The organism is Rahnella variigena, assembly GCF_003610915.1.
Lineage (GTDB): Bacteria > Pseudomonadota > Gammaproteobacteria > Enterobacterales > Enterobacteriaceae > Rahnella > Rahnella variigena.
The window spans coordinates 1,786,095-1,843,765 of sequence record NZ_NSDJ01000001.1 but is presented as its reverse complement, the minus strand read 5'-3'; the positions used below and the strand labels follow the sequence as shown (position 1 = coordinate 1,843,765).

At 49.5% G+C, this 57,671-nt stretch carries 55 protein-coding genes and 1 other RNA gene (2 of these 56 cut by a window edge); 29 read left to right on the top strand and 27 right to left on the bottom strand.

Annotation, left to right across the window (positions count from 1 at the left end; all coding sequences use genetic code 11):
* From agp to purL, 4 genes are all read right to left on the bottom strand, one after another.
* Positions 1 to 779: the 5' portion of a bifunctional glucose-1-phosphatase/inositol phosphatase gene (gene agp / locus CKQ54_RS08445; RefSeq protein WP_120160854.1), read on the bottom strand. The gene continues 523 nt to the left of window position 1, outside the view; 779 of the gene's 1,302 nt are visible here — the first part of the coding sequence; the start codon lies at positions 777 to 779; its stop codon lies beyond the left edge, outside the window.
* Between the two features lie 186 nt (positions 780 to 965).
* Positions 966 to 1,577, bottom strand: a complete 612-nt coding sequence (gene pagP / locus CKQ54_RS08440) for a lipid IV(A) palmitoyltransferase PagP (protein ID WP_120160855.1) — start codon at positions 1,575 to 1,577, stop codon at positions 966 to 968.
* Positions 1,578 to 1,842: 265 nt separating this feature from the next.
* Positions 1,843 to 2,466 (bottom strand): lipid IV(A) palmitoyltransferase PagP, encoded by a 624-nt coding sequence (gene pagP / locus CKQ54_RS08435; protein WP_120160857.1) that lies wholly within the window; start codon positions 2,464 to 2,466, stop codon positions 1,843 to 1,845.
* Between the two features lie 216 nt (positions 2,467 to 2,682).
* On the bottom strand, positions 2,683 to 6,573 hold the full coding sequence (purL, locus tag CKQ54_RS08430) for a phosphoribosylformylglycinamidine synthase (RefSeq protein ID WP_120160859.1): 3,891 nt from the start codon (positions 6,571 to 6,573) through the stop codon (positions 2,683 to 2,685).
* A 278-nt stretch (positions 6,574 to 6,851) separates the two neighbouring features.
* Here purL and mltF point away from each other — a divergent pair, with 278 nt between their 5' ends.
* The gene (mltF, locus tag CKQ54_RS08425; RefSeq protein WP_120160861.1) at positions 6,852 to 8,312 is read left to right on the top strand and encodes a membrane-bound lytic murein transglycosylase MltF; all 1,461 of its coding nucleotides are present in this window, start codon (positions 6,852 to 6,854) and stop codon (positions 8,310 to 8,312) included.
* 13 nt (positions 8,313 to 8,325) lie between these two features.
* Here the strand turns inward: mltF and tadA are convergent, their stop codons facing one another.
* The gene (tadA, locus tag CKQ54_RS08420) at positions 8,326 to 8,889 is read right to left on the bottom strand and encodes a tRNA adenosine(34) deaminase TadA (RefSeq protein ID WP_120161145.1); all 564 of its coding nucleotides are present in this window, start codon (positions 8,887 to 8,889) and stop codon (positions 8,326 to 8,328) included.
* A 293-nt stretch (positions 8,890 to 9,182) separates the two neighbouring features.
* On the opposite strand from tadA, the gene yiaY reads away from it, so the two are divergent.
* Positions 9,183 to 10,334 carry an L-threonine dehydrogenase gene (yiaY, locus tag CKQ54_RS08415; RefSeq protein ID WP_120160863.1) on the top strand — a complete coding sequence of 384 codons (1,152 nt, stop codon included), beginning with the start codon at positions 9,183 to 9,185 and terminating at the stop codon, positions 10,332 to 10,334.
* Positions 10,335 to 10,407: 73 nt separating this feature from the next.
* Here yiaY and yfhb read toward each other — a convergent pair whose 3' ends face one another.
* From yfhb to murQ, 3 genes are read right to left on the bottom strand one after another with little or no spacing between them, the layout of a single operon-like run.
* Positions 10,408 to 11,046, bottom strand: a complete 639-nt coding sequence (gene yfhb / locus CKQ54_RS08410) for a phosphatidylglycerophosphatase C (protein WP_113876182.1) — start codon at positions 11,044 to 11,046, stop codon at positions 10,408 to 10,410.
* Between the two features lie 4 nt (positions 11,047 to 11,050).
* Positions 11,051 to 12,412: a PTS transporter subunit EIIC gene (locus tag CKQ54_RS08405; protein WP_120161147.1), complete on the bottom strand. Its 1,362-nt coding sequence runs from the start codon at positions 12,410 to 12,412 to the stop codon at positions 11,051 to 11,053.
* Between the two features lie 26 nt (positions 12,413 to 12,438).
* On the bottom strand, positions 12,439 to 13,344 hold the full coding sequence (murQ, locus tag CKQ54_RS08400; RefSeq protein WP_120160865.1) for an N-acetylmuramic acid 6-phosphate etherase: 906 nt from the start codon (positions 13,342 to 13,344) through the stop codon (positions 12,439 to 12,441).
* A gap of 142 nt (positions 13,345 to 13,486) precedes the next feature.
* On the opposite strand from murQ, the gene CKQ54_RS08395 reads away from it, so the two are divergent.
* Both CKQ54_RS08395 and CKQ54_RS08390 read left to right on the top strand, forming a co-directional pair.
* On the top strand, positions 13,487 to 14,335 hold the full coding sequence (locus tag CKQ54_RS08395; protein WP_113876184.1) for a MurR/RpiR family transcriptional regulator: 849 nt from the start codon (positions 13,487 to 13,489) through the stop codon (positions 14,333 to 14,335).
* 102 nt (positions 14,336 to 14,437) lie between these two features.
* Positions 14,438 to 14,692 (top strand): YfhL family 4Fe-4S dicluster ferredoxin, encoded by a 255-nt coding sequence (locus CKQ54_RS08390; protein WP_113876185.1) that lies wholly within the window; start codon positions 14,438 to 14,440, stop codon positions 14,690 to 14,692.
* 21 nt (positions 14,693 to 14,713) lie between these two features.
* On the opposite strand, the gene acpS is transcribed toward CKQ54_RS08390, so the two are convergent.
* From acpS to lepA, 7 genes are all read right to left on the bottom strand, one after another.
* Positions 14,714 to 15,094 carry a holo-ACP synthase gene (gene acpS, locus CKQ54_RS08385; protein ID WP_112288191.1) on the bottom strand — a complete coding sequence of 127 codons (381 nt, stop codon included), beginning with the start codon at positions 15,092 to 15,094 and terminating at the stop codon, positions 14,714 to 14,716.
* Positions 15,094 to 15,825, bottom strand: a complete 732-nt coding sequence (pdxJ, locus tag CKQ54_RS08380; protein ID WP_112288190.1) for a pyridoxine 5'-phosphate synthase — start codon at positions 15,823 to 15,825, stop codon at positions 15,094 to 15,096. The genes acpS and pdxJ overlap by 1 nt, the downstream gene beginning before the upstream one ends.
* Before the next feature lie 104 nt (positions 15,826 to 15,929).
* The gene (recO, locus tag CKQ54_RS08375) at positions 15,930 to 16,667 is read right to left on the bottom strand and encodes a DNA repair protein RecO (RefSeq protein WP_113876186.1); all 738 of its coding nucleotides are present in this window, start codon (positions 16,665 to 16,667) and stop codon (positions 15,930 to 15,932) included.
* An 11-nt stretch (positions 16,668 to 16,678) separates the two neighbouring features.
* Positions 16,679 to 17,584 (bottom strand): GTPase Era, encoded by a 906-nt coding sequence (gene era / locus CKQ54_RS08370; protein ID WP_112288188.1) that lies wholly within the window; start codon positions 17,582 to 17,584, stop codon positions 16,679 to 16,681.
* Complete coding sequence (gene rnc / locus CKQ54_RS08365; RefSeq protein ID WP_013576719.1) at positions 17,581 to 18,261, bottom strand: ribonuclease III; 681 nt, start codon at positions 18,259 to 18,261, stop codon at positions 17,581 to 17,583. Before rnc ends, era begins: the two co-directional genes overlap by 4 nt.
* 210 nt (positions 18,262 to 18,471) lie before the next feature.
* Positions 18,472 to 19,449 carry a signal peptidase I gene (lepB, locus tag CKQ54_RS08360; protein ID WP_112288187.1) on the bottom strand — a complete coding sequence of 326 codons (978 nt, stop codon included), beginning with the start codon at positions 19,447 to 19,449 and terminating at the stop codon, positions 18,472 to 18,474.
* Positions 19,450 to 19,476: 27 nt separating this feature from the next.
* On the bottom strand, positions 19,477 to 21,276 hold the full coding sequence (lepA, locus tag CKQ54_RS08355; RefSeq protein ID WP_112288186.1) for a translation elongation factor 4: 1,800 nt from the start codon (positions 21,274 to 21,276) through the stop codon (positions 19,477 to 19,479).
* 422 nt (positions 21,277 to 21,698) lie between these two features.
* Here lepA and CKQ54_RS08350 point away from each other — a divergent pair, with 422 nt between their 5' ends.
* A complete protein-coding gene (locus tag CKQ54_RS08350; RefSeq protein WP_120160867.1) occupies positions 21,699 to 22,517 on the top strand; it encodes a DUF6585 family protein in 819 nt (272 codons plus the stop codon).
* A 74-nt stretch (positions 22,518 to 22,591) separates the two neighbouring features.
* Here CKQ54_RS08350 and rseC read toward each other — a convergent pair whose 3' ends face one another.
* Genes rseC through rpoE form a run of 4 tightly spaced genes read right to left on the bottom strand, consistent with a single transcriptional unit; the run spans position 22,592 to position 25,307 of the window.
* Entirely contained in the window at positions 22,592 to 23,068 is a 477-nt protein-coding gene (gene rseC, locus CKQ54_RS08345) for a SoxR-reducing system protein RseC (RefSeq protein ID WP_120160869.1), read from the bottom strand.
* A gap of 29 nt (positions 23,069 to 23,097) precedes the next feature.
* On the bottom strand, positions 23,098 to 24,048 hold the full coding sequence (rseB, locus tag CKQ54_RS08340; protein WP_113876190.1) for a sigma-E factor regulatory protein RseB: 951 nt from the start codon (positions 24,046 to 24,048) through the stop codon (positions 23,098 to 23,100).
* On the bottom strand, positions 24,048 to 24,701 hold the full coding sequence (gene rseA / locus CKQ54_RS08335; protein WP_120160871.1) for an anti-sigma-E factor RseA: 654 nt from the start codon (positions 24,699 to 24,701) through the stop codon (positions 24,048 to 24,050). Before rseA ends, rseB begins: the two co-directional genes overlap by 1 nt.
* 30 nt (positions 24,702 to 24,731) lie before the next feature.
* Positions 24,732 to 25,307: an RNA polymerase sigma factor RpoE gene (gene rpoE / locus CKQ54_RS08330; protein WP_095924881.1), complete on the bottom strand. Its 576-nt coding sequence runs from the start codon at positions 25,305 to 25,307 to the stop codon at positions 24,732 to 24,734.
* A gap of 214 nt (positions 25,308 to 25,521) precedes the next feature.
* Between rpoE and nadB the strand changes: the two genes are divergently transcribed.
* Entirely contained in the window at positions 25,522 to 27,123 is a 1,602-nt protein-coding gene (gene nadB / locus CKQ54_RS08325; protein WP_208644586.1) for an L-aspartate oxidase, read from the top strand.
* A 66-nt stretch (positions 27,124 to 27,189) separates the two neighbouring features.
* Here nadB and trmN read toward each other — a convergent pair whose 3' ends face one another.
* The gene (trmN, locus tag CKQ54_RS08320; RefSeq protein ID WP_120160875.1) at positions 27,190 to 27,936 is read right to left on the bottom strand and encodes a tRNA(1)(Val) (adenine(37)-N(6))-methyltransferase TrmN; all 747 of its coding nucleotides are present in this window, start codon (positions 27,934 to 27,936) and stop codon (positions 27,190 to 27,192) included.
* A 156-nt stretch (positions 27,937 to 28,092) separates the two neighbouring features.
* Between trmN and srmB the strand changes: the two genes are divergently transcribed.
* The gene (srmB, locus tag CKQ54_RS08315; protein ID WP_112288178.1) at positions 28,093 to 29,418 is read left to right on the top strand and encodes an ATP-dependent RNA helicase SrmB; all 1,326 of its coding nucleotides are present in this window, start codon (positions 28,093 to 28,095) and stop codon (positions 29,416 to 29,418) included.
* A gap of 90 nt (positions 29,419 to 29,508) precedes the next feature.
* Here srmB and grcA read toward each other — a convergent pair whose 3' ends face one another.
* Positions 29,509 to 29,892 (bottom strand): autonomous glycyl radical cofactor GrcA, encoded by a 384-nt coding sequence (gene grcA / locus CKQ54_RS08310; RefSeq protein WP_112288177.1) that lies wholly within the window; start codon positions 29,890 to 29,892, stop codon positions 29,509 to 29,511.
* Between the two features lie 337 nt (positions 29,893 to 30,229).
* Here grcA and ung point away from each other — a divergent pair, with 337 nt between their 5' ends.
* Positions 30,230 to 30,916, top strand: coding sequence for a uracil-DNA glycosylase (ung, locus tag CKQ54_RS08305; RefSeq protein ID WP_120160877.1), 687 nt, complete (start codon positions 30,230 to 30,232; stop codon positions 30,914 to 30,916).
* Between the two features lie 77 nt (positions 30,917 to 30,993).
* Here ung and grpE read toward each other — a convergent pair whose 3' ends face one another.
* Positions 30,994 to 31,581: a nucleotide exchange factor GrpE gene (grpE, locus tag CKQ54_RS08300; protein ID WP_120160879.1), complete on the bottom strand. Its 588-nt coding sequence runs from the start codon at positions 31,579 to 31,581 to the stop codon at positions 30,994 to 30,996.
* A 137-nt stretch (positions 31,582 to 31,718) separates the two neighbouring features.
* Between grpE and nadK the strand changes: the two genes are divergently transcribed.
* The 3 genes from nadK to bamE all read left to right on the top strand — a co-directional run bounded on the left by nadK (position 31,719) and on the right by bamE (position 34,812).
* On the top strand, positions 31,719 to 32,597 hold the full coding sequence (gene nadK / locus CKQ54_RS08295; protein ID WP_112288174.1) for an NAD(+) kinase: 879 nt from the start codon (positions 31,719 to 31,721) through the stop codon (positions 32,595 to 32,597).
* A gap of 96 nt (positions 32,598 to 32,693) precedes the next feature.
* The gene (recN, locus tag CKQ54_RS08290; RefSeq protein ID WP_165353133.1) at positions 32,694 to 34,355 is read left to right on the top strand and encodes a DNA repair protein RecN; all 1,662 of its coding nucleotides are present in this window, start codon (positions 32,694 to 32,696) and stop codon (positions 34,353 to 34,355) included.
* Positions 34,356 to 34,467: 112 nt separating this feature from the next.
* Entirely contained in the window at positions 34,468 to 34,812 is a 345-nt protein-coding gene (gene bamE, locus CKQ54_RS08285; protein ID WP_112288172.1) for an outer membrane protein assembly factor BamE, read from the top strand.
* A 77-nt stretch (positions 34,813 to 34,889) separates the two neighbouring features.
* Here bamE and CKQ54_RS08280 read toward each other — a convergent pair whose 3' ends face one another.
* Positions 34,890 to 35,174 (bottom strand): RnfH family protein, encoded by a 285-nt coding sequence (locus CKQ54_RS08280; protein ID WP_120135277.1) that lies wholly within the window; start codon positions 35,172 to 35,174, stop codon positions 34,890 to 34,892.
* On the bottom strand, positions 35,167 to 35,601 hold the full coding sequence (locus tag CKQ54_RS08275) for a type II toxin-antitoxin system RatA family toxin (protein ID WP_013576738.1): 435 nt from the start codon (positions 35,599 to 35,601) through the stop codon (positions 35,167 to 35,169). Before CKQ54_RS08275 ends, CKQ54_RS08280 begins: the two co-directional genes overlap by 8 nt.
* A gap of 156 nt (positions 35,602 to 35,757) precedes the next feature.
* Between CKQ54_RS08275 and smpB the strand changes: the two genes are divergently transcribed.
* The 4 genes from smpB to CKQ54_RS08255 all read left to right on the top strand — a co-directional run bounded on the left by smpB (position 35,758) and on the right by CKQ54_RS08255 (position 39,442).
* Positions 35,758 to 36,240: an SsrA-binding protein SmpB gene (gene smpB / locus CKQ54_RS08270; protein WP_112288217.1), complete on the top strand. Its 483-nt coding sequence runs from the start codon at positions 35,758 to 35,760 to the stop codon at positions 36,238 to 36,240.
* Positions 36,241 to 36,289: 49 nt separating this feature from the next.
* Positions 36,290 to 36,653: a transfer-messenger RNA gene (gene ssrA / locus CKQ54_RS08265) on the top strand.
* A 192-nt stretch (positions 36,654 to 36,845) separates the two neighbouring features.
* On the top strand, positions 36,846 to 38,033 hold the full coding sequence (locus CKQ54_RS08260) for an integrase domain-containing protein (protein WP_120160881.1): 1,188 nt from the start codon (positions 36,846 to 36,848) through the stop codon (positions 38,031 to 38,033).
* A 68-nt stretch (positions 38,034 to 38,101) separates the two neighbouring features.
* Positions 38,102 to 39,442: a hypothetical protein gene (locus CKQ54_RS08255; protein WP_120160883.1), complete on the top strand. Its 1,341-nt coding sequence runs from the start codon at positions 38,102 to 38,104 to the stop codon at positions 39,440 to 39,442.
* Between the two features lie 307 nt (positions 39,443 to 39,749).
* On the opposite strand, the gene CKQ54_RS08250 is transcribed toward CKQ54_RS08255, so the two are convergent.
* Together CKQ54_RS08250 and CKQ54_RS08245 are read right to left on the bottom strand one after the other, a co-directional pair.
* Entirely contained in the window at positions 39,750 to 39,923 is a 174-nt protein-coding gene (locus tag CKQ54_RS08250; protein ID WP_244220253.1) for an ogr/Delta-like zinc finger family protein, read from the bottom strand.
* A 9-nt stretch (positions 39,924 to 39,932) separates the two neighbouring features.
* Positions 39,933 to 40,718, bottom strand: coding sequence for a hypothetical protein (locus CKQ54_RS08245; RefSeq protein WP_120160887.1), 786 nt, complete (start codon positions 40,716 to 40,718; stop codon positions 39,933 to 39,935).
* 567 nt (positions 40,719 to 41,285) lie between these two features.
* On the opposite strand from CKQ54_RS08245, the gene CKQ54_RS08240 reads away from it, so the two are divergent.
* The 9 genes from CKQ54_RS08240 (at position 41,286) to CKQ54_RS08200 (ending at position 52,739) form a co-directional block, all read left to right on the top strand.
* Positions 41,286 to 41,546, top strand: a complete 261-nt coding sequence (locus tag CKQ54_RS08240) for a helix-turn-helix transcriptional regulator (protein WP_120160889.1) — start codon at positions 41,286 to 41,288, stop codon at positions 41,544 to 41,546.
* Positions 41,543 to 41,773, top strand: coding sequence for a hypothetical protein (locus tag CKQ54_RS08235; RefSeq protein WP_120160891.1), 231 nt, complete (start codon positions 41,543 to 41,545; stop codon positions 41,771 to 41,773). Before CKQ54_RS08240 ends, CKQ54_RS08235 begins: the two co-directional genes overlap by 4 nt.
* A gap of 13 nt (positions 41,774 to 41,786) precedes the next feature.
* A complete protein-coding gene (locus CKQ54_RS08230; protein ID WP_120160893.1) occupies positions 41,787 to 42,311 on the top strand; it encodes a host cell division inhibitor Icd-like protein in 525 nt (174 codons plus the stop codon).
* A complete protein-coding gene (locus CKQ54_RS08225; protein ID WP_120160895.1) occupies positions 42,308 to 42,571 on the top strand; it encodes a hypothetical protein in 264 nt (87 codons plus the stop codon). The genes CKQ54_RS08230 and CKQ54_RS08225 overlap by 4 nt, the downstream gene beginning before the upstream one ends.
* Complete coding sequence (locus CKQ54_RS08220) at positions 42,568 to 42,909, top strand: DUF5375 family protein (RefSeq protein ID WP_120160896.1); 342 nt, start codon at positions 42,568 to 42,570, stop codon at positions 42,907 to 42,909. Before CKQ54_RS08225 ends, CKQ54_RS08220 begins: the two co-directional genes overlap by 4 nt.
* 11 nt (positions 42,910 to 42,920) lie before the next feature.
* Positions 42,921 to 45,251, top strand: coding sequence for a primase-helicase zinc-binding domain-containing protein (locus CKQ54_RS08215; RefSeq protein ID WP_120160898.1), 2,331 nt, complete (start codon positions 42,921 to 42,923; stop codon positions 45,249 to 45,251).
* A gap of 657 nt (positions 45,252 to 45,908) precedes the next feature.
* Positions 45,909 to 47,408 carry a reverse transcriptase domain-containing protein gene (locus CKQ54_RS08210; RefSeq protein ID WP_120160900.1) on the top strand — a complete coding sequence of 500 codons (1,500 nt, stop codon included), beginning with the start codon at positions 45,909 to 45,911 and terminating at the stop codon, positions 47,406 to 47,408.
* Between the two features lie 1,301 nt (positions 47,409 to 48,709).
* Positions 48,710 to 51,607, top strand: a complete 2,898-nt coding sequence (locus tag CKQ54_RS08205) for a glycosyl hydrolase family 18 protein (protein ID WP_120160902.1) — start codon at positions 48,710 to 48,712, stop codon at positions 51,605 to 51,607.
* A gap of 352 nt (positions 51,608 to 51,959) precedes the next feature.
* Positions 51,960 to 52,739, top strand: coding sequence for an ABC transporter substrate-binding protein (locus CKQ54_RS08200; protein ID WP_120160904.1), 780 nt, complete (start codon positions 51,960 to 51,962; stop codon positions 52,737 to 52,739).
* Between the two features lie 193 nt (positions 52,740 to 52,932).
* On the opposite strand, the gene CKQ54_RS08195 is transcribed toward CKQ54_RS08200, so the two are convergent.
* On the bottom strand, positions 52,933 to 53,715 hold the full coding sequence (locus CKQ54_RS08195) for a DeoR/GlpR family DNA-binding transcription regulator (protein ID WP_120160906.1): 783 nt from the start codon (positions 53,713 to 53,715) through the stop codon (positions 52,933 to 52,935).
* A gap of 279 nt (positions 53,716 to 53,994) precedes the next feature.
* Here CKQ54_RS08195 and gatZ point away from each other — a divergent pair, with 279 nt between their 5' ends.
* The 5 genes from gatZ to gatD all read left to right on the top strand — a co-directional run.
* A complete protein-coding gene (gene gatZ / locus CKQ54_RS08190; RefSeq protein WP_120160908.1) occupies positions 53,995 to 55,290 on the top strand; it encodes a tagatose-bisphosphate aldolase subunit GatZ in 1,296 nt (431 codons plus the stop codon).
* Entirely contained in the window at positions 55,283 to 55,759 is a 477-nt protein-coding gene (gene gatA / locus CKQ54_RS08185) for a PTS galactitol transporter subunit IIA (RefSeq protein ID WP_120160910.1), read from the top strand. The genes gatZ and gatA overlap by 8 nt, the downstream gene beginning before the upstream one ends.
* Positions 55,760 to 55,839: 80 nt before the next feature.
* Complete coding sequence (gene gatB, locus CKQ54_RS08180) at positions 55,840 to 56,124, top strand: PTS galactitol transporter subunit IIB (protein ID WP_120160912.1); 285 nt, start codon at positions 55,840 to 55,842, stop codon at positions 56,122 to 56,124.
* A 3-nt stretch (positions 56,125 to 56,127) separates the two neighbouring features.
* Positions 56,128 to 57,495 carry a PTS galactitol transporter subunit IIC gene (locus CKQ54_RS08175; RefSeq protein WP_120160914.1) on the top strand — a complete coding sequence of 456 codons (1,368 nt, stop codon included), beginning with the start codon at positions 56,128 to 56,130 and terminating at the stop codon, positions 57,493 to 57,495.
* A 44-nt stretch (positions 57,496 to 57,539) separates the two neighbouring features.
* Positions 57,540 to 57,671, top strand: the start of a protein-coding gene (gene gatD, locus CKQ54_RS08170) for a galactitol-1-phosphate 5-dehydrogenase (RefSeq protein ID WP_120160916.1). It continues 918 nt past the right edge of the window; the window shows 132 of its 1,050 coding nt (coding positions 1-132); the start codon lies at positions 57,540 to 57,542; its stop codon lies off the right edge, out of view.

The window sequence follows — 57,671 nt, the reverse complement described above, 5'->3', positions numbered from 1 at the left end:
GCCACGTCTTTCATCGGGTAACCTTCGTAGTATTGCAGCATAAACGCATCCGCCGCACCGGTCGCCATACGCAGCGGCCCCGTAATACCCGGTTCTTTACCCTGCGTCAGCACGACTTCTGATGGCTGCGAAGCCAGATCGCACTGCTGTTTTTCTTTGCAGATTTTACTGTTTTTATAATCGAGGATACTTTCCAGCAGCTGGTAGTTCGGCTTGAGGCGCTGATTCAGCCCTGCCATACCGCCATCCCCGGCATGCTGGTTAACCGAATTCAGCGCGTTGGTTTTGAAAGTATCGTTCACATCAGCGGTGATAATCGGATTGAACACCGGATCCATTTTGCCGATTTCTACGCGATTAATAACTGAAACGTCGCAGCCCGGGAAAGCACCGGTGGAGAAATGTTTTGCGGTATCAATGGTGCGCGGCAAGCTGTTGGCATAAGTAAAGACCTGCGCACTTTCCGGGCAGCCGGTTGCAGGCAGCAATTTATCTTTTGCCAGCCATGCGCGGAAGTACTGGCCCATATGTTCAGAATTCTGACCACCTTTCGGCGTCAGCAACCCACCTTCAGTTTTCCACACCGGCCAGGTGTGCGTCGTGGATTCGGCGAGCACGTCACCGTAATTGACCAGCGGCGCACGGATACCGTGACGGCTGAGCACCAGGACTTGCTGGAGTTGTAAATTATCAGACTGAGCCGCCTGAGCGGCAGGAAGCGAGAGTGGCAAAACGCAGGCAAGTGCAGATAACGCAAGATAACGGGATGCTTTTTTCACGAGTGATCCTCTTGATGAAGTGTTTTACAGATTCCCTGAAAACAAAAAATCACCGCAGAACCCAACAGATTGATTCTTGCGGTGAATTTTTAGCATAGTGGAATATTCATCAAAATTGGGGGATCAGGTTCACAACCTGTGCCCGGACTTTGTTCAGTCACAAAACTCATTCATAAAGAAAGCGCTTCAGAACTGATACCGCAGCCAGGCAAAGAAAACGTTGCCGTTATTGTAGGTTCCCGGAATATACGTCGCCTGAAAGGTCAGTTTGTTATAGCCGATGGAAGCCAGCGGTAACACGATCGGAATAGGAATATAGTTATAGTCGTCACGCGCCGTCACCGCCGCGGTATAACCTAAACCTAACCGAAATTTTTTATCTTCTGCAGGTGTCCATATTTTTTCCCAGCCATAACCGCCGATCGGTTCCCATTTATTATGGGAATCTTTAAACGCCATAAAATAAATGCCGTTCCAGTTACCTTTTTCATCGTAGCGGGAAATACCATAACCCCCGCCCCACGGACGTTCATTATAACGATCGGTTTTCTCTTTATCGTATGTCAGACGGTTATGCCAGGTGATGACCGGCAGATACAGATCCTGTGAATCAGAATCATTCCATGTCGTTGAGACTTTATCCGTAAAGTCTGACCACACGTTCGCAGCCAGCGATTTATACTGGATGGTATCCGGATCGCTGACCGGATTAATGCCGCTGTTATTTGCCCACACGGATGAGCTCATACCCAGCGTTAGTGTCATACCTGCACAACCGATTACTTTCTTAATCATCATATCTGTAATAGCTCCCTGCGTCAGGAGAGTATCATAGACAAATAATGTCTTTATAAACTAAACAAAGAAGTAACAAAAAACGTCGGTTTATTCAATTTCATGAATTTAAAGTCTTTCCGTAATTCATTATAGGAATTATCCCTAAAATAGTTAGGGTCTGTTTAGGCAATTAATTTACTTAAAAAACCTACCAATAAGAATAAACCGAAAAACATAACGGGGATTTTCTTAATACTTTCCCCTCACCTTACTCAGACTCAGACGATTAAAACTGAAAACGGAACCAGCCGAACAGGACGTTCCCTTTGCTGTTGTTTCCCGGCACGTAGGTTGTCTGGAACGTCAGCCTTGAATAGCCTGCTGATACCAGCGGCAGCACCATGGGAAAAGGAATGTAATCATAATTGTCACGGGCTGAAACGGCAGTAATGTACCCTGCCCCTAAGCGGAATTCTTTATCATCAAGCGGCTGCCATATCTTTTCATAAGCGTAACCGGCAACAGGCTCCCATTTATTAAAGGAATCTTTAAAGGCCATCGCATAAATGCCGTGCCAGTTTCCTTTCTCATCATAACGCGAAATACCGTAACCTCCGCCCCACGGATGTTCGTTATATCCTTCGATTTGTTTTTTGCTGTGTGTATGCCGGTTATGACGAGTTAATACCGGAAGAAAGAGATCTTGCTGCTGCGGTGTATTCCACGTTTCAGCAATATTATTGGTGAATGAATCCCATAAGCCTTCATTATTTTCCTGCGAGGAAACATTCTCTACCGTTGAATTACCAGGATGATCCTGTGCCTGCACGTTAAGGGATATTAATAATGAAAGCATAAAAATTGGGCAAGCGAGTGCTGCACGAATATTCGCGAAAATGATATTTTTCATTGGCGTATAAGCCCTGTTGAGTTGACCTGGGCATTATATGACGATGATTACATATAAATAGTTAATGATAAATTAAGCAACAATCAATTAAATGAATATTAAGTGATATAACCATTGAAAAACAGAGAGTTAGCGTTACTTTAGTTGCGGTAAGTCAGACAAAAAAATCCGCAGGCTTGCGCACTGCGGATTTTTATTACTGGAGCTTATTTAGCATCAGCCAAGCTGTTTACGCGCATTACGGAACATGCGCATCCACGGGCTGTCTTCACCCCACTCTTCCGGATGCCAGGAGTTACTGACGGTACGGAAAACACGCTCAGGGTGCGGCATCATCACAGTAACGCGACCTGACAGGTTGGTCACCGCGGTGATCCCGTTCGGGGAACCGTTCGGGTTCGCAGGATACGCTTCGGTTGCCTGACCGTTATTATCCACAAAGCGCAGCGCCACCAGATTGCTGTGCTCGATTTGTGCCAGATGCGCAGCGTCACGCACTTCCACATGGCCTTCGCCGTGGGAAACAGCGATTGGCATACGTGAACCGGCCATCCCCTGCATGAACATCGACGGGCTGGCAGTCACTTCAACCAGGCTGAAACGCGCTTCAAAGCGGTCAGACAGGTTGCGCACGAAGCGTGGCCAATGTTCTGCGCCCGGGATCAGCTCTTTCAGGTTCGACATCATCTGACAGCCGTTACATACACCCAGCGCCAGCGTTTGCGGGCGGTGGAAGAATTCTTCGAACTCTTCACGCACGCGGTCGTTGAACAGCACTGACTTCGCCCAGCCTTCACCCGCGCCCAGCACATCACCGTATGAGAATCCGCCGCACGCCACCAGCGTATGGAAATCCTGCAAATCACGGCGACCCGCCAGCAAATCACTCATGTGGACATCAACCGCATCGAAACCGGCACGATGGAAGGCAGCTGCCATTTCAACGTGGGAGTTCACGCCCTGCTCGCGCAGCACGGCAACTTTCGGACGCGCGCCCTTCGCGATGTAAGGTGCAGCCACGTCTTCGTCAGGGACAAAGTTCAGTTTGACGTTCAGGCCCGGATCCAGATCGTTGGTTTTCGCCTGATGTTCCTGATCGGCACATTCAGGGTTGTCGCGCAAACGCTGCATCTGCCAGGTCGTTTCAGCCCACCAGGTACGCAGCGTGGTGCGGCTTTCGCTGTACACCGGCTTGTCACCCGAAGAAATGATGAAGCGGTCACCGGTTTCGACGCTGCCGAGGTAATGCGTGCAGTCTGCCAGACCAAAATCAGCCAGCGTTTTCTCAACCGCTTCACGGTCAGACGTACGCACCTGGATCACCGCGCCCAGTTCTTCGTTAAACAATGCCGCCAGCGAATCAGTGCCCAGCGCCGCGATATCTGCGGTCAGACCGCAATGTCCCGCGAAGGCCATTTCAGCCAACGTCACCAGCAGACCACCGTCGGAACGGTCGTGATAAGCCAGTAATTTCTGCTCAGACACCAGCACCTGCATGGCGTTGAAGAAACCACCCAGTTGCTCTGCACTGCGCACATCCGCTGGCGTATTGCCGAGCTGACGGTAAACCTGTGCCAGCGCCGTCGCGCCCAGTGCGTTATGACCGGCACCTAAATCGACCAGCAGCAACGCAGTGTCACCTTTATCGGTACGCAGTTGCGGCGTCACGGTGTGGCGCACGTCTTCGACGCGGGCAAACGCGGTGATCACCAGTGACAGCGGTGACGTCATCTCGCGTTGTTCATTACCTTCCTGCCAGCGGGTTTTCATCGACATTGAATCTTTGCCCACCGGAATGGTGATACCCAGCGCCGGACAAAGTTCTTCACCCACCGCTTTTACTGCGGCGTACAGACCCGCATCTTCGCCCGGGTGACCGGCCGCAGACATCCAGTTAGCAGAAAGCTTAACGCGTTTCAGGCTGCCGATTTCGACGGCGGCAATGTTAGTCAGCGCTTCGCCAACGGCCATGCGGCCAGAAGCGGCGAAATCCAGCAAGGCAATTGGCGCACGTTCGCCCAGTGACATCGCTTCGCCGTGATAGCTATCGAGGCTGGCGGTGGTGACCGCACAGTCAGCGACCGGGATCTGCCACGGACCAACCATCTGGTCACGCGCCACCATGCCGGTGACGGTGCGGTCGCCGATGGTGATCAGGAAGGTTTTCTCTGCCACAGCGGGCAGATGCAGAACGCGTTTTACCGCTTCTGCAATCTGAATGTTTTCCGCATTCAGGTCGTCGCCTTTCGCCTTCAGCGTGGTGACATCGCGGGTCATTTTCGGGGTTTTACCCAGCAGAACGTCCAGCGGCATATCAATTGGCTGGTTGTCGAAATGGCTATCTTCCAGAGAAAGATGCATTTCTTCAGTCGCTTCACCAATCACGGCATAAGGTGCGCGCTCACGCTGGCAGATAGCATCAAACTGTTCCAGCTGAGCCGGAGAAACTGCCAGTACATAACGTTCCTGCGATTCGTTACACCAGACTTCCAGCGGGCTCATACCCGGTTCGTCGTTCAGGATGTCGCGCAGCTGGAAACGCCCGCCACGGTTGCCATCGCTGACCAGTTCCGGCATGGCGTTGGATAAACCGCCGGCACCGACGTCATGGATAAACAGGATCGGGTTGGCTTCGCCCAGCTGCCAGCAACGGTCGATCACTTCCTGACAACGGCGTTCCATTTCCGGGTTATCGCGCTGTACGGAAGCAAAATCGAGATCCGCGTCAGACTGACCCGATGCCATGGAAGACGCCGCACCGCCGCCCAGACCGATATTCATCGCCGGACCACCCAGCACAATCAGTTTTGCGCCAACGGTGATTTCACCTTTCTGCACGTGATCCGCGCGGATGTTGCCAATACCACCGGCCAGCATGATCGGTTTGTGGTAACCGCGCAGCTCAGGGCCGTTGTGGCTGTTGACGTTTTCTTCGTAAGTACGGAAGTAGCCCAGCAGCGCCGGACGACCAAATTCGTTGTTAAACGCTGCGCCGCCCAGCGGGCCGTCGGTCATGATATCCAGCGCAGTAACGATACGATCCGGCTTACCGAAATCTTCTTCCCACGGCTGTTCAAAGCCAGGAATGCGCAGGTTGGAAACAGAGAAACCAACCAGACCGGCTTTCGGTTTTGCGCCGCGCCCCGTTGCACCTTCGTCACGGATTTCACCGCCTGAACCGGTTGCCGCACCCGGCCATGGAGAGATCGCCGTCGGGTGGTTATGGGTTTCTACCTTCATCAGGATATGCGCCTGCTCCTGATGGAAATCGTACAGACCGTCTTTCGCATCGGCGTAGAAACGGCCGACCTGCGAACCTTCCATCACGGCGGCGTTATCTTTATACGCGGACAGCACGTGGTCAGGGGTCTGTTCAAAGGTGTTTTTAATCATCTTGAACAGGGATTTCGGCTGGGTTTCGCCGTCGATAATCCAGTCTGCGTTGAAGATTTTGTGGCGGCAGTGTTCTGAGTTGGCCTGTGCGAACATATACAGTTCGATGTCTGTCGGGTTGCGCCCCAACGACGTAAAGGCTTCCATCAGGTAATCAATTTCATCCTGCGCCAGCGCCAGACCTAATTTGGTGTTGGCGGCTTCGAGTGCCCCACGGCCAACGCCGAGGATATCCACATGTTGCACCGGGGCTGGCTGATGCTGCGCGAACAGCGCGCTAGCATCTTCCAGACGTGCAAAGACGGTTTCCATCATGCGGTCATGCAGCAATGCGCCCAGTTCGTTCCACTGCGCTTCGGTCAGTTGCGGTGCCTGAACATAAAATGCCAGACCACGCTCAAGGCGCAGAACCTGTGACAAACCGCAATTGTGGGCGATGTCGGTAGCTTTGGAAGACCAGGGAGAAATGGTGCCCGGACGCGGGGTGACCAGCAATAAACGACCAGAAGGAGCGTGTTCAGCGAGAGAAGGACCGTATTTCAGGAGGCGTTGTAACTTAGTTTGTTCGTCCGAATTCAGCGGTGCGCTGACGTCGGCAAAGTGTACATATTCGGCGTAGATATCGCTGACCGGAAGATGTGCTTCCTGACAACGAGACAACAATTTGTTAATGCGAAAAGCCGACAAAGCGGGCGAACCACGCAGTATTTCCATAATCACAGATCTCTCGTCTTCGAAGACACTGACCACAGTGCTTCATTGGGCGCAACAGGGGGAAAACGCGGGCTATTATAAAGAAAGCTGGCGTCCGACGAAACCGTTTGCGTCGGGAAACTTCATATTCCTTTATAGCCTTACCGTTACCATGGCTATTATGAATAAAGTTGCAGACTGCCGTTTTGTTGAGCAAAATGCGTCAGCACTGGGGATATAACCATACTAACTGCACAGCATAGCGTAAAAAAACAAGAGCGCCGCAGCGAGATAACTATTTGACGCGACTAAAAATTAATTATGTTCTGATGGGGATCGCCGCCCTGTTACTGGCACTGGCTTTGTGGCCTGCCGTGCCGTGGCACAGGGGTGAAGGTGACCAGCTGGATCAGATAAAATCCCGTGGAGAATTGCGCGTCAGCACGCTCAATTCTCCACTGACTTTTATGGACTCCCCTGAAGGCAATCTGGGCTTCGATTATGAACTGGCTAAACGCTTCGCAGATTATCTGGGCGTGAAGCTGGTGATTTCTCAGCACACCACCATCGAGAGCATGTTCGACGATCTTGATCATGGTAAAACCGACATGCTGGCTTCCGGGCTGGTGTACAACAATGAGCGCCTGAAAAACTACCGCGCCGGTCCGGAATACTATTCCGTATCGCAGCAGCTGGTTTACCGGCAGGGTGCCGTGCGCCCGAAAAGTTTCGCCGACATCAAAGGCTCGCTGGTAGTGTCTGCCGGCAGTGCGCATATCGCCACGCTGGAAGCTGCCAGCCAAAAATATCCAGACCTCAACTGGACCACCACCGATAAATTGTCCCCCCGCGACCTGTTGCAACAGGTTGAAAACGGCAAACTCGATTATACGCTGGGGGATTCGGTCACTATCGCCCTGATGCAGCGTGTCTATCCGCGCCTTGCGGTGGCCTTTGATGCCACAGACGACGAACCGGTCACCTGGTATTACCGCAAACAACCTGATGACGACAGCCTTGCTGCCGCTATGCTGGATTTCTTCAGTCAGATTTCAGAGGACGGTACGCTGGAAAAACTGGAGGAAAAATACCTCGGGCACGTAGGTGATTTCGATTATGTCGATACCCGTACTTTCCTGAACGCCATCGACACAACGCTGCCGGATTTGCAGCCGCTGTTTGAAAAATATGCTCAGAACATCGACTGGCGTTTGCTGGCCGCTATCGCCTATCAGGAATCTCACTGGGATCCGCTGGCGAAATCACCGACCGGTGTGCGTGGCGTAATGATGCTGACCCGCGCGACGGCTGGCGGGCTAAATGTCGATGACCGGACAGATGCCGAACAAAGTATCCGGGGCGGTGCGCAATATCTGTCGCATCTGATGGATAAAATGCCGGAATCTATTCCGCAGGATGAACGGATCTGGTTTGCACTGGCGGCCTATAACATGGGTTACGGCCATATGCTGGACGCCCGCAAGCTGACCGCACAGCAAAAGGGGAATCCGGACAGCTGGGCGGATGTGAAGCAGAGGCTGCCGATGCTCAATCAGAAACGTTTCTTCAGCCGGACGACTTACGGTTATGCCCGCGGCACGCAGGCGTATAATTACGTGGAGAATATCCGCCGCTATCAGCTCAGTCTGGTGGGATATCTGATGGAAAAAGAGAAACAGCAGGCCCAGAAAGCGGCGCTACAGGCTCAGCTGGGTCAGGGCTATCCGGTGGTGGATGCACAGGAAGCGCTGGGGAAATAAGGCCTGAACAGCCTTATTCTTTGGGATTATCAGAAGTGATGTCACCGGCCTGAGCTGCGCGCTCTGCCAGCCGCAGCGCTTTTTTCTGGCTGCGGCGAAAACGAAAGAACGCACTCAGCTGTTCAGAACAGGCATCAGCCAGAACGCCCGCCGTAATTTCTACCTGATGATTCATGCCGGGATGGCGCAGAACATCCATCAGGGAACCCGCTGCACCGGTTTTGGCATCGGCTGCGCCATACACCACCCGACGGATCCGGCTGTGGACCATCGCGCCGGCGCACATCACGCAAGGCTCAAGAGTGACATACAGTATGGCATCCAGCAGGCGGTAGTTTTGCACCGCGCTGCCGCCCTGACGTAACGCCATGATTTCCGCGTGCGCCGTCGGATCATGATGTCCGATAGAACGGTTCCAGCCTTCGCCAATCACCTGATTGTCCAAAACCAGCACCGCGCCCACCGGCACTTCGCCCTCCTCCTGCGCCTTCAGCGCCAGAGTCATTGCGTATTGCATCCAGCGTTCATCGTCATTTATTTCTGCTAATTCTGTCACTGCCACTTCAACCTCAGTCATTTTAATCCGCGCCATTATACCTTTGTTCGCGCCGCCCGCCCACGGGCCATAATCGATATCGCGCGTACAGTTCATCAGCGGTAACAGGAAGTATTACTTAATGATGATAACCCGCGGTTCTGATAGCAGAAATGGCTTATGCCAACAGATAATAACCTTACATTTCATAGTCATTAGATCAGGGAATTAGCCGGGTTAATCTGCGTATTCTTGCGCCAGATCAAATGATGTTACCGGTAACAATATTAAGGTTTCCTTGTACCTACCAAGAGCTGACAACAAGGAAAACAATTATGGCTACTGCAACTTTCTTTATCCCGTCCGTTAACGTGATTGGTTCTGGCGCGCTTAATGATGCGGCTACCGCTATCGCGCAGCATGGTTTCCGCCACGCCCTGATCGTCACGGATAAAGTGTTATTCGATATCGGCGTGGTTAAACAGGTTCAGGAATTACTGGCAAAAAGCGACGTGCAAAGCAGCGTTTATCATGGAACAAACCCTAACCCAACCACCCGCAATGTGCGTGAAGGGCTGGAGATCCTGAAAAAAAATGCCTGCGATTGCGTCATTTCACTTGGCGGCGGTTCACCGCATGACTGCGCCAAAGGTATCGCGCTGCTGGCCACTAATGGCGGCGACATCAATGATTACGAAGGCGTTGACCGTTCTGCTAAACCCCAGTTGCCGCTGATTTCTATCAATACTACTGCCGGTACGGCTTCAGAAATGACGCGTTTTTGCATCATTACCGATGAAGAACGCCACATCAAAATGGCTATCGTGGATAAAAACGTCACGCCGCTGATGTCAGTCAATGACCCGCATCTGATGGTCGGCATGCCAAAAGGGCTGACTGCTGCCACCGGGATGGATGCACTGACCCACGCGATCGAAGCCTATGTATCCAGCGCGGCAAACCCGATAACGGATGCCTGTGCGCTGAAAGCGATTACCATGATTACCGACTCACTGCGCACCGCGGTGAAAGACGGTAAAAATATGCAGGCTCGCGAAGACATGGCTTACGCACAGTTTCTCGCCGGGATGGCATTTAACAATGCGTCGCTCGGTTATGTACACGCCATGGCGCACCAGTTAGGCGGGTTCTATAACCTGCCGCACGGTGTCTGTAATGCCGTCCTGCTGCCGTTTGTGCAGGAATACAACGCCCGCGTTGCCAGCCCGCGTCTGAAAGACGTTGCTGCCGCGATGCACATTGATGTTTCAGCGATGAGTGATGCAGAAGGTGCAAAAGCCTGTATCGATGCTATCCGTCAGCTGGCGCGTGATGTCGATATTCCTGCCGGATTACGCGACCTGAACGTGAAAGAAGAAGATTTTAATACGCTGGCGACCAATGCCCTGAAAGATGCCTGCGCACTGACTAACCCGATTCAGGGTACGCATGCCGATGTGGTCGGGATTTTCAAAGCCGCGTTCTGATTACTAAAGGACATGCCCAAATAAAAACAGGCCAGAAATGGCCTGTTTTTTTGTCTGAAACATACCGCAGTATTTATTCCAGTTGCTGCAATTCGCCCTGCTTGCTGACACGAAAACGGTGCTCGCAAAAGAACAACAGCGGGTTATCCTGCTTGCTGTCGCTGTAACCACTGTAAAGTTTAAGCGGTGAGCCAATCCGGCTTTCGAGCTGTACGACTTTTTCTTCCCCGAGACAGCGCAGAGGCAGCACCCACCCGCCTTTACCCCGGGCGATACGGCTGCCCACCAGACGTACCTGCGGTAAAAACAGCGATGCGTTATAAACCTGCTGCACCAGGTTCTCAGGAGAACCGGTGATCAGCCACACTTCGGTATCGTCGCTGTCCAGATATTCGCGCAACCGGCGTTGTACCACCGGAAACTCCACCACTTTTTCGCGAAACGCAGTCACGAATTGCAGTTCCAGCGCTTTCAGTCGTGCCTCACTGTGACCAAAGGTAATAGCCCACAGCAACAGACTCATCGGCCAGCGTGTTGCGCGCCCCTGAAAGAATAGTCCTGCTCCAATCAGCGGCAATAAAGGCACCACCAGAACCAGGTTCTGCGGCATTTTTTTTAGCAAAAAACGCAGGAAGGTTCCGAACATATCCTGCTGATGCAGCGTTCCATCCAGGTCAAAAAAGACCACCCGTCGATCAGGCTTCGTACTCAATCCATTACTCCTCGGGATCGTTAAACCCCATCAGCCAGGTAAAAATAAAACCAGCTAATACCGTAATGACTAAACCGGCCAGATACAACATCACTTTGCCAGAAATAATGGTCAGCGCCAGCGGCAACCCGGAAATACCAAACGTGATGACCGTAGCGACTTTCCAGTAACAGATTAGCGCGCCGCCCACGGCTCCGCCCAGACAGGCGCCAATAAATGGCCGGCCAAGCGGCAGCGTCACCCCGAAAATCAACGGTTCGCCGATGCCCAGTATTCCCACCGGCAGCGCACCTTTAATCACTTTTTTCAGCCGTGCGTTACGCGTTTTCATGTAAACCGCAATCGCCGCGCCGACCTGTCCGACACCCGCCATCGCCAGAATGGGCAACAGCGGATTGGAGCCGTGCGCCTGAATCAGCTCTACGTGGATGGGCACCAGCCCCTGATGAAGCCCGGAAAGCACCAGCGGCAGAAAGGCTCCGGCCAGCACTGCACCCACAAGTAATCCGCCTTTGTCGATAGCAATATTGACGCCATGCGCGATGCCGTCAGAGATATAACCGCCGATCGGCTGGAGGATAACAATTGCCAGCGTCGCAGTGATAAGCGTGGTGATCAGCGGATTGAGGATCAGTTCGACCGATTCCGGCAGCCACTGGCGCAGCCGTTTTTCGAGCCAGCACATCAGCGCGACGACCAGCAAGACAGCAATCACCCCGCCACGCCCGGGCTGTAATGTTTCGCCAAACAGCGTAATTTGCGCCAGCGCCGGACTGGAAAGGATCCCCGCCATCACGCCGCCCATGGCCTGTGAACCGCCAAACACGCGGGCAGCATTCACGCCGACCAGAATATTCATGATGGCAAATACGGCGCCGCCGAATATCGCCAGCAGGCCGAGAACATTAGGATAATCAGTCGCAATGGAACCGGCGATATCAGGCCTTTTGAGCAGATTAATAATGCCCATAATCAGACCTGAAGCGATAAATGCCGGGATCAGCGGAATGAAAACATCCGCCAGTTTTCGCAGCGCGCCACTCATCGGCGCTGAGTATTTGGCTTTGGCATTGGCTTTGTTGCGGGCTATATCACTTTCACCCGCCGCACCCGCAGGGCTCAGCAACTGACGCATGGCGTCCACGACTTTGGCTGCTGCCCCAGGCCCGACGATAAACTGATGCTGCTCGCCCTGCCTGAGATAACCTTTAATCCCCTCCAGCGTTTTCAGGCTGGCCAGATCCAGACGCGCATCGTCATAAACTTCCACGCGCACACGAGTCATGCAGTTTTCCAGCTTGCTGATATTCCCTTCGCCGCCCACCCCCTGCAAAATCTTAGAAGCCAGCAGGTGAGTTTTATCCATTGCTGTCGCCATGCTTTTCTCCTGATTTAGCCCGCCAGCGCGGCGCGAAGGTAGCCGTTATGTTGCTCCAGACGCGCTTTTGCCTGTGGTGCATCAATGCCCGCCAGTAACATGAGAATGGCCGGTTTCACTTCGAAATCAGTCTGAGAAAGCGCCAGTTCAGCATCACTGCGTGCCGCGCCGGTAGCTTCCACAACGATGCGGCAGGCACGATCGACCAGTTTGACGTTGGTCGCTTTCACGTCGACCATCAGGTTCTGATATACCTTGCCGGTTTTCACCATCGCACCGGTAGAAATCATGTTCAGTACCAGTTTCTGCGCAGTACCGGATTTCAGACGAGTGGAACCGGTCAGCGCCTCGGGCCCGACAACGGGAGAAATGGCGATCGTCGCTTCCTGCGCAATCGGTGAATCCGGATTACAGGAAATCGCCACCGTGGCACAACCCAGTTCCGTGGCGTAGCGCAACGCGCCGATCACGTAAGGTGTGCGGCCGCTCGCCGCTAATCCGACAACGGTGTCATCCGCGCTCAGATGCAGATTCTTTAAATCTTCAACACCCAGCGCTTCGCTGTCTTCGGCCCCTTCCACCGCTTTGAGTAATGCACCGGGACCACCGGCAATCAGGCCGACAACCATGCCGTGCGGCACGCCGAACGTTGGCGGACATTCCGATGCATCGAGAACGCCCAGACGCCCGCTGGTCCCCGCGCCGAGATAAATCAGACGACCGCCCGCTTTAAATGAGGCCGCGGCTTTATCGATCGCCTGCGCAATTTGCGGCAGAACTTTACTGATGGCCTCAGGGACTTTGCGGTCTTCCTGATTGAAACAGGTGGCTAATTCCAGTGAAGACATCTCATCTAAGTTGATCGTATCCGGATTACGGCTCTCGGAAACGAGTGCGCCTAAGTTAAGGGGGCTGTTCATGTTTTTCTCCTGAATTTTTAATTCAAATTTATTACATAATACTTGAATATTTTATTCATCATTGCGAGGAATATTTGCTATTTTAGATAACATAATCCGCAAAACGTGACCTACGTATTCTGAGAAGCCGGGATAAGCCACCATGAGTTGTATGATCCGTATCCGCCAGTTGTATCCGACACTGGCACAAAATGACCGTAAACTGGCTGATTTTTTACTGGCTCAGCCGGAAAAAGCGCGTCATATGAGCTCACAAAAACTGGCCGAAATGGCGGGAGTCAGCCAGTCTGGCGTGGTGAAGTTCGCGCAAAAACTCGGTTATAAAGGCTTTCCTGCGCTGAAACTCGCTATGAGTGAATCCCTGGCATCCCCCAAGAACAGCGAACCTGTCACCGTACATAATCAGATCCTGAGCACCGACAGTCTGCACGTTGTGGGCGAGAAACTGCTGACAGAAAAACAATCGGCTTTGCGCGCAACGCTCGATATCAATAGCGAGCCCCGTTTGCAAATCGCATTGTCGATGCTGAGCAGTGCCCGAAAAATCATTCTGACGGGCATCGGGGCATCCGGACTGGTGGCTAAGGATCTGGCGTATAAGTTGTTGAAAATTGGCGTCACGGCCATCGCGGAGTCGGACACACATGTGCTGATTGCTACAGCTCAGGCGCTTTCAAAGGAAGATTTATTGCTGGCGATTTCGTTCAGCGGTGAACGCAGCGAAATCAATCTGGCGGCACGGGTTGCCCGGGAAAGTGGCGCTAAGGTGCTGGCGATCACCGGGTTTTCACCCAATACCCTGCAACAACAGGCCGATCACTGTTTGTACACCGTCGCAGAATTACCGACCACACGCGGAGCCGCGCTGTCGGCCACAACGGCACAATATTCACTGACCGATCTGCTTTTTGTTGCGCTGGTTCAGCAGGATACCGAACATGCACCGGAGCGGATCCGCCACAGCGAAGAACTGGTCAAAAAGCTGGTTTGATCAGGATCATTCGGGGAGCGGAAAGGCACTGACGTAGATCCTGTGCCAGCGCAATTCTGCTATACTGCGCGCCCTGATGACTGAACGATATGAGAAAACGCCATGGCCCTGCTGATCACACACAAATGCATTAATTGCGATATGTGCGAACCGGAGTGCCCGAATCAGGCGATCTCGATGGGCAATGATATTTACGAAATTGACAGCGATCGTTGCACGGAATGTGTCGGTCATTACGACAAACCGACCTGTCAGAGCGTCTGCCCAATCGACAATACCATCATCATCAATCCGCAACACACCGAAACTAACGAACAGCTTTGGGATAAGTTTGTGGTATTGCATCACGCCGTTTAACCGACGGAATGATGCAACAAATCAGTTTTCAATAATAACCGTCGCACAGGCATAACGGCGCTCATCGGCAAGCGTGACATGTACCGATTTCACGCCCATTTCCGCCGCCATTTCTGCCGCGCGGGCATGAAAAACCAGCCCCGGCTTACCCAGCACATCGTTGACTACTTCAAACTGCTCAAATGCCAGGCCGTTGCGAATACCGGTTCCCAGCGCTTTAGCTGCGGCTTCCTTGACGGCAAACCGCTTCGCCAGAAAACGAACCGGCTGCTGATGTTGCTGATAAACAGCCCATTCATTGGCGCATAAAATACGCTTCGCCAGCCGGTCGCCGCTGCGTTCAATCACTGCTTCGATACGGGAAATTTCAACAATGTCCGTACCTAAACCTAAAATGCTCATTACCGGCGGGCTTCTCTCATCAGATTTTTCATTTCACGTACTGCACCGGATAAGCCGTCGATAACCGCCTGACCGATGATAGCGTGGCCGATATTCAGCTCATGCATTTCCGGCAGTGCCGCGATCGGCTGCACGTTATGGTACGTCAGCCCGTGACCGGCGTTTACTTTCAAACCTTTGCCTGCTGCATAAGCTGCACCCTGCTTAATACGTTCCAGTTCAGCCTGACGCTCAAGGTCAGTCTTCGCTTCCGCATACGCACCGGTATGAATTTCGATGTAAGGCGCACCGACCGCGACGGCAGCATCAATCTGGCGCAAATCCGGGTCGATAAACAGGGAAACCAGAATGCCCGCTTCGCTCAGACGGGAAACGGCAACGGTCATTTTATCTATCTGACCGGCAACATCCAGACCACCTTCGGTAGTCACTTCTTCGCGTTTTTCCGGCACCAGGCAGCAGAAATGCGGCAAAACTTCGCAGGCAATCCCGACCATTTCATCGGTGACAGCCATTTCGAGATTCATGCGGGTTTGGATAGTCTGACGCAGAAGGCGCACGTCGCGGTCGGTGATATGACGGCGATCTTCACGCAGGTGGACGGTGATCCCATCAGCACCAGCCTGTTCAGCGATGAATGCCGCCTGAACCGGATCAGGGTAAGCCGTACCGCGTGCATTACGCAGTGTCGCGATGTGATCAATGTTAACGCCCAACAGCAACTCAGCCATAACAGCTCCAGATTTGAGAATGAATTGATTTATGAGTGGATCAGAAAAGCTAATTTCTGCAGTTTACACCCTTGAGAGTAGCGACGTGTAGCCCGGAATCTGAATTAGCTGGAAGAATTGTCAGAAGGTGAGACAGGCTTTTTGACCTGAAACTGGCGAAATAGCTCACGACTTTTCAGGGGCTTGCCACCGAGATAGGGTTTCAGTGCCATGCGGGTAAAACGTTTTGCAGCACGCAACGTGGAGACATCCGGAAAATCCCGGCTGGCCAGCGCTTTCAAATCACGCCCGGTGAAGCTGGAATTATCAATGACCAGACTGGCGATAAAGCCTTTTTCTTCACGATAGCGGTAGGTCATGGTGTCGCTGACTTCTTCGCCACTGCCCGCGCAATGCAGGAAATCCACGCCATAGCCCAGATGGTGTAAAAGCGAGAGTTCAAACTGACGCAAAGCGTACTCAGGCGAACCACTGGCGCTGGCAAGATTTTGCAGACAATTAAGATAGTCGAAGAATAACGAAGAGTAATTAGCTTCCTGCTCAAGTACGCGGGAAACGAGTTCATTGACGTACAGGCCGCTGTAAAGCATCAGACCTGAAAGGGGAAGTGCCAGAGAAACCGGCTCGGCATTGCGCAGGGTTTTGACTTCTCCCCGCCCGCTCCAGCGAACCAGTAAAGGTGTAAAAGGCTGCAGGCAGCCTTTTAAATTGGACCGGCGGCCACGCGCACCTTTAGCCAGTATGCGTACCCGCCCTTGTCCCTCAGTGAATAAATCCAGCATGAGACTGGTTTCACTGTAAGGTCGCCCATGCAAAACAAATGCGCGTTGCCAGCCTTCCATAGGCGCGGACCTTATAAGTCGTCTACATAACCCAGACTGCGCAGCGCACGTTCGTCGTCTGCCCAGCCGGATTTGACCTTAACCCACAACTCAAGATGGACTTTCGCTTCAAACATGTTTTCCATGTCCTGGCGGGCTTCAATGCCAATCGTCTTGATTTTAGAGCCTTTGTTGCCGATAACCATTTTCTTCTGGCCTTCACGTTCTACCAGAATCAGGCCATTGATATCGTAACCGCCGCGTTCATTGCTGACGAAGCGTTCGATTTCTACGGTCACGGAATACGGCAATTCTTCGCCGAGGAAACGCATCAGTTTTTCACGGATGATTTCCGAGGCCATGAAGCGCTGTGAACGGTCAGTGATGTAATCTTCCGGGAAGTGGTGAACCGCTTCCGGCAGACGTTTACGCACCAGAGCTGCAATGGTATCCACGTTGGTGCCTTTCTCTGCTGAGATAGGCACGATATCAACGAAGTTCATCTGCTCACTCAGGAATTGCAAATGTGGCAGCAATTTAGACTTATCGGTGACGTTATCAATCTTGTTGATTGCCAGCAGAACCGGTGATTTCAAATCACGCAGTTTGTTGACCACCATTTCGTCATCCGGAGTCCAGTGAGTGCCTTCAACCACGAAGATCACCAGTTCCACATCACCAATCGAGCTGCTTGCAGCACGGTTCATCAGACGGTTAATGGCACGTTTTTCTTCGATGTGCAGCCCCGGGGTGTCCACGTAGATAGCCTGATATGGCCCTTCGGTGTGGATACCCATGATGCGGTGACGCGTGGTTTGCGGTTTGCGGGAAGTAATGGAGATTTTCTGCCCCAATAATTCATTCAGCAAGGTAGATTTACCGACGTTAGGACGGCCTACGATTGCAACAAAACCACAGTAATTCTTTTCTTCGCTCATTCAAGCTCCAGCTGTATCAGCGCTTGTTCCGCTGCCGCCTGCTCGGCTTTACGGCGGCTTGAACCGGTTCCTACAACCGGCTGGTTCAAGCCACTGACCTGGCAGTGGATGGTAAACTCCTGATCGTGCGCTTCACCGCGAACCTGCACAACCAGATAAGAAGGCAACGGCAGATGACGACCTTGCAAAAACTCCTGTAAACGGGTTTTTGGGTCTTTCTGCTTATCACCGGGACTGATTTCGTCTAAACGACTACGGTACCAATCGAGAATCAGCTTTTCGACGGTCTGGATATCACTGTCCAGGAACACGCCGCCAATGAGTGCCTCCACCGTATCCGCAAGAATCGACTCGCGGCGGAAACCACCACTTTTCAATTCGCCCGGCCCTAAGCGTAAGCATTCTCCGAGATCGAATTCACGTGCCATTTCAGCTAACGTATTTCCACGTACCAGTGTGGCACGCATACGACTCATATCGCCCTCGTCTACACGAGGAAAGCGATGGTACAGCGCGTTAGCTATTACATAACTAAGAATTGAGTCACCCAGGAACTCTAAACGCTCATTGTGTTTACTGCTTGCGCTGCGGTGAGTCAGTGCCTGCAATAAAAGCTCCTGCTGTTGAAAAGTGTAGCCCAGCTTCCGCTGAAGCCTGTTTATTACGATGGGATTCATGAGTTACCAATAGATCAAGAATGCGTCAAAAACTTCAGCATACGGAACAGGCCTGCTTCGCCCTAAGCCAATCCAAAGCTGTTTCGTTTGCAGTGGCTCCTCCTGTTCGTTTTAAATAAAAACGTAAAATCAGGGGAGCCAACTTTTATCGCCCGAAAGGATATTCTACAACGAGTGGAAATATAATGCTGCGCTAACGGGCACCATTAATTAATGAATTCCACCGATACGGCTTAAACGAACACCGGTAGGCCATTCACCTTCCTGTTTTTTAAAGCTCATCCAAATTGCAGACGCTTTACCCACTAAATTCTTTTCAGGTACAAAGCCCCAATAACGGCTGTCAGCGCTGTTATCACGGTTATCGCCCATCATGAAATAATGGCCGGCAGGAACAACCCATGTCCCCAGCGGTTGGCCCGGTTGCTGATAATATGCACCCAGTTGGTCACGCGCGCCCGGCACAGTCAGAATACGATGCGTGACATTGCCCAGCGTTTCATTACGCTGAACAAGACGGACACCGTCCTGCGGAACATTGCCTGTCGGTGGCGTTTCAAAGAAACCACTGCTGGCTTCGCCACCAGAAGACTGGCCGAAAGTCTGCACGAAATCGCTGGCAACGCCGGTGTCATAAGTCACCGCCAAAGCCGTGTTGCAATTTTTGCCGCTGTCGCAGGCTGGCTGAACGGTCACCTGCTTACTGAACGGATCGTACGTCACCCGGTCGCCCGGCAAACCGACCAGACGTTTAATATAGTCCACGCTTGGATTAAGCGGATATTTAAATACCACCACATCGCCGCGTTTTGGTTCACCGGTCGGGATAAGCTTGGTCTGAGTAATAGGATCCTTCAGACCATAAGCATATTTCTCAACCACAATGAAATCGCCAATAAGCAGCGTTGGCATCATTGAGCCAGATGGGATCTGGAACGGTTCATAAATAAATGAACGCACCACAAACACAACTAACAATACCGGGAATACAGAAGCACAGGTTTCCACCCAGCCTGGCTGCTTCGCGACTTTGCTCAGCGTTGTATCGTCAACCGCCCCGCCCGTTTCAGCCTTAATTTTCGCAATTTTAGCCCGGCGTGCAGGTGCCAGCTTGAAACGATCAAGGCACCAGATAATCCCTGAAACCAGCGTTGCAATCGCCAGGATCAAGGCAAACATGTTAGCCATGCATACTCCCTACAACTCAATGAGGATTTATTTGCTTTCTTTACCCACGTGAAGAATGGCCAGGAACGCTTCCTGCGGTAACTCAACGTTACCCACTTGTTTCATGCGTTTCTTACCGTCTTTCTGCTTCTGCAGAAGTTTCTTCTTACGGCTGACGTCACCGCCATAACATTTGGCGAGAACGTTTTTACGTAATTGCTTCACGGTGGAACGGGCAATGATGTGAGCACCAATTGCCGCCTGAATAGCAATGTCGAACTGCTGACGCGGGATCAGTTCCTGCATCTTCTCAACCAGCTGGCGTCCACGGAACTGTGAATTGCCACGGTGAGTAATCAGTGCCAGTGCATCCACACGGTCGCCGTTGATTAGAACATCAACACGTACCATGTCAGAAGCCTGAAAACGTTTGAAATTGTAATCGAGGGACGCATAGCCGCGCGATGTTGATTTCAGGCGGTCGAAGAAATCGAGGACTACTTCAGCCATCGGAATTTCATACGTCAGCGCAACCTGATTGCCGTGATAGACCATATTGGTCTGCACGCCACGTTTCTCAATACACAAGGTGATCACGCTGCCCAGATATTCCTGCGGCATCAGCATGTGACACTCAGCAATTGGCTCGCGCAATTCCAGAATGTTATTCAGCGCCGGAAGCTTAGACGGGCTGTCGACATAAATGGTTTCGTTGCCGGTGGTCAGAACTTCGTACACAACGGTCGGTGCCGTCGTGATCAAGTCCAGATCGTATTCACGTTCCAGACGTTCCTGAATGATTTCCATGTGCAGCAGACCGAGGAAGCCACAACGGAAACCAAAGCCCAGCGCGGTAGAACTTTCCGGTTCATAGAACAGGGAAGCATCGTTGAGGCTCAATTTGCCTAACGCATCGCGGAAGTTTTCATAGTCATCGGAACTGACCGGGAACAGACCGGCATATACCTGAGGTTTCACTTTCTTGAAACCAGGCAAAGCCTTTTCTGCAGGCTGACGAGCCAGCGTCAGGGTATCGCCCACTGGTGCGCCAAGGATGTCTTTGATCGCACAAACCAGCCAGCCTACTTCGCCGCAGTTCAGAATGTCTTTATCAACACGTTTAGGCGTGAAGATACCCAGACGATCGGCGTTATACACCTGTCCGGTACTCATTACTTTGATTTTGTCGCCCTTTCTCATGGTGCCGTTTTTGATACGCACCAGAGAAACCACGCCAAGATAGTTGTCGAACCAGGAGTCGATGATCAGTGCCTGCAATGGCGCATCAGGATCACCTTCCGGTGGCGGAACATCACGCACCAGACGCTCCAGAACTTCAGGCACACCCACACCGGTTTTAGCTGAACAACGGACTGCATCCGTCGCATCAATTCCCACGATGTCTTCGATTTCCTGAGCTGCGCGGTCAGGATCAGCAGCAGGCAAATCGATTTTGTTCAGAACCGGAACTACTTCCAGATCCATTTCCATCGCGGTGTAGCAGTTCGCCAGCGTCTGCGCTTCTACGCCCTGCCCCGCATCTACGACCAGCAATGCGCCTTCACAAGCGGCCAGTGAGCGGGAAACTTCGTAGGAGAAGTCGACATGTCCGGGAGTATCGATAAAGTTCAGGTGGTAAACCTGCCCATCTTTCGCTTTGTAATCAAGCGTCACGCTCTGCGCTTTGATGGTGATACCGCGCTCGCGCTCAAGATCCATAGAATCGAGAACCTGCGCTTCCATTTCACGATCGGACAAGCCGCCGCAAATTTGAATAATACGGTCTGACAGCGTCGACTTACCGTGGTCAATGTGGGCAATAATGGAGAAATTTCGTATATGCTTCATTATAAAAGTTTTTCTACCTTGGTATTTCTGAATCATTCGCCATGAACATACAGCGACGGTTTGTAGGTTGGCTGTCTTTCGCCTAAGTCGCAGCATTCTACATGCCAGCACCGTGAAAACCTAGTCTCGGCACATCCTAACTCCAGATTATGCGTGCTTTTTCTGAAGGAAATCCTCACATTTTCATTTGTTTTCATTTCCGGACTGTTCTTTCGAGGTCGCCTTGACTTTTTTCTGACATTTTATCTGGGTTTTTGGGCTCAGACTGGTTTTAGGAAAATGCCCATATACAAAAACGCACTCCCACATCTAATATATTGTTATAAAAGAAATTACATTATTTCAATTCACAAAGTTTTAATTCTAACACTTCCTTATTTTTCTTTTTTTATTTAATTCAATCCGGTCACAAGGATATCAATATGATCAATGAAGGGCGGCTGCTCAGTCAGCATGGCTTTGCCAAAGCCAACTCTTGGATCACTCTGGTCCTGTCTGTGCTTTTGCTGGTAGGCGGTGCCGTGCAAATCGCTTTTTTCCTCGCCTTCGGCCATACCGCTAACGGGCTGCATAGCGTGGTGTTATCTGCCTTGCTGAGCATTGCGCTCGGTGTCGTACTTATTTTACTGAGACGTTTGATTCGACCGAAACAGGTCTATCAGCTTCATGAAAATGGTATTTTGGTTATAAGCCAGCTAGATAAAAAGAACCGGTTTATTCCGTTCGACAGAATTTCAGATATATACCGTTTCAGAACGGGCAAATATACACGTCGCATTTTAAATACGATGATGTTCCGTGAGGAAAATAGCAAAACATGGCACCGGATCACACCGAATATTGCTAGTTCAGAACGCCTGATTGATGTTATTAAGAATGAGCAACTGATGTTCCGTGGCCCCTGGGCTTTAAATACGCTGGCGCAGGGCGGAGACATTCTTTTTACCTGCATGGTAAATTCGCACTGCGGATTGAAACGGTTTATCGGCTCTAACCTTCTGACAATGAACGAGAAAAGGATCCGGTTGAGTGCATTAATGCTGACCACCGATGAAGGGAAGACCATACCAGTTGAAGACATTCAGTTTATCAGCGGCGGGAGCAACAGCCCGTTAATCAGATTGCTTGATAAACACGGCCGGATTTTGTTCTCTGTTGCCTATACTTCACTCTCCAGTGCCGATCTTTTCATCGCCCTGATTGAGCATATGATTCAAAACCGGATCCCGGTCAGAAACTAAAAATGCCACTGGCTCGTCTGAGTCAGTGGCATTTGTTTTCGCATCGTTCCGGGTAGCACTACAGAAATCAGGTATTACGAAGGAAGCTCGTTATCCGCAGAATAACGGAATGCGTTCGGCGGTAATCCCACCTGCAAAACCACCGGCTGATAACCCGATTTACCGTCGACTTTTGCCGCCAGTGCTTTGGCGATGATAAAGCCCAGACCGCCGCCCAGCAAGGCACCGATCACTGCGTACATGTCTGCTTTAAACAGAGCCTGCAGTATTCCGCCTCCGGCAATCACCCCAAACAGCGGTGTCATATAGACCAGAAATGCAGAGCGCAGCAAACTGCCCTCAGGTATTCCCAGTTCAACTTTTTGCCCCGGTTCCAGGGGCTCAGCAAAACTGACCTGAAGATTATGGCCAGTCTGTGGTCCCAGTTCATTCAGCACCCGGGCACCACAACCTGAACGCGAATGGCAGCTACTGCAACCCGACTGCGTTTCACAGCGCAGTGATGCAATACCGTTTTGCCACGACACCACAGTGGCCCATTCTTTCATCATAAAATCACCCGGATTTATTTAGCCAAAAGTCATTTGGCAGAGAAAACAATGCTTTCAGCAATACGTTTTGCTGTGGAAGGCGGCAATTCACCGACGACAGTAATCTCATTACCGTTACGAACTTCCGTTTGTACGGTTCTTCGCCCTTGTCTGATCAACTGCTCAGAAGGACCGTTAGTTGTAGCACTGATATTGACAGAGAAGCTGAACAATCCGTCAGTGTACAAGCGGGATTCTATCGTGACTGGCATATTTGGCAAGCTTCTGCGACTGCTCGCCACTTCAGCTACACCCGCCGGAAGCCATTTCACTTGCCATCCAAACTTAATCGGCTCAGAAGCAGGCAACGAAAGTACCGGCGGCAGATTGGCTTTCTCAAGATCAGCAAGAGCCACTATGACTTGATTACCATCATCAAAGCTGATGACCCTGAACTGTTCCAGCGTTTCGCCATCGCGATCTAATAAATCCACACGCATTGGCAACTTAGTCTGCTCATCAATCCAGATAACATAGCTGAACCTTGTGCCATCACGCGAAACCACGCGGATCACCTGACTCAGACGGTCTGCGGCACGCGCGCGACCTACGGCGATGAAATCATAGTATTTTGACAGCTGGGAGAAATCGCTGAATACAATGGAGGGCAGGGAATCAACAATATGATCGCCATCCAGAGTAAAAGGCTGAAGCCCGGTCTCGAAGTAGCTGATGTCTTTTCCGCGCTGGACAATTTCACGGCGCGGACCATCCATCAGTACCAGTTGAGCGAGCGAGGATTGATTAGAAACAGCATGACGATAGCGAAAGGAATCAATCCCTTGCTTCGTGATGTTGATAAAACCCATTTCATAATTCAGCGACTGACTGGCTTTACCCATCCCTTGTAATAACGCCTCGGAAGTGGGATCTGCCGAGGCGATACTTGGAGTAAGCAGGCTGCCCGTCACTAAACAAGCGGCAAACCAAAATTGCTTCATTACTGCGTTTGCGTTCCTAAAGACTGAGTTCCTGGGACCTGAACAGCGGCTTGCTGTGGAGTAACAGGTTCGAGCTGAAGTTGCTCAGAATGCAAGCGGCGTTGCAGTTCGTAATCCTGCAACATAGCATTGATACGCTTACGTTGCTCCTGCACATTTTGTTGTTGTTGCCCGCTGGTGGTATTGCCTTCATTTGGCACGCCGAAGCTGACCGGAGAGGCTTTACCCATCATTGGCAAAGTATTAAATGCTGGTGTTTCCGGAGAAGCGCCCGATGCGTCAGGCTGGTTATAGTGCTGCACACCGACAATCACAGCCAGCGATACGCAAGCAGCTACGCCAACCTGAGTCAGCTGGCTCGCCCAAGGGCGCACCTTCTGCCAGAAAGGCATTTTTTGCCAGGTATGAGGCTGAGGCTGCGATTCTGTTGCGGAACCCGGCACCAGTTTAACCGGCTCGTTTGCCAGCGCTGCGGCCACACGGTCTGCGATATCCAGATGCACCACATTCCCAATATCACCGCGTAAGGTATCGCGGATCAAATGATAACTCTGCCAGTCTTGCTGAAGCTTGGGATCTGTTGATAAAGAACTCAACAGTTCAGAATCAATGGCTTCACCATCCATCAGAGCGGAAAGCTTTTCTTTCTGCATGCCTAAGTACCCTTCCTGTGTCCGTCATCTCTAACGCTGGATGAGCGGTTGAACCTTGTTATCAATTGCTTCCCGGGCACGGAATATACGGGATCTTACCGTACCCACCGGACAATCCATGATGGAGGCTATTTCTTCGTAGCTCAATCCATCTAACTCCCTTAAGGTGATCGCCATGCGAAGATCTTCAGGAAGTGCTTCAATAGTACGGAAAACTATCTGCCGTAATTCTTCAGACAACATTAAGTTCTCAGGGTTCGAAATTTCTTTCAGGGCACCGCCACTTTCGAAATTCTCGGCTTCGTTCGCATCGACATCACTGGATGGCGGACGACGCCCCTGAGCGACCAGATAATTTTTCGCTGTGTTGACTGCAATACGATACAGCCAGGTATAAAAAGCACTGTCGCCGCGGAAAGATTCCAGCGCACGATACGCTTTGATAAAAGATTCCTGAACCACATCAGGCACATCGCCTTGTGGCACGTAGCGGGATACAAGGCTCGCTACTTTATGCTGGTAACGAATAACCAGTAAATTGAACGATTTTTGATCACCCTTCTGGACCCGCTCAACCAGAACTTGATCGGCTAACTGCTCGCTCATCCGAGGTAAAATCTCCCCAAAACTATCTCCGCGCTTAGAATCGTACTGCCAGCTTTCATCATTTTATTCCTGAGCAAGTACTGCTTGGAGTTCACATGGAACGATTAGTTCCACATCGCCATTGTTTTTTCTATTGAAGTCTTAAGCCCGTGGCTTTTGCACGGAGGTTTAGGCTAACATGAATTTCCCTCTTCTTCTGCAAACATCATACGTTATGCAACCTTCATCTGAATTTGTTAGCGATGTATTGATAATCGGAAGTGGCGCTGCGGGCCTTTCTCTGGCTTTGCGACTTGCAGACCACTGTCACGTCACTGTTCTCAGTAAAGGCCCCCTCAACGAAGGCTCTACGTTTTACGCCCAGGGCGGTATTGCCGCCGTTTTCGACGAAGCAGACAGCATTGCCTCACATGTTGATGACACATTAATTGCCGGCGCAGGCTTATGCGATAAAGAAGCTGTTGAATTTATCGCCAGCAATGCACGTCATTGTGTGCAATGGCTGATCGACCAGGGCGTCCTGTTTGATACCGAAACCAACGCGAGCTCAGAAGAGCGTTATCATCTGACACGCGAAGGCGGTCACAGCCACCGTAGGATCCTGCATGCTGCTGATGCTACAGGTAAAGAAGTAGAGACTACGCTGGTTGGGAAAGCAAGGGCGCACGCCAATATTTGCGTGAAAGAACGCTATAATGCCGTTGATTTAATTACCTCAAGCAAACTTGGATTACCGGGCACTCAACGCGTCGTCGGTGCCTATGTCTGGAACCGCGACAAAGAGCATGTTGAAACACTGCGCGCCAAAGCCGTTGTTCTCGCCACAGGCGGTGCCGCTAAGGTGTATCAGTACACCACTAACCCGGATATCTCTTCAGGCGATGGCGTGGCCATGGCGTGGCGTGCAGGTTGTCGGGTTGCCAATCTGGAATTCAATCAGTTCCATCCGACCTGCCTCTATCATCCTCAGGCGCGTAACTTCCTGCTGACCGAAGCGCTGCGTGGCGAAGGTGCCCTGCTCAAACGTCCGGATGGCACGCGGTTTATGCCTGATTTCGATGAACGAGGCGAACTGGCGCCGCGTGATGTTGTTGCACGTGCTATCGACCATGAAATGAAGCGTCTCGGTGCTGACTGTATGTATCTCGATATCAGCCATCGCCCGCCGGAATTCATTAAGCATCATTTCCCGATGATTGATGAAAAGCTGCAATCGCTGGGCATCGACCTGACCAAACAGCCCATTCCGATTGTGCCGGCTGCGCATTACACCTGCGGCGGCGTGATGGTAGATCAGCACGGTCGTACCGATCTCGATGGTTTGTATGCGATTGGCGAAGTCAGTTATACCGGTCTGCATGGCGCTAATCGTTTGGCTTCTAACTCACTGCTGGAATGCGTGGTGTATGGCTGGTCGGCAGCGGAAGACATTATTAAGCGCCTGCCTCATGCCAAGCTGGCAAAAAACATTCCGCAGTGGGATGAAAGCCGGGTGGACAATTCCGATGAACAGGTGGTTATCCAGCATAACTGGCATGAGCTGCGCCTGTTTATGTGGGACTACGTGGGAATTGTGCGTACAACGAAACGCCTGGAGCGCGCACTGCGCCGCATTATGACGCTGCAACAGGAAATTGACGAGTATTACGCCAACTTCCGTATTTCCAATAATCTGCTGGAATTGAGAAATCTGGTGCTGGTAGCTGAACTGATCGTCCGCAGTGCGCTGGAACGTAAAGAAAGTCGTGGCCTGCATTACACGCTCGATTATCCTGATTTACAGGAAAATCCGCAGCCCACTATTTTGCAGCCATAGGTTTACAATATTAGTTTCGAAAGAGTGCGAAGGAACGCACTTTTCGGCCCCTCACCTTTTGCCCCGTTAATAATTCAGATAAAAATCGGTGATCAGCGTGCAGAACTCTTCGCTGTAAACACCTTCCGATTTCCGCAATGCCAGTTCCTCATCCGTGCGTTCAACAAATTGCCTTGATAATGTCAGCAGCAAACGGTTAAGCGGTTTTTCCGGCCGATCTCGAACGGCCATGCGGCACGCACTGAACCAGCCGTTCTGGTGAGCCAGCGTTTCAAATGCCAGACCGATGTCATAGGGCAGAACAACGCTGAACAACCCTTCCGGCGCGATCAGCATCTGCGCGCATTCCAGCAGCGCTTCATGTGTCAGGGTTTCTGTGTAACGTGCAGCATTACGGGCTTCATCGCGGCAGGCAACGGCTGATTCAAAATAAGGCGGATTGCTGACAATCAGATCATACTGAGCAGGGTGTTTTTGCGCGTACTCATTAATATCCTGCGCATAGACAGACAATCTATTCGCCCAGACTGATTCGCGGAAATTTTCAGCTGCCTGTCCGGCGGCCGCAGGTTCCAGTTCTACGGCATCGATAACAGTGTCAGATTCGCTGCGCTGTGCCAGCATCATGGCAATCAGACCGCTGCCGCAGCCAATATCAAGAACACGTCGTGCCTGAGTGACCGGCGCGGTCGCACCCAGCAGAACACCGTCTGTGCCAACTTTCATCGCGCAACGGTCATGTGCGACGAAAAACTGTTTAAAGGTAAAACCATTGCGCCGTAAAGGCTGTGCGGAACTGACTTCTTTTGTCACTCATTTCACCGTAATAACGCCAGCCAGCAGGGCCGGGAACGAAAACTGTCGTAGCATAGGGCAAAGAGAAGCAGAGTAAAAGCCACGCAAACCGCTTAAATAGGTGAAGATCGCGTCTAACACGTCTATAATCGGCGCCCCAAGTAGAGGTAGACCATGACTGTAACCACTTTTTCCGAACTCGAACTCGATGAACGCCTGATTGAAGCCCTTGGCGACAAAGGCTATAGCCGTCCTACTGTCATTCAGGCAGAGGCCATTCCGCCAGCAATGGACGGACGCGATGTGTTGGGTTCGGCTCCTACCGGCACCGGCAAAACAGCGGCGTTCCTGCTGCCTGCATTGCAGCATTTGCTGGATTTCCCGCGTAAGAAATCTGGTCCGCCACGAATTCTGATCCTCACGCCAACCCGCGAACTTGCTATGCAGGTTGCTGAACAGGCGCGTGAGTTAGCCAAACATACCGAACTGGATATCGCGACCATCACTGGCGGCGTGGCTTATATGAACCATGCCGAAGTGTTCAGCGAAAACCAGGATATTGTCGTTGCGACAACCGGACGTTTGCTGCAATACATCAAAGAAGAAAACTTCGACTGCCGCGCAATCGAAACGCTGATCCTCGACGAAGCCGACCGCATGCTGGACATGGGTTTTGCGCAGGACATCGAAACCATTTCTGCAGAAGCACGCTGGCGCAAACAGACGTTGCTGTTCTCCGCAACGCTGGAAGGGGAAGCCATCCGTGAATTCGCAGAACGCATTCTGACTGAGCCGGTAGAAATCGAAGCCGACCCGTCACGCCGCGAACGCAAAAAGATCCTGCAATGGTATTACCGTGCCGACGATCTGGCGCATAAAACTCAGATGCTGATCCATTTGCTGAAACAGGAAGACGTCACTAAATCGGTGATCTTCGTGCGTAAGCGCGAGCGTGTGCATGAACTGGTTGCCTGGTTACGCGAAGCAGGGATTAACTCCTGCTATCTCGAAGGCGAAATGGTACAGGTTAAACGTACCGAAGCCGTTAAACGTATGGTCGAAGATCGCGTTAACGTGCTGGTTGCCACCGACATCGCCGCGCGCGGTCTGGATATCAACGACATCAGCCACGTCTTCAACTTTGACCTGCCGCTGACCGCTGATATCTATCTGCACCGCATCGGCCGTACCGGTCGTGCTGGCCGCAAAGGCACCGCGATTTCCTTCGTGGAAGCGCATGACCATCTGCTGCTCGGTAAAATCGGTCGTTACCTGAATGAACCACTTAAAGCGCGCGTACTGGAAGGCTTCCGTCCTAAGACCAAAGCACCTAGTGAAAAAGTGACCGGTAAGCCATCGAAGAAAGTGCTGGCGAAACGTAAAGAGAAGCAGAAAGCGGATCAGGAAAAATCGAAGGTGAAAGTGAAAGTTCGCCATCGTGACAGCAAAAACGTCGGCAAGCGCCGCGTTAAACCTGACGCAGCCAAAGACGCCTCCTAATCAGGCCTGATTTGATGCAAAGAAAAACCGCCCCGAAAGGCGGTTTTTTTATTCCTGCTATTACCTGAAAACTGAAACGCTCAGAGGCGCTTACAGGCTTTCAGTGAAAGTACGGGTAATCACGTCACGCTGCTGTTCAGCAGTCAGTGAGTTGAAACGTACCGCATAGCCAGACACACGAATAGTCAGCTGTGGGTATTTTTCTGGGTGCTTAACCGCATCTTCCAGCGTTTCACGACGCAGGACGTTAACATTCAGGTGCTGACCACCTTCAACGCGCACGGTCGGCTGAACTTCCATTGGCACTTCACGGTATTCAAACTTGCCAAGATCGCTGACAGCCACAATCTGGTCTTCCGCAAAACCCGCTTTTGCACATACACAGCGAGCTTCTGCTTTTTCATCATCGAGCAGCCAGAAAGAGTTTTTCAGCGCTTCGTTGTCGGTTTTAGTAATTTGGATCCCGGTGATCATATGTTGCCTCCAAGTTGGCTACGATACTGTTAATTGATTGATGTCAGGCTGAATCACAACCTGTTTTCCTGTTGTCAGATATAACAGTAGAGCACCCTGCATTCTTTGATAAATATCAATCTTTTCCCTGTGGGTATTTCTTACCCTCGGCATATTTATGTTTTATATCAATTTTCTCAAGGCGCCTGATTAAATTATTTTTGTAAATTATCAACAAATTTTGCATAGAACGTTAAGTCGCAGATAAACATCAGCAAAAGCGCGTGTGGGTTTCACTCAGCAGAATGAGCAGGTAAGCTACTGCCAGTTTAAAATTACCTTCAAAAGGAGAGCGTCAATGTCCACTACTCTCACCTGGCATGACGTGATTGGTCAGGAAAAAGAACAACCCTATTTCGTTGATACATTGAAGTTTGTCGCGGCAGAACGCGCGGCAGGCAAAACCATTTATCCGCCACAGCAGGATGTGTTCAACGCCTTTCGTTCTGCTGAACTGGCAGACGTCAAAGTGGTGATCCTGGGTCAGGATCCTTACCACGGCCCCAACCAGGCTCACGGATTATCATTTTCTGTCCGTCCGGGTATCCCTGCCCCGCCTTCTTTAGTGAACATGTATAAAGAACTGGCCACCGACATTCCCGGCTTCGTACGCCCGTCTCACGGCTATCTGCAAAGCTGGGCCGATCAGGGCGTGCTGCTGCTGAATACGGTTTTGACCGTCGAAGGGGGTCAGGCGCACTCACATGCCAAACTGGGCTGGGAAACCTTTACCGACAAAGTTATTGCCGCGCTGAACGAAAATCGTGAAGGAATTGTCTTTTTGCTGTGGGGCTCTCACGCGCAGAAGAAGGGTAATATTATCGACCGCAACCGCCATCATGTTTTGAAAGCGCCGCACCCTTCTCCGCTTTCTGCGCATCGCGGTTTTCTGGGATGTAAACATTTCTCACAGGCGAATGCCTTACTGGAACAACAGGGTCTGGCACCGATTGACTGGGTGCCGGTATTGCCTGAACAGGCATAAATGCGACCTGAACAGGCATAAAAAAGAGGCACCCGCGAAGGTGCCTCTTTCGTTATATCAGTCTGCTAAACACAGAATCAGGCTTTTGCTTTGGAAACCGCAACCATTGCAGGGCGTAACAGACGGCCATTCAGCGTGTAACCCTTTTGCATCACCATCATCACGTGATTAGGTTCCAGCTCTTCAGATTCCATCATCGTCATCGCCTGGTGCAGTTCCGGATTGAAAGGCACGTGGATATCGCTCACCACTTCCATACCGAACTTACGCACAGCATCCAGCAGAGATTTCAGGGTCAGTTCGACGCCTTCAATCAAACCTGCCAGTTCTGAATTGGATTTATCCGCCAGATCCAGAGCACGTTCCAGATTATCGATAACAGGCAGCAGCTCGCCGGAGAATTTCTCCAGAGCAAATTTATGCGCTTTCTCGATATCCAGTTCGGTGCGACGACGGATGTTTTCCACTTCCGCTTTCGCACGCAGCAAGCTGTCACGCTCGCGCTGCTGGAGTTCTTTCAGCTGTGCTTCCAGTTCAGCAATACGTTCATCGCGCGGGTCAACGACATCTGCCGCCTGGGTTTCCGCTTCCGCTTGCAGCTCTTGTTCCTGATTCAGTTCTTCAGAGACTTGCTCGTCAGGTGTCTTATGTTCTTTACTACTCATGAATCTCTCCGCGTTTTAGCATTAATCTTGCTACTTGGCTTATTATGGGGATCAAAACCGGGGTTTCAAGGTTTGGTTTTTAATGAAACCGGTCATAATGCAGGGGTCATCACACCCTGCTGAGGATAACCACAGCGATGAATAAAAAATTTGAGTGCATTGGGATTGTCGGACACCCTCGTCATCCTTCGGCACTTGCCACCCATGAAATGCTTTACCACTGGTTAATCTCAAAAGGATATCAGGTCATTGTTGAGCGACAGGTGGCGCAAGATCTAGCCCTTGAAAACGCTACGACCGGCAGTCTGGCAGAAATCGGCAAACTGGCCGATCTGGCCGTTGTTGTCGGCGGTGACGGTAACATGCTGGGCGCCGCACGCGTTCTGGCACGCTATGACATCAAAGTCATCGGCATCAACCGTGGCAATCTCGGTTTTCTGACCGATCTGGATCCGGATAACGCTTTGCAGCAACTCGATGACGTTCTGCAGGGCGAATACATCAGCGAACAACGTTTCCTGCTGGAGGCCATGGTACGCTGCAAAGACCAGCAATGTCGCGTGAGCACCGCTATCAATGAAGTCGTCCTTCATCCGGGAAAAGTCGCACACATGATTGAATTTGAAGTCTATATTGACGACAAATTCGCCTTCTCCCAACGTTCGGACGGTCTGATTATTTCGACACCAACCGGTTCTACCGCCTATTCACTATCAGGTGGCGGTCCGATCCTGACGCCGACGTTAGAAGCTATTGCGCTGGTGCCGATGTTCCCGCACACACTTTCTGCGCGCCCGCTGGTTATTAACAGCAGCAGTACGATTTGTCTGCGGTTCTCACATATGAGCAATGACCTTGAAATCAGCTGTGACAGCCAGATTGCCTTGCCGATCCAACCGGGTGAAGAAGTGGTCATCCGCCGCAGCGAGTTCCACCTGAATCTGATCCACCCGAAAGACTACAGCTATTTCAATACATTAAGCACAAAACTCGGATGGTCAAAAAAACTCTTCTGATCAGACAAAAATAATTCGCCAGCCCCTTTACTGTATATAAAACCAGTTTATACTGTATGTAATTACAGGTCTGTTGTTATGTACAGGAAGGTGATCATGCTGGCGCAATTAACTATCAGTAACTTTGCCATTGTCCGCGAATTAGAAATCGATTTTCATGCCGGTATGACGGCAATCACCGGTGAAACCGGTGCCGGTAAGTCCATCGCTATCGATGCGCTCGGGCTTTGCCTTGGCAGTCGCGCAGACGGCAGCATGGTGCGCCTGGGCGCCAGTCGTGCCGATATCTGCGCCCGCTTCACTCTGGCTGATACACCTTCTGCAAAACACTGGCTGGCAGAAAACCAGCTCGACGAAGGGCAGGATTGCCTGCTGCGCCGTACCATCAGCAGCGACGGCCGTTCCCGCGGTTTCATTAACGGCACGCCCGTGCCTTTGTCACAGCTTCGCGAGTTGGGTCAGCATCTGATCCAAATTCACGGACAACACGCCCATCAGCTTTTACTCAAGCCTGAGCATCAGAAAGATCTGCTCGATGCTTATGCCGATCAGCCCCTGCTGTTGGCTGAAATGCGCAAAGCTTACCAAAACTGGCATCAGAGTTGTCGTCAGCTGGCGCAATATCAGCAGCAAGTCAGCGAGCGCGAATCGCGCCGTCAGTTGTTGCAATATCAGTTGAAAGAACTGAACGAATTCGCCCCTCAGGCCGGTGAGTACGAACAAATTGATGAAGAATACAAACGTCTGGCAAACAGCGGACAGCTGCTTTCCCTGAGCCAAAGCGCGCTATATCTTCTGGCCGATGGCGAAGAGCAAAACATTGTCAGTTTGCTTTATACCGCACGTAATCAGCTGACTGAACTGGCTGAGCTCGACAGCAAAATGAACGATCTGATCGTCATGCTCGACGATGCCTCCATTCAGGTCAGCGAAGCCAGCGATGAACTGCGCCACTACAGTGAACGTCTGGAAATGGATCCAAACCGCTTATACGAACTGGAACAGCGCCTGTCCCGCCAGATGAATCTTGCACGCAAGCATCATGTCAGCGCAGAAGAACTGCCAGAATTGCATCGCCAGTTGCTTGAAGAACAGCAGGCACTGGATGATCAGGAAACCAATCAGGCAGAGCTGAGCGAAGCGGTACAGCGTCATTATCAGCAGGCAGTAGCGGTTGCTGAACAGTTGCATGAAAAACGCCAGTATTTCGCCGATGAACTCACACATCTGATTACGCAAAGCATGCAGGCACTTTCCATGCCACACGGTAAATTCAAGATTCAGGTGCAGTTTGAACCAGAACACCTGAACATGGAGGGGGCTGACCGTCTGGAATTCCAGGTCACCACTAACCCGGGTCAGCCGCTTCAGGCGCTGGCCAAAGTAGCCTCCGGTGGTGAGCTTTCCCGTATTGCACTGGCGATCCAGGTTATTACGGCGCAAAAAATGGAAACTCCGGCGCTTATCTTCGATGAAGTTGACGTTGGCATCAGTGGACCCACGGCAGCCATTGTTGGCCGGTTGCTGCGCCAGTTAGGTGAATCAACGCAAGTTATGTGTGTGACTCACTTACCACAGGTTGCAGGTTGCGGACATCAGCATTATTTTGTCAGCAAAGAAACCGACGGCGAAGTGACAGAAACGCAAATGAACCGGCTTGATAAAAAGGCGCGTTTGCAGGAACTGGCGCGTCTGCTGGGCGGAAGTGAAGTCACCCGAAACACGCTGGCCAATGCAAAAGAGCTGCTCGCTGCGTAAAAAGCTCAACTTTTTTACATTTAAGCGGTCATACAGGTGCCCCGCAAAGGTTTCAAACTGATGAAAGGTCTATTATCATCGGCATCTTATGCCCTAAAGGAATGTAATGACTATGCGCTGTAAAACGCTAACTGCCGCCGCTGTAGCTCTTGTAATGCTTACTGCGGGCTGTTCCACTCTGGAAAAGGTGGTTTATCGGCCTGATATCAACCAGGGGAATTACTTATCTCCTGCGGATGTTCAAAAAATTCATACCGGTATGACTAAACAACAAGTTGCTTATGTTCTTGGCACGCCGATGCTGCACGACCCGTTTGGCAGTGATGTTTGGTTCTACGTGTTCCGTCAGGAGCCAGGCCACGAAGGTGTAACACAGCAAACATTGACGCTGACCTTCAACCAGGCGGGTGAACTGACCAATATCGACAACAAACCGAAGTTGAGCGATCAAAAATAAATCGCCCCGGTGTGATGGTCTCTGGTAACTACCAAAAATCATCTTTCAGGGTAAAAAAATAAGGCGCCTGAGGCGCCTTATTTTTTAGAACGTTCGGCGCGAATCCGCCGTAACTCTTTCGGGTCAGCAATTAATGGCCGGTAAATCTCAATACGATCTCCGTCATTTACCGTATCGGCAAGTTTTACCGGGCGGCTGTAGATACCCAGTTTATTCTGCTTCAAATCGATATCACTGCGTAACTCAAGCAAACCGGAAGCCTTGACCGCCTGCTCCACGCTGCTCCCTTCTTCCAGTTTCACCGTGCGCAGGTACTGACGTTCCGGCAGTGCATAGACGACTTCAACGCGGATCTCAGACACTGTAAACCTCTTTTGCGCGCAGCGTGAACGCCTGAACCATACTGCCTGCCAGTTCTTTAAAGATTTTTCCGAACGCTAACTCAATCAATTTATTGGTAAATTCGAAATCAAGGCTAAGCTGAACTTTACATGCGTCGGGGCTAAGTTCGATGAAATCCCATCCTCCGGTCAGTTTGCGGAAAGGACCATCAACCAGCTGCATATCAATGCGCTTATTGCTGATTAACGTATTTTTGGTTGTAAAAGTCTTACTGATGCCCGCTTTCGAAACATCAACGGCGGCGGTCATGGACGTATCGCTGTTTTCTAAAATGCGGCTGCCGGTACAACCGGGCAGAAACTGCGGATAAGCATCGACATCATTAACCAGGGTGTACATCTGCTCCACGCTGAAGGGTACAAGCGCAGAACGACTTATCTGTGGCATATCATTTTCCAGGTGTCATAAAACGTACAGATAATACCATTTATCCGCGCGGTAATAAAAACTACGAAGCACAGCTCGCCACAAACAGCAAAAACACCCCACTCTGACAGCGTGGGGATTTCATTCGGCATCGCTTACAGTATAATAAGTATCACTATGACAAAGAAAAAAGCACATAAACCCGGTTCCGCGACTATCGCGATGAACAAACGCGCTCGCCATGAATATTTCATTGAAGATGAAATCGAGGCGGGGCTTGCTTTGCAGGGATGGGAAGTCAAATCGATGCGCGCTGGTAAAGCAAACATCTCTGACAGCTATGTCACATTCCGCGACGGTGAAGCCTATTTATTTGGCGCAACCATTCAACCTCTTAACGTGGCGTCGAGTCATATCGTCTGCGACCCTACCCGTACGAGAAAATTACTGCTGAAGAAGCGAGAATTAGAAACGCTTTTCGGAAAAGTCAGTCGTGATGGTTACACCGTCGTGGCGCTTTCCTTGTACTGGAAAAATGCCTGGTCAAAAGTGAAGATCGGACTGGCTAAAGGTAAGAAAGAGCACGACAAGCGCGATGACATTAAAGATCGTGAATGGAAAGTAGACAAAGCACGTATCATGAAGAATTCAAACCGCTAAGTCTCTGGCTTAGCGTGTTCTTTTTCTGGTATACTGCGTAATAGTACTTGGGGCTGATTCTGGATTCGACGGGATTTGCGAAGCCCAAGGAGCATGCCGAGGGGCGGTTTGCCTCGTAAAAAGCCGCAAAAAAATAGTCGCAAACGACGAAAACTACGCCCTAGCAGCTTAATACCCTGCTTAGAGCCCTCTCTCCCTAGCCTCCGCTCTTAGGACGGGGATCAAGAGAGGTCAAACCCAAAAGAGATCGCGTGGACACCTTGCCTGGGGTGAAAGCGTTAAACCCAATCAGGATAGTTTGTTAGTGGCGTGTCCATCCGCAGCTAACCGGCGAATGTAAAGATTGGACTAAGCATGTAGTGCCGACGGTGTAGTAATTTCGGACGGGGGTTCAAATCCCCCCAGCTCCACCAAATAATGATCCGGTTATTACCAGATAAGTCCGGAGAAGTCCTGAAAGCCCGCATCCCTTCTAGGTTTGCGGGCTTTTTTGTGTCTGTAGAAGTCCGAGAAGATCCGCCTGAAACCGGCGTCTATTGGTATACGAATTGGTATACGCTAAGATATATACTAATAAACGTATACCAATTAGGGAAGATCCTTGCATGGCGCGGACTACACGCCCCCTCACCCACACCGAAGTACAAAAAGCCAAAGCCACCGATAAAGATCTCACATTGCATGACGGTGACGGACTCTTTCTCCTGGTCAAAACCACCGGCAAGAAAATTTGGCGCTTTCGCTACCAGGTGCCTGGCACTTCAAAACGCACCATGATTAGCCTCGGGGCTTATCCTGCTCTTTCACTGGCTGATGCCAGAGAAGTGCGTGCAGAAAAGCTTGCGATGTTAGTCAGAGGGATTGACCCGCAAGCAAGAGCTGGTGAAGAAGCAGAGAAGCTCCAAATTGCTCAGGAAAGTATTTTCGTAAATGTGGCACGTAAATGGTTCGAGCTGAAACAAAGTCACGTCAGCGCTGACCACGCTAAAGATATCTGGCGTTCTATTGAGAAAGACATCCTGCCCAGTATTGAAAATGTTCCTGTACAGGAGCTAAAGGCTCGCACCCTGATTCAAGTTTTAGAACCAATTAAAGCGCGGGGAGCATTGGAGACTGTCAGGCGTTTGGTGCAACGCATAAATGAGATAATGATTTATGCCGTCAATGTTGGGTTGATTGAGGCCAACCCTGCTTCAGGAATCGGTAACGCTTTTGAACGCCCGAAGAAGCAGCACATGCCCACAATACGCCCCGAAGAACTGCCCAAGCTAATGCGCACCATTTCGATGAGCAATTTATCAATACCAACCCGCTGCCTGCTTGAATGGCAGTTACTGACGTTAATACGCCCTGCCGAAGCATCGGCAACAGCCTGGTCAGAGATCGATATAGAGAATAAGCAGTGGTGTATTCCGGCAGAACGTATGAAAGCAAAGCGCGACCATATAGTCCCGTTGTCGGAACAAGCCTTAGAGTTGTTGGAAATCATGCGTCCAATAAGTGGTAATCGTCAGTACGTTTTCCCTAGCCGCAATGACCCACGTAAGCCTATGAACAGCCAAACTGCGAATGCAGCATTGAAACGTATCGGGTATGGGGGAAAGCTCGTTGCCCACGGCCTACGTTCTATCGCTAGCACAGCCATGAATGAAGCAGGATTCAACTCTGACGTAATAGAGGCAGCTTTAGCGCATAGTGATAAAAATGAAGTTAGGAAAGCCTACAACCGTTCTACATATATTGAGCAAAGGAAAAAGCTTATGACGTGGTGGGGAAATGAGATTTATGTTTAAAACTAACATCCGTTAGTTGTCTAACTTTGACAATACGTAATTAAATTTTTTTCTTCAAGGGGTTATAAATGGATTTTATTGATGAATTTGAAGATGTTATAAAAGCAGGTGTCAATGGTAATATTGATGGAACATTATTGAACGCAGATAAAGATTTTATCTATGAATTTGCAGAAACCTTAAACTTAGTCATAAGATACTATTTTAGATATGACGGTAAACCTAATGAGAATTTTTCATTTATTGCAAATTCATCTTTAAGTGGTGGTAGTTTCCCATGTGCTGCTTCAGAGTGTAGATTAAACAAACTTGATCAACTTGCATCATTTTCCTCATTATATTCAGATGAAGTTTATATTCAGAACCCGTTCGAAGAGATTGTTCTAAGGGGACGTGGGGGCATTAACTTAACAGCAAGACATGAAATAATATCTGGGATATATAATTACATCTATCTAAAACCACTAATTAAAAGAGGGATAATTAAATACGCCCAGAACATGGTTTCACTTTGTAACAATCATCGTATTAATCTTGCTGAGCCAATTGCTAAAAAAATACAACAAAAAGAGGATAAACTTTATAATTTACTACATGATTTTTTGCTGGATACTTGCGAGGTCACACTATCATTAACGCATGATAAAAAACCGTTTTTTGAAATAAAGAGCTCCACAGAGTTTATAGAACATGGTGTTTCATACTTTCATCTTATGGAGCCATTTGGCGACTACATTGATCATCTATGCACCAAAGAAATGCCGTATGTATTCACAAAAAATGAAATAAAAAACGAGCATATTTTAAGATTGATAATAACCCCTCTAATAAAGGATCTTTCAGATCAAGAATGGCATTCAGCTTTCTATGGAACATCATACTTATGCGATAATCAGATTCAAATGGATATAGCAAGTAAATTAAACAACCCAGTTTACAAGGCCAATTCAACTTCATTCAACCAAGCTTTAAAACATTATTTGCCTTCTATTAAAAGCAGAAACTTAGAATATATTCTAGATCTAAGAAACAGAGAAGAAGAAGCTTTTAATGTATATAGAGACAAGATAAACACAATGTTTAGGAAGAGCGCTGACTGGAATCAAAAAGATATATCCGATGCTTTTAGAGATCAAATACTTCCAGAAATACATATCATTGAGAAGAAAGTTAAAGATTGGAAAGAAAAGACAAGGAGTGGAATTAAAGACAAATTAATAATAGGTACGGGTACGGTTTCATTTGGGTTATATTCTGGCATATTGCCACACGATATTAGCCATCTTCTTGCAGCGGTAGGTGGGGGAGCCGCTGTTGTAAGCACCCTAATTGATTATAGTAAGACCCTAAAGGGTAAAAATGAAGCACGCTCAAACGATTTTTACTTTCTATGGCAGGCTAAGAAATAACCCAAGTAGTACACTACCACCATCGCGCGCGCAGTTCTCCCCGCCTGCCCGCAGCTGACTTAGCTCGCTGGTTTTAATGCATGGAGTAAAGCCTCTGAAAGCCAGTGTAGCAAGGGGTTTGAGCCATTTTGAGCGCTTTGCATTGCATGCAAAACCATGCACCCTATGCATGCACGGCTCATAAGTACAGGCTAGCCAGAGAAAAGGCTGTAAGGAGGGACGGTTTGCACTGCATTAATGAAAAATGCCGCCTTATTCGAAAGCGGCACTTGAGATTATTTTTTGGGAATCGAAAGCGAGCCGAAATTTATATTTTCTGCCTCATATTTTCTCTTTTTACGATTTTACTGACACTTTCATTTGTTTTAAATGCGCATGAGCATGCCAGCCTGGTGCACTGATAATAAGCCTCCTTTGTCTGTTCGGTGATATAACGGCTTGTGCGAATGTGAGAAACAGAGCTGCAAAGCGGGCAGCGCATCATTTGCTGTTACTCCTTCTTTGAAGCAGCACGCTCTGCCAGCTTACGTGCAAGTAACTCCCTTTTTATAGGACTTTGTAATAGCGCTTCATCGACGCCAGGCAACGCAGGGGAATATATCCCTATTTTCTCCAGCACTGGTTCTGCATCCATCTTGAACTGCCCTATGCGAGCCGCACCGACAAGCGCGCTCCCAATTTCACTGCTGATAATTTTAGCGGGCTCAACATAGTGACCCATTTGTGTTTCCTGATAACTGACGTTGGATAACGCCAGCACTTTCAGCTTTACCGCACGAACTAGCGCTGGACTGAGATTATTGATCGCCAGTCGCCACTGATGGTCAGCATAGGCATTTAGTGCGCTGCGGTGTGCACTAATCAACTTCTGCCCCGCACTGGCACACCCCAACATTGCCGACTGCTTTTCGACATTTAATTCCTCAATCAGGTCATCAAACTCTTTGACTAATCCCTGCTGAACTGCCCGCTGACTGTGCGCGTTCTTGAGCTCGTCGGTCATAATCCCGCGTGACTTGCGAAAACGTGAACGCCAGCTAACTTCATTCTCTTTAATTTCGCTGTTCGCCGTTTCTTTTTCCTGGGCGCATCGCGCAATCGAACTTTCAATTTCATCAAGTACCTGCTTTTTCTTCGCAAAGACCGCTTTGGCCTGCTCAAAGTGTTGGATATCGCCTTCAGCGTTTCCTGATGATGGTTTTTCGTTGTGACCGGCTTTGACCTGAAGAAAGTCCTGGATAACGGCTTCGACGGTTTTGGTTGAATCGGGTTTCATGGCATACCTCAGCAATGTGTTGTCAATGTGAGGGTATTGTGGGGAGGCTGGCACAACATTTCTATTTGATGGCGTTTGGTCAGCGCTGGTACAACGGGCCGGAAGGTAAAGAACACAAGTGAAGAGAGTTTAGATTTCTATAAATACTATTCACCACTGTTCACTTTCAAATATAAAGTAGTAAAATCATTAAGTTAAGTAGTGAACACCTAACATCTAGGTATTCACTCACTGTTCACTACTGTTCTCTTCTACAAAAGCCCTTTTTCTGGCTAGCCAAAAATAAATTAATCTTTTTTTCCTATTAGAAATGAGTTTATTAATAACCAAAACCACTCAATCATTGTTTGGTAAATAACCAGCATGTCACTGGAGGCATTTGTAGGCAACTGTAGGCAGTTGGTCTCACGCCGCCTCGTATTATCTGAAAAAACAAGCATTTTTTTTCAAGGGATTTGAGCGCAAGACCTTGTTGCCAAACGCAAAAATATTCTCAAAATAGAGGGCTACTTAACGAAACCGCCGGTACTGGTCGCGTCCAGCCGGATACAAATATGAGGTAGCACAATGCTTTCCACTGCTCAAAATACGCCCCCGTCTTCTGCCCCTGTTATGCCACCCGCGTACCCACGCGATCGCTTTATGCGACTGCCTGAAGTGATCCACACCACCGGCCTGTCCCGCTCAACCCTGTACGACTTAATCAGCCGTCAGCAATTTCCTGCCCAGATTTCTCTCGGTGGCAAGAATGTGGCCTGGCTGGCCTCCGAGATTGAGAGCTGGATGAATGACCGCATCGCCGCACGCGCTCAGGAGACAATGCAATGATTTCTCTGTCTGTCGGTCATCATAATATCCAGCTCAATACACAAGAGGCGGCCTATCTGGCTGAAGGCCTGATGGCTGCCGCCTGCGGGAGAAAGAACCCTTTGCCTGCATTTACCAGCAATACCCTGGGCGTGTTATCCGTGACAGCCGAAAGCGTTAGTTCTGAGGATGATTCACACTTCCGATCAAATCCGCAGCAGTCCGATCAAGTCCTGACCGATTGCTAAGGAGAAAAGGCTAATGATTCAAAAAAGGCTTTTCTCTGGCGAGCCCCTGCTCTATAGTTTTTGTGCTGCCGCAAAATCGGCAGCCGGGCGTGGAAACCCGAGTTTAACTATGGCGACACAACACGCGCCTTGCGTGTTTTTTTATGTCGCGGCCTTAGCGCACCTGTTATCTGCTCAGTGGTTTCTTAACCGCTGTGCTCATCAAGCAATGGTGGCTCAGGCGGGGCAGCCTTCGGGCTGGCCGGTTTACATAGTTACCGGTATTTCCACCCCCGTCTGGGCTACCACCCATAAGCGTGGAAACTTCGGTGGTAGCTGTAACCAGCTAACTATGGAGGCCAATATTTTGGCTACTGCCCTCGCATCCTTACATCCTAAATTTACGTTCCTGTTCGCCGCCGTTCGCCGTGCTGAACCTAAAGCGCCGATTTGTATGCTGCGCTCCGCCGCTGACAATGAACATTCTGCCCGTCGCCAGTTTGCCCGCGACTATGTGCTGTGCTTTGCCGGTCGCCTGCCCGCTCAGGAGGCCGCATGAATAAGCTCGCCTCCTTCTATTTCCCCAACACCCATTACCCTATTCCGCATGCTGATTTCCTGCGCCTACAACACGCGCACAACGTCGGCGTGATGTTCCTCGACATGCTTGATACACAGGACACCTTCGGGCATGTACCCAGCGGCGATCAGCTGAATTCCATGGCCTCCGTTGTTGCGCTGCTGACTGACCAGCTTGGCAAAGTGGTAGACACCTGCGAGACCGCCATAAAAACGCAAATGGAGGATGTCTACGAATGAATACGACTCAGCAATCCTGCCTGCCGGTTGAAGTGCTCACAGCCCTCTACCGGCGCGCCCTGGCACAGGCTTATCTCGATGCCTGTACCGCCTACGGCGTTGAAACCGGCTACTCGCTTGATGAACTGCAAATGACCATCGCGAAGGAAGTCGAAAGTTACTACGTCCGCCAGCACGGCGCAAAGCTGGGTATGGACATCGCCTGCGCCATGCTCCGCGATATGGTGCAGCCCGATATTCTGGTAGCGCAACCCCGCCTGACACAGCTGGGAGAATCCATGATGGACGAGCTGTTCCGGCCTTGTCTTCACACCACTCCTGAAACCACGCTGCACTAACAGAGGCGCACATGACACAAATGATTGTTCAAAACACCGTGAGCGCCGCGACAGGGCGCTGGCCTCAGCTTCTGCCCGCGCTGGGTATAACCGTTGCCCCTCACGGGCATCATTCAGCCTGCCCCGTTTGCGGGGGCAAAGACCGCTTTCGTTTCGATAATCAGGCAGGAAGAGGCACCTGGATATGCAACCATTGCGGTGCCGGTGACGGATTAAATCTGGTTGCTAAAACACTGGATATCACTACGAAAGAAGCCGCCGTGAAGGTGGCTGAGATTCTGGGAGAGGCTCTGCCTCTTCCAGTTCATCACGACGAGGCCGCTGCACAACAGCAAAAAGACGATGCCCGCCAGAAGGCAGCCGGTCAGGCGAAAGCGCTGGTGAATGCCGCCCGCAAAGCGGCAGGGAATGCCTATCTGGAGAAAAAAGGCTGGGTTGATAAGGAAGTGCTAACGTTGCATGGCAGCGGCCTGCGCGTGGGCGGCGTAGATTTCGCGGCGGGTGACCTGATCATTCCGCTTTATGATTTGTCAGGCAACCTGGTCAACACCCAGCTCATTAACGTGTCGGGAGAAAAACGCATGCTTGCGGGTGGGCAGGTTACCGGCTCCGCTCATCATTTTGAAGGGAGCGACAACACTGTTATCTGGATGGCAGAAGGCTATGCAACCGGTCTGACAATACATGCGCTGACGGGCGAAACCGTGTATGTAGCACTGAGTGCCAATAACTTCCCTCATCTGGCTGAGTGCCTGCGTGAGAAATACCCTGACACCTTGCTGCTTATGGCGGCAGATAATGATGAGAACGGCACAGGACAGAAGAAAGCGAAAGAAGCCGCAAATCTGGTCAGCGGAAAGGTTACGCTCCCCTTGGTCGCCGGTGACTGGAACGATGTATTCATGCAGGAAGGTCGTGACAATACGCTGAAACAGCTTCGCGCCTTTACTCAGCAATCCCCACAGAGTCCTTTCGATACGGTCAGTGACGCAGACCTTAAATCCATGAGCGCAAGCGAGAAAGCGGAACTATTAATAACCCATTATGAACAACGGTTAGCGGTACCGCTGATGGGTGAAGACCTCTGCCGCTATGAGAATGGCGCGTGGCAAGTATTGCCCCACGGCATTCTTAGCCGAGAGATCGCCGCTTTATTTCAAAAAATCCGCGCGCCCTTCTCTGCACCTGGTATTAGCGGGATTATTGATACCTTGAAGCTGATGGTGCCTCAAACAGGGAAACCAGCGAGAAGATTGATAGGGTTCCGCAATGGGGTATTTGATACCACCACAGGACATTTTAGTCCCCACAGCCCAAACAACTGGCTGCGAACCGTAAACAGTGTTGATTACACACAACCTAAAGCCGGTGAAAACCTTGCAGAGCATGCCCCTAACTTCTGGCAATGGCTGACGCGGGCGGCAAACCAACAAAGCGATAAGCAAGAGCGCATTCTCGCGGCGCTTTTCATGGTTCTGGCGAACCGGTATGACTGGCAATTGTTCCTTGAAGTGACAGGACCCGGCGGCAGCGGTAAAAGCGTCATGGCAGCCATAGCGCGCATGCTAGCGGGAGAAGACAACACCACTTCCGCAAGCATTGAGACTTTGGAATCCGCACGTGAGCGTGCTTCTGTGGTGGGATATTCATTGATTGTGTTACCCGACCAGGAGAAGTGGAGCGGTGACGGTGCAGGGATTAAGGCAATCACCGGCGGCGATGCAGTCGCGATTGACCCGAAATATCGTGATGCTTATTCAACACATATTCCGGCGGTTATTCTGGCAGTGAACAATAATCCAATGCAGTTCAGTGACCGCAGCGGCGGTGTCTCGCGTAGGCGCGTGATCATCACGTTCCCCGAGGTGATACCCACGAATGAACGAGATCCACAACTGATAGAGAAAATAGGTCAGGAATTGGCCGTCATCGTTCGCCACCTGATGCAACGCTTTGCCGTTCCTAATGAAGCACGCGAGCTGTTACAGCAACAGCAGAATTCCGATGAAGCACTGGAAATAAAACGCAGTGCCGATCCGTTGGTAGATTTCTGCGGTTACCTGCTCGCTGTCAGCACACCAAACGGCCTTTATATTGGCAACGCCAACATTATTCCGGCTAACCCGCGCAAGTATCTCTATCACGCATACCTGTCTTTTATGGAGGCGCGAGGGCATCAGCGCCCTATGAGCCTGACGGCCTTTGGTCGGGGCGTGCCGCAAACGCTGAGAGAATATGAGATTGAGCTTTTGAAGCGTAAGACCAATCAGGGGATGCAAACCAACCTGATATTAAGTGAAGACTCCGAGGCGGATTGGCTACCGAAGTGCGGCATACCTTAGCGTTCACATTAAAACCGGCTCAGGCCGGTTTTTTTATCCCTGAAATGGCGACTGGTCACTTTCAAGTGATGAGTTATGGATAGTTAGGAATAAACCAAGCACCACCTAACAATATGAAATTAAATGCAAAAAATGCAAAAGTGAACAGTGTGACTAGTTTTAACTATAAATCTTTTATTACGCTAAATTTTATGACTTTCGGGCATTTGCTTGACTAAGTTATTTTTGACCCACGGTCAGAAGGCAGGGCATTAGCCTTCGAGAGGGAATATTTGCGATGTTCTGAATGAAATCCAATTTGAGAGTAGGGCATGTACCAGAAGGTGATACTGGAACAAGCCGATACCTGAAATAATTTAGTTAATCAGCGAAACTGAATTTATCCATTGGTTTTGATTCCTGTGGAATAAGGTCTAAGGCTTATGGGTTACAATTCTTGCATTTTTTTTGAAACTAGTTATCATACATTTTACTCCCCTGTGGGGATAACGGTATTGCCTTCTACCAGTTAGAAATAATTGGTCTTCAGCTGTGATGAATCACACTGACGGGGGAAAGGTATCAAAACCTATCCAACCATGTGATAACTTACTTTTACTTGGGTTGATACCGTGGGAAAGCCTGAGTTCAACTCAGGCTTTTTTGTTTAAGGGACTTATGAAATTAGAGATTCAGATTGAAAAGGTAATTCGTGAAGAGGCAGAAAAGCTCATTGAACGCTATCATGAATATCACAATAGAGTTCATATAAATTCCAAAAGAAATAAAAATCGCTTAGGTGATTCTGCACCATCAAAAAAAATACATACTCCTGACTATTGGAGGATTGATAGGAAATTTAATCCATTCTACGTCAAATCCAACTATAAAAGCATTGCTCGTTCTATAGCTAATAAAATAGAGCGGAGAACTTACATTCCTAACAAACCATTTATGAAAGAAGTTGATAAGCCTGATGGTGGCATCAGAAGAGTATCCATATATCAAATACCTGATGCTGCAATATCAAAGCTATTTTTCAATAGACTGTTAGCTAAGAATAGACATCGATTTAGTTCATTTTCTTACGCATACAGGAATGATAGAAACGTTCACTTTGCTATTCAAGACATATCTGTGGATCTAAAGAGGAATGAAAGAACATTTTTGGCCGAATTTGATTTTTCAGATTTTTTTGGATCAATTTCACATGATTTTTTAAATAAACAATTTTCAGAGAATGGATTTTATATAAGTCCTGAAGAGAGATTTGTTATTAAATCTTTTTTAAAAGGTAATAAGGTTGGAATTCCTCAGGGGACATCAATAAGCCTATTTCTAGCCAACTTGACATGCTGGAAGCTTGACCAAAGCTTTGAAATGGAAGGCGTGAAATTTTCACGCTATGCTGACGATACAATTGCTTGGTCACCTGAATACACAAAAATATGTAACACTTTTCGAAAAATCAATGACTTTTCCAAAAGTGCAGGGGTGGAAATAAATCCAAAAAAATCAGACGGCATATCTTTATTGACTAAAGATGGACACCCTGCGGAAATAGTGGCAAAAACCAGTCTTGATTTTTTAGGATATACACTTTCAGTTGATAATGTATCGATAAAAGAAAAATCTTTTAAGAAAATAAAAAAACAAATATCATATATTCTTTACCGAAACCTAATTCAGCCTCTTAAACAGAATTCATTAGCTGGGCAAGTAATACCGGCAAATGACAAAGATAAAAATTTCCTTTCCGCTATATGTGAGATTCGTCGCTATATGTATGGGGGGTTGAGCAATAAACAAATAAAAGATTACCTATCAGGTAGAACGAAGAGAATTTATTTCAAGGGTGTCATGAGTTTTTATCCGCTCGTAGATGATGTTGAACAATTAACTCAACTAGATGGCTGGGTGTTATCGGTAGTACATAGAGCATTAAGGTTACGTTGCAAATTACTTGCTACCCACGGTTTTAGCCGCTCACATAGTTTTCCTTTTAATGCATCGAGAAAAGTACTTTTGACACGATGTGCAAAATATACTATATCAGGGAAAAACCTACTTGAGATTCCGAGTTTTCTACTAATACATAAGGCATTGAAGAAAGGTTTGGAAGAATCAGGTATTGAGAGAGTTATGAACCCTGAATCACTTAATTATGACTATGCATAAACGAATGTATGCGTCTAACAAGAGATCAACTTTTTATTGTGGCTTTGATAGTGCGTGCTGGCGGCCTTATGTCTACTCCTCGCTCTCAGCAGACGGTCAGCTATCACTTATGAAATGAAGCCACAGCGCCCATTTGAACTGAATTCTGATCTCCGCTGTAACGCTGGCGAGATAGTCAGCCGTATAAAGCACAATGAGTTCGCCACACCATTGATGGTTACAAAGCTAAAAATACCGGTAAATAGTGATTTGTGAAGTTCCCAATATGGGTGCCTGCAATCGTCCAATAAACACTTGAGAACCCATCCACTCTCGATGGGTTTAGTAGTGCAGAATTAACGTGGTTGGTAGTAATGAATCCCAGTCAAAATCTGCATTGGTATATGTTTAGGTATACACCACAAATCTGAATTCGTAATTAACTATTTAAAAAATTAATTTAGCTAATTTCCTCAACTTCCCCCAGCCCACCAAATTCTTGGTTGATGGTTACCAGAGCCATCCAACGAAGTCCTGGAAGCCCGCAAGGCGTAAGCCCTGCGGGCTTTTTTGTGCCTCCAATTTGTCCTGGTAACTCTGAAAAAAGGGGCTGCCGATGTGAATTCATTATTGAGCTGTTCAAGAAATAGCGGAATGTCAGGATTTTCTTAGTCCAACATGGATCACGCTGATTTCCACAGCGTAATTTGTACGTAATAGGGTAAGGCTCCACGTACACCGTCGAAGCTTTAAATAAAAAAACGTAAGCATCTTTAAGGCTGATTTAAATTAAAACAATCATGTTAAGTACTTTGGCTTTCAATATAAAACCGAGAAGACAAAAATACTCACTAAAACGACCACATCTCTAATCCTCCTGCATCCAAACCAATATGATTCAGGAGAACAAGCTATGACATCATCTAATGCAAAGTTTTTACCCCTACCCGCTGTCTCGAGCGTAAACAGTCATTCCAGGTCCACAATTTATGACCGGATGAACCCAATAATTTCCCCGTGTTGACCCAACGTTTCCAAGACCAAGGCCTTTTGGGAGTCAGTGGTTGGCATTGGTAGAGGCTCATAGTGAGCTTAGTTCCTGTCCCAATCACCAATAATTACATTTAATTATAATTGACATCAAAAACATTTATTTAAATGATGGAAATATCTTTATTGTTTAAATACATATGGGTAAGTTTGATTTATTTGTTCTTAATATATAATTAAATACTATGCAGACAATGTAAATGATATAAAGCCTTGTGATTTTTGCATCCCTCGTTAATAAACGAGTTTATGGACAAATTTGGAAGCTATTTATGCGCTTAAATAAATTAACTGCAGCAATTCTGTTTTCTGCTATTGGATTCCCAATAATTTCGTCAGCTGCCACTGTGGCGGGAAACGATGAGACGAACACCTTCTCAGGCCTCGATTACTCGATGATGATCACCAAAGATGGTGGTCACACCTGGACTGCGTATACCGACGCATCGCAAAACAACTTCCCAGGTACTGTTTTAGCAGAAGTCGCGCCGAAACAAGAACTGGCTATTATTTCTGAAGACTACGATCCGAACCGCACCTATAAAGGCGGTGATACTGTTCGCTTCCTGGGATACTACTGGACTGCACAATGGTGGGTTGATCAGGGTATCAGCCCGGGCACCGATCCGGTTTGGAAATCCGGCGATGCAATCAATATCAAACCTTACGCCACCTTCCAGTTCACGCCGTATACCGGCCAGAACGCAATCGATCTACAGAACCGTGAAAAGGCCAACGTGGCCGCGCAACGTAAAGTGATTGGCTACTTCCCGGAATGGGGTGTGTATGAAGCACATAACTTCTTTACCCCGGATAAAGTTGACTACTCTGGCCTGACCCACCTGAACTACGGTTTTGCGGTGGTCAAAGACGGTGTAGTGACCATGCATGACACCGACAAAGCTCCGGGCCTGATCAAAGATCTGGATAAACGCACAGAAGCGGCCAACGTGGCGCATATGATTTCTGTCGGTGGCTGGAATAACTCTCAGGAAGGTGTCTTCGAAAACGCAACCGCCACGGATGCAGGTCTTGAGAAACTGGCCAACAGCATGGTCAGCTATATGGCGCAGTGGAATTTCGACGGCCTCGACATTGACTGGGAATACCCGGATACCGAAGCTGAAAAAGCCCAGTTCACCAAACTTATCCAGTCTCTGCGTAGCAAGCTGGATGCACAGGGCCTGAAAGACGATAAGTACTATCAGCTTTCTGCAGCAGTCACTACCAACCACAACAACATTCAGTACATCAACCCAGCTGTGACCGCGCCGTTGCTGGATAGCGTAAACGTGATGGCGTATGACATCCACGGTGCTTTTGATCCATTAACCGGTCATAACGCGCCACTGTTTGAAAACAGCCATGATGAAGATAAAGACCTGAACGTGGCCGACACCATGACTGCTTACGCCGACACCTGGCAGGTACCAAAAGCTAAGCTGATGATGGGGATCCCTTACTACGGTCGTGGCTGGGGTCATGTCCCGGGTACGGAAATCATTGCTGGTTTACCGGGCATGTTCAACACCGGTGCAGCATCGGTCAAAGGCGCATGGGATGATGCAGATCAGTTAACAGGTACCAACCCTTGGTATGTGTTGAAACAAAAACTGAACACTGGCGAATACACCCGCTACTGGGACTCAGAGTCACACGTACCGTATCTCTACAGCAAAACCAAGCAAGAATTCCTGACCTATGACGATCCTCAGTCTATTAAGGAAAAAGTTGACTATATCAACGCTCAAGGCTTTGGTGGCGCAATTCTTTGGGATATCAGCGGTGATACCCCGGAACACGAACTGGGTAATATCGTTAAAGAAGTGAAAAACACGGCTCTGCCGGATGATTCCGACGTGCCGGTACAACCAGACGTCGATCCGATTATTGATAAGGACGATCTGAAGGGTATTCTGGTTAGCCTGCTCAATGGTCAAACAAAAGTTATTGTTAACCTTGATGCAAACAAGCTGAAGAGTGGCTACGGATTTACTGCGTCTGTCGACGGGAATTATCTCTTCAACAGCGACGGTTCCAAATCTGTTAACAACACTGTGGGCCGCTTTGGCAAAGAGGTTTCATTAAGTTCCTCCTTTGATGCCACAAGTCGTCTGAAAGTGGGTTCAGTTATCACTGTGACACGTGATTATCCGAATAAAGCGGTTCTCGGTGAATTAACGGTCACACAGGATATGCTTGACGGTAATAACCCGGTCATGTCTGATGGCACCGTGAGCTCTATTAGCGTGTCAAAAGTCAATAACGTGCCGTATGTGTTCGTTGATTTTGATAAAGCGATACTTCACAGTGCGGACGGTTCCTCTTATGTCGCTAAAGTCATTAATGATGATAAGAAAAAAGGGAACTCCATTTTCAACTGCGATAACGGCAAATGTGCATACAGCACTGTGACTGAAGATAGCTCTGTTTCCCACGTTAAGTCGGATGAGAGAGATATCTCTCTCGGTGAAACCGTTGTCATTGAGCGTATTTCACCTAACCCGGCGACTGTCGCTAAAATCGTCGTCACCAGTTTTGATCCACAACCGCAGCCAGAACCAGAACCAGAGCCAGAGCCAGAACAGGTGCACGGTCTTAAAGCCACACTGTTCCAGAACGGTAATGCTACTGGTGATAGCCTGGATATTACCGGGGACATCGATTGCTTAGACACTGTGAAGATGAAAAATGGTACTGACGCCAATGATGCAGTATCGTCCTTAACGGTGCCAAAAAGTTCGTTGGGGATATATTTATTCACAGACTGTCATTTCAAAGGAAGTAGTTACTCATATATATATTTTAAATCTAAACCTCTCTATGATATGACCCAGTCAGGCATCGACATGAACAAAGCAGCATCATCTGTTCAGGTCGTTAAAGCGATTGCTTATGACGGTTATTATAATGGCCAATCGATAAACATTATGGGTGATACTCCATTGCTCGATGGGGGTTATGAATATTGGGAATATATGCCTAATTTCGGTAGTAAGATGTCCTCAATAAAGGTTGCTGAGGGTTATAACGCCCGCATATATTCTGAACGTGACTATCGTGGGTCTTATATTGATGTGAAGTCAGGCGAACAGATCCCCGATCTTAAAAAATTGTCATTTGATAACAAAGCCCTTTCAATAAAATTCTCCATCGATAAAACTAAGTAATCTTCAATGAACAGCCTTTGACAATGTCATATTAAGTCAAAGGTAAAGCTTAAATCGCCTTTATCCCTGTGGGAAAAGGCGATTTTTTTGCCGGTTAGCTTCAGACTCCGGAAAATTCATCCTGTTGTTTTTAATATAAAAAATAGAACTTACCCTGCTATATACCTCAAAAAAACCTTACTTGTTCTACCCAAAAGCCAATCATCCCTATATCCCGCCACTGCCCGTTTTGAACATAAGTTTGCCGCTTGACCACAACGGGCACGGTCGTCATATTCAAAACAGAGAACCCTGTTTTACCCTCGCCAAAGCCAGGCGGGGGTTTGTTGTTGAGTATCACCGGAGAACACTTGTGAATAAAATCAACTTGCTGATCATCGCGACTTTATCGGCAACCAGTGGCCTGGCACAGGCAGAAACTACGTTGCGCTTTGGCGTCGATCCCTCTTTCCCACCTTTTGAATCTAAAGCACCCGATGGCCAGCTGGTCGGTTTTGATATTGACTTAGGCAACGCCATTTGCGCGCAGGCACAAGTAAAGTGTGAATGGGTCGAAACCGCCTATGACGGCATTATTCCGGCGCTGAATGCTAAAAAGTTTGATGCCGTGCTTTCTGCAATGTCCATGACACCAAAACGTAAAACGCAGGTCAATTTCTCAGACATGCTTTACCACGTACCCAGTGTGCTGATCGCGAAGAAAGGCAGCGGTTTGCAACCCACAGCGGATTCACTGAAAGGAAAAACGGTCGGTGTGGCTCAGGGCACCACGCAGGAAGCCTACGCGCAGGGTGAATGGCAGAAGAAAGGTGTCGATGTGATTTCCTATCAGAATCAGGATTTTGTTAATCAGGATCTGGCATCAGGACGCATTGATGTCACCCTGACTAATGCCGCAGCAGCAGAAACGGGCTTTCTAAAAACGCCTGAAGGCGCGGGTTATGCTTTTGCCGGTGAGCCATTGACGGATACCCGCTACTTAGGTGAAGGCACGGCAATCGGCCTGCGCAAGGATGACCAGGCGCATCTCACACTGATCAATAATGCACTGGCAGAAATCCACAAAAAAGGCACATATCAGACGCTGGAAAAGAAATACTTCACCTTTGAAGTTTATAACAAAAAATCCTGATTGCTTTCCCGTCGCCGCAGGGACCTTGCTCTGCGGCCTTCTTTTTTGAATACCGCTTCCACTTATCAATAGCCGTTACTGAAACATCTAAAAATTTTCCCACGCGTCTGCGCAAACCTCAGTTGTGCCAGTATCTTTTAGTCATCAGCAACCATAAAGTCAGCACAGGTTGAAGTCAGAAAGCGAATAAAGATTAAACAACAATAATCTCTGTCGACGTCTGCTGAAGCGCCTGCAACACATTATTGCTGATACCCGCGTCAGTGATGATAGTGTCAATTTTTTCCATAGGCAGCACCAGGTTATATCCGCGTCGTCCAAATTTGGTGGAATCAGTGACGACGACCACATGCTGAGCGGCCTCGGCCATAATTCCGCTGATGCTGTAGCCTTCATTAAAGGTGGTAATCCCGGTCGCCGCATCAAGGCCGTCAGCCCCGACAAACATCAGGTTAGCGACGATGCCCTGCAACGCATATTCCGTGATATTGCCATGTAAGGAGCGGGTTTTATGCCGCAACGTTCCGCCGCAAACCACCAGTGTAATGTCTGGATTTTCAGACAAAACAAAGGCAGCAGGAAGATTATTGGTGATAACCGTGATGTCCCCTGATTTTACTAACTCCTCGGCCAGTAACATCGTTGTGCTACCACTGTCGAGGATTACGGTATCGCCAGGCTTAACCATGCCAGCCGCCGCCTGTGCGATACGTTTTTTGGGGTCACTGGCCTGAAGGTAGCGTTCTTCCAGTACCAATTCTCCCGGCTGTTTTTCGTGACCGGAAGCGTCCTTCGCAGTCCATCTTGCCGCACCACCATGAAAACGGCTCAGTGCGCCTTTTTGTTCCAGCAAACTCAAATCCGAACGAATGGTCACTTCTGAAACTTCGAAAGCACTCGAAAGATCGGCCACTAAAACACTGCCATTTTCATTCACTAACTCAATGATTTTATGGCGACGTTCATAAGTATTCATTATGGGTAATCCGAAAGGTCATATTCCTCACAGTGTAAACAAAAGGCACCTCAATGAGGAGTAAAAATTCCCTGCGCTGTGAATCACAGCAACTCCGGATGTGCCTGTGCTGCATTCTCAGACTTTACCTTCTCTTTTCCCGATACACGCCCTAAAACGAAAGAAAACGAATGCAATAAACTTACGAAACATTTCGATCACCATCACATAATGCGGAAAACGCTATTGTTTGCCTTTCGCAAAGGTACGATCCTCTTCGGAAACAAACGGAGGCATAAAATGAAAGACATTATTGCTAAACACAAGACAAGCGAAAGAATTGGGATTTGCTCAGTGTGCTCTGCACATCCTCTGGTGATTGAAGCGGCGTTACGCGAAGACCTGCATACAGACCGCAAAGTGCTAATCGAAGCGACCTCAAACCAGGTCAATCAATTTGGCGGATACACCGGGATGCTGCCGATGGATTTTCGAGATTTCGTTCTCGCGATCGCCGAAAATATAGGATTCCCGATGCATCGTTTGATTTTAGGTGGGGATCATCTGGGACCAAACTGCTGGCAGAACGAAAGCGCTGAAAGTGCGATGGCAAAAGCCGAGGTGCTGATTGCCCGCTATGTCGAAGCAGGGTTCAGCAAAATTCATCTGGATGCGTCTATGTCATGCGCAGATGATCCTGTCCCTCTGGCTCCCCTCGTTGTGGCTCAACGCGCTGCGCGTTTATGTCAGGTCGCAGAGAGCGTAGCCACTCCACAGCAGAAAAAGCTGCTGACCTATGTCATTGGTACAGAAGTTCCTGTGCCCGGCGGTGAGTCTTCCTCCATCGAGCAAGTTCATGTCACTAAAGCCGCAGATGCCAGGGCCACACTTGATATGCACCATCAGGCATTTGGTGAACTTGGGCTGAATGATGCAATAAACAGGATTATCGCCGTCGTGGTCCAGCCCGGCGTGGAATTCGATCATAGCCGTGTAATCCACTACCAGCCCGACCTCGCCCGGGATCTGTCCGCGTATATTGCGACTACCCCACTGATTTACGAGGCACATTCTACCGATTACCAGACCCGTGATTCCTATCGCAACCTGGTGAACGATCACTTCGCCATCCTGAAAGTGGGGCCTGCTTTGACTTTTGCCTTACGGGAAGCCGTTTTCGCGCTGGCAAACATTGAACAGGTACTGATTGCGCCCGAGTCCCGCAGCCAGATCCTGACGGTTATTGATAGCGTTATGCTGGATGAGCCCGGTTACTGGAAAAAATATTACCATTCGACATTCAGCCTTTCGCTCATCGACCTGCATTTCAGCCTGTCCGATCGCATTCGCTATTACTGGCCTCACACCCGTATTAACCGGGCGATGGAAGTCTTATTCGCCAACCTGCAATCAGTGGCAATCCCTCTGGGCTTACTGAGTCAGTACCTCCCCGCTCAGTTTGAAAGGGTGATGAAAGGCGAACTCGCCAGCAATCCGCACGAACTTATCATCGATAAAATCCAGGATGTTTTACGCGCTTACCATTTCGGCTGCACACCTGCGCACCCCCTTCAGGAAGGAGCCTGCCATGCATAATTGCGAGGTTTTCGTCAAAACCGGCATCAGTTTTGCGGATCATCACGAGGCGCTAACCCACATCGGTGAACGTATGGTGCAGGAAGGCATAGTGGAAACGACGTATCCGCAAGCCCTGGTAAACCGCGAAGCTGAATTTCCAACAGGGATCCAACTGGAACACCATGCAGTCGCCATTCCCCACTGTGAAGCGACACATGCCCGCAGTCCGGCGATTTATCTCATCAGACCGGATACCGCAGTGGAATTTTTTCAGGCAGATGACGACGGAACTATTCCGGCCTCACTGATTATTGCCCTGATAGTCACTCATCCGGCAGAACAGCTGAAGTTACTACGCCAGTTATTCAGCCAGTTACAAGATCCCGTTTTTTGCGAAAGCTTGCTGACGGTACCTGAAGAGCAGCTTTCCGCGCTGTTTAAAAGTCGCATTTTTATCTCATCACCGGAGAAGCGATCCGCAGCGTGATCCTGAGCGCATTCTCAGCACTGACCCGACGTCTTACCTAAAAAAATAATATTAAAAACAACCTATTGAGGAGTTTTACCGTGAAGCGAAAAATTATAGTCGCCTGTGGCGGAGCTGTTGCCACCTCTACGCTGGCAGCAGAAGAAATCAAAGAACTGTGTGAAGCACATGGCATACAACTGGATCTCGTGCAGTGTCGCGTAACGGAGATCGAAACCTACATGGACGGTGCTCATCTGATTTGTACCACCGCCAAAGTCGACCGCACATTCGGCAGCATTCCGGTCGTTCACGGGATGCCGTTTATCTCAGGCGTAGGCATGGATACGTTGCGCCAGCAAATACTGACCCTGTTACAGGAGTAAGCCATGTTTACTGAAATAATGCGCTACATCCTGGACCTCGGGCCAACAGTCATGTTGCCCGGCGTCATCATCGTTTTCTCTCTGATACTGGGGATGAAACTGGGGGATTCGTTTAAATCAGCAATTCATATTGGCATAGGTTTTGTCGGGATCGGATTAGTCATCGGCCTGATGCTCGATTCCATCGGGCCCGCGGCAAAAGCCATGGCAGAGCACTTCGAAATCAACCTGCAGGTGGTTGATATTGGCTGGCCAGGTTCAGCCCCAATGACCTGGGCTTCACAAATTGCACTGGTTGCCATTCCGATTGCCATCGGTGTGAATATTGTGATGTTGCTGACCCGTATGACGCGTGTCGTCAATGTGGATATCTGGAACATCTGGCACATGACATTCACTGGCGCCATGCTGCATCTCGCCACCGGCTCTTACTGGCTGGGGATTATGGGTGTCGTTGTCCATGCGGCGTTTATCTACAAACTGGGTGACTGGTTTGCGAAAGATACCCGGGATTTCTTCAATCTTGAAGGCATTGCGATCCCGCATGGTTCTTCGGCCTATCTCGGCCCGATCGCTGTGCTGGTTGATACAGTTATCGAGAAAATCCCGGGGCTGAACAAAATTCACTTCAGCGCTGACGATGTGCAAAAGCGTTTCGGCCCGTTTGGTGAACCGGTGACTGTCGGTTTTGTGATGGGGCTGATTATTGGTTTCCTCGCCGGTTATGACGCTAAGGGCGTGCTGCAACTGGCGGTGAAAACAGCGGCAGTGATGCTCCTGATGCCACGAGTGATCAAACCGATCATGGACGGCTTAACCCCCATTGCCCGCCATGCCCGTACCCGTTTGCAAGCCCGCTTTGGTGGACAGGAATTCCTGATTGGTCTGGATCCCGCGCTGCTGCTCGGCCACACCGCAGTGGTATCTGCCAGCCTGATCTTTATTCCGCTGACCATACTGATTGCCGTACTGGTACCTGGCAATCAGGTCCTGCCGTTCGGGGATCTCGCCACTATCGGTTTCTTCGTTGCCATCGCCGTAGCCGTGCATCAGGGCAACTTGTTCCGCACGCTTATCTCCGGTTGCATAATCATGGGCATCACGTTGTGGATTGCCACTCAGACTATTGATTTGCATACACAACTGGCTGCCAATGCTGGCGCACTTACCGCAGGCGGAAGGGTGGCGTCTATGGATCAGGGCGGCTCACCTGTCACCTATCTGCTCATTCAGCTCTGCACACTGAAGAATATCGCAGGACTGAGCGTGATCGGCGTCGTCTATGCCATCGGGGTCTTCCTGACATGGCGTCGTGCCCGCCAGTTTACGCAGGCAGAAAAACAAGCAGTGATTGCACAGGCTAATTCTTAACTTCATCTCAGCGGGGGGGATCCCCCCGCTCAAGGAAACCGACTATGAAATCTGTTGTGGTACACACCGGCGGGAAGATGACAGTTGAAGATCGCCCGGTTCCGGAACTCAAAAGCTCCGGTGATGTACTGGTTCGCATCGCCTACTCAGGTCTTTGCGGGTCAGATATCCCGCGT

Excerpts from the sequence above, each read along its gene's own strand:
- srmB (WP_112288178.1), top strand. The coding sequence starts at position 28,093 with ATGACTGTAACCACTTTTTCCGAACTCGAACTCGATGAACGCCTGATT.
- CKQ54_RS08220 (WP_120160896.1), top strand. The coding sequence starts at position 42,568 with ATGAATACGACTCAGCAATCCTGCCTGCCGGTTGAAGTGCTCACAGCC.
- rpoE (WP_095924881.1), bottom strand. The coding sequence starts at position 25,307 with ATGAGCGAGCAGTTAGCCGATCAAGTTCTGGTTGAGCGGGTCCAGAAG.
- CKQ54_RS08240 (WP_120160889.1), top strand. The coding sequence starts at position 41,286 with ATGCTTTCCACTGCTCAAAATACGCCCCCGTCTTCTGCCCCTGTTATG.
- pagP (WP_120160857.1), bottom strand. The coding sequence starts at position 2,466 with ATGAAAAATATCATTTTCGCGAATATTCGTGCAGCACTCGCTTGCCCA.
- CKQ54_RS08275 (WP_013576738.1), bottom strand. The coding sequence starts at position 35,601 with ATGCCACAGATAAGTCGTTCTGCGCTTGTACCCTTCAGCGTGGAGCAG.
- gatZ (WP_120160908.1), top strand. The coding sequence starts at position 53,995 with ATGAAAGACATTATTGCTAAACACAAGACAAGCGAAAGAATTGGGATT.
- rseC (WP_120160869.1), bottom strand. The coding sequence starts at position 23,068 with ATGATGAAAGAATGGGCCACTGTGGTGTCGTGGCAAAACGGTATTGCA.
- CKQ54_RS08255 (WP_120160883.1), top strand. The coding sequence starts at position 38,102 with ATGGATTTTATTGATGAATTTGAAGATGTTATAAAAGCAGGTGTCAAT.
- recN (WP_165353133.1), top strand. The coding sequence starts at position 32,694 with ATGCTGGCGCAATTAACTATCAGTAACTTTGCCATTGTCCGCGAATTA.
- murQ (WP_120160865.1), bottom strand. The coding sequence starts at position 13,344 with ATGAACAGCCCCCTTAACTTAGGCGCACTCGTTTCCGAGAGCCGTAAT.
- rnc (WP_013576719.1), bottom strand. The coding sequence starts at position 18,261 with ATGAATCCCATCGTAATAAACAGGCTTCAGCGGAAGCTGGGCTACACT.
- recO (WP_113876186.1), bottom strand. The coding sequence starts at position 16,667 with ATGGAAGGCTGGCAACGCGCATTTGTTTTGCATGGGCGACCTTACAGT.
- CKQ54_RS08350 (WP_120160867.1), top strand. The coding sequence starts at position 21,699 with ATGATCAATGAAGGGCGGCTGCTCAGTCAGCATGGCTTTGCCAAAGCC.
- era (WP_112288188.1), bottom strand. The coding sequence starts at position 17,584 with ATGAGCGAAGAAAAGAATTACTGTGGTTTTGTTGCAATCGTAGGCCGT.
- grpE (WP_120160879.1), bottom strand. The coding sequence starts at position 31,581 with ATGAGTAGTAAAGAACATAAGACACCTGACGAGCAAGTCTCTGAAGAA.
- CKQ54_RS08250 (WP_244220253.1), bottom strand. The coding sequence starts at position 39,923 with ATGCGCTGCCCGCTTTGCAGCTCTGTTTCTCACATTCGCACAAGCCGT.
- pagP (WP_120160855.1), bottom strand. The coding sequence starts at position 1,577 with ATGATGATTAAGAAAGTAATCGGTTGTGCAGGTATGACACTAACGCTG.
- purL (WP_120160859.1), bottom strand. The coding sequence starts at position 6,573 with ATGGAAATACTGCGTGGTTCGCCCGCTTTGTCGGCTTTTCGCATTAAC.
- gatA (WP_120160910.1), top strand. The coding sequence starts at position 55,283 with ATGCATAATTGCGAGGTTTTCGTCAAAACCGGCATCAGTTTTGCGGAT.
- CKQ54_RS08230 (WP_120160893.1), top strand. The coding sequence starts at position 41,787 with ATGATTCAAAAAAGGCTTTTCTCTGGCGAGCCCCTGCTCTATAGTTTT.
- nadB (WP_208644586.1), top strand. The coding sequence starts at position 25,522 with ATGCAACCTTCATCTGAATTTGTTAGCGATGTATTGATAATCGGAAGT.
- acpS (WP_112288191.1), bottom strand. The coding sequence starts at position 15,094 with ATGAGCATTTTAGGTTTAGGTACGGACATTGTTGAAATTTCCCGTATC.
- CKQ54_RS08395 (WP_113876184.1), top strand. The coding sequence starts at position 13,487 with ATGAGTTGTATGATCCGTATCCGCCAGTTGTATCCGACACTGGCACAA.
- CKQ54_RS08245 (WP_120160887.1), bottom strand. The coding sequence starts at position 40,718 with ATGAAACCCGATTCAACCAAAACCGTCGAAGCCGTTATCCAGGACTTT.
- yiaY (WP_120160863.1), top strand. The coding sequence starts at position 9,183 with ATGGCTACTGCAACTTTCTTTATCCCGTCCGTTAACGTGATTGGTTCT.
- CKQ54_RS08195 (WP_120160906.1), bottom strand. The coding sequence starts at position 53,715 with ATGAATACTTATGAACGTCGCCATAAAATCATTGAGTTAGTGAATGAA.
- CKQ54_RS08390 (WP_113876185.1), top strand. The coding sequence starts at position 14,438 with ATGGCCCTGCTGATCACACACAAATGCATTAATTGCGATATGTGCGAA.
- CKQ54_RS08175 (WP_120160914.1), top strand. The coding sequence starts at position 56,128 with ATGTTTACTGAAATAATGCGCTACATCCTGGACCTCGGGCCAACAGTC.
- nadK (WP_112288174.1), top strand. The coding sequence starts at position 31,719 with ATGAATAAAAAATTTGAGTGCATTGGGATTGTCGGACACCCTCGTCAT.
- rseA (WP_120160871.1), bottom strand. The coding sequence starts at position 24,701 with ATGCAGAAAGAAAAGCTTTCCGCTCTGATGGATGGTGAAGCCATTGAT.
- tadA (WP_120161145.1), bottom strand. The coding sequence starts at position 8,889 with ATGACTGAGGTTGAAGTGGCAGTGACAGAATTAGCAGAAATAAATGAC.
- lepA (WP_112288186.1), bottom strand. The coding sequence starts at position 21,276 with ATGAAGCATATACGAAATTTCTCCATTATTGCCCACATTGACCACGGT.
- CKQ54_RS08205 (WP_120160902.1), top strand. The coding sequence starts at position 48,710 with ATGCGCTTAAATAAATTAACTGCAGCAATTCTGTTTTCTGCTATTGGA.
- CKQ54_RS08225 (WP_120160895.1), top strand. The coding sequence starts at position 42,308 with ATGAATAAGCTCGCCTCCTTCTATTTCCCCAACACCCATTACCCTATT.
- lepB (WP_112288187.1), bottom strand. The coding sequence starts at position 19,449 with ATGGCTAACATGTTTGCCTTGATCCTGGCGATTGCAACGCTGGTTTCA.
- ung (WP_120160877.1), top strand. The coding sequence starts at position 30,230 with ATGTCCACTACTCTCACCTGGCATGACGTGATTGGTCAGGAAAAAGAA.
- bamE (WP_112288172.1), top strand. The coding sequence starts at position 34,468 with ATGCGCTGTAAAACGCTAACTGCCGCCGCTGTAGCTCTTGTAATGCTT.
- CKQ54_RS08260 (WP_120160881.1), top strand. The coding sequence starts at position 36,846 with ATGGCGCGGACTACACGCCCCCTCACCCACACCGAAGTACAAAAAGCC.
- pdxJ (WP_112288190.1), bottom strand. The coding sequence starts at position 15,825 with ATGGCTGAGTTGCTGTTGGGCGTTAACATTGATCACATCGCGACACTG.
- grcA (WP_112288177.1), bottom strand. The coding sequence starts at position 29,892 with ATGATCACCGGGATCCAAATTACTAAAACCGACAACGAAGCGCTGAAA.
- CKQ54_RS08235 (WP_120160891.1), top strand. The coding sequence starts at position 41,543 with ATGATTTCTCTGTCTGTCGGTCATCATAATATCCAGCTCAATACACAA.
- CKQ54_RS08210 (WP_120160900.1), top strand. The coding sequence starts at position 45,909 with ATGAAATTAGAGATTCAGATTGAAAAGGTAATTCGTGAAGAGGCAGAA.
- rseB (WP_113876190.1), bottom strand. The coding sequence starts at position 24,048 with ATGAAGCAATTTTGGTTTGCCGCTTGTTTAGTGACGGGCAGCCTGCTT.
- CKQ54_RS08405 (WP_120161147.1), bottom strand. The coding sequence starts at position 12,412 with ATGGATAAAACTCACCTGCTGGCTTCTAAGATTTTGCAGGGGGTGGGC.
- smpB (WP_112288217.1), top strand. The coding sequence starts at position 35,758 with ATGACAAAGAAAAAAGCACATAAACCCGGTTCCGCGACTATCGCGATG.
- CKQ54_RS08215 (WP_120160898.1), top strand. The coding sequence starts at position 42,921 with ATGACACAAATGATTGTTCAAAACACCGTGAGCGCCGCGACAGGGCGC.